General features: G+C 67.9%; 34 protein-coding genes and 4 tRNA genes (1 of these 38 running past the window's edge). 11 read left to right on the top strand and 27 right to left on the bottom strand.

The annotated features are described in order from the left end of the window. The 16 genes from tuf (DS843_RS19175) to DS843_RS19100 all read right to left on the bottom strand — a co-directional run. A partial coding sequence (tuf, locus tag DS843_RS19175) for an elongation factor Tu (protein ID WP_149470441.1) occupies window positions 1-958 on the bottom strand: 958 nt, incomplete at its 3' end. A 37-nt stretch (window positions 959-995) separates the two neighbouring features. Continuing rightward, entirely contained in the window at window positions 996-3,074 is a 2,079-nt protein-coding gene (fusA, locus tag DS843_RS19170) for an elongation factor G (RefSeq protein ID WP_149470440.1), read from the bottom strand. Window positions 3,075-3,100: 26 nt separating this feature from the next. After that, a complete protein-coding gene (rpsG, locus tag DS843_RS19165; protein WP_014241043.1) occupies window positions 3,101-3,571 on the bottom strand; it encodes a 30S ribosomal protein S7 in 471 nt (156 codons plus the stop codon). Between the two features lie 12 nt (window positions 3,572-3,583). Continuing rightward, a complete protein-coding gene (gene rpsL, locus DS843_RS19160) occupies window positions 3,584-3,955 on the bottom strand; it encodes a 30S ribosomal protein S12 (protein ID WP_012973201.1) in 372 nt (123 codons plus the stop codon). Between the two features lie 363 nt (window positions 3,956-4,318). Next, window positions 4,319-8,488, bottom strand: coding sequence for a DNA-directed RNA polymerase subunit beta' (gene rpoC, locus DS843_RS19155; protein WP_149470439.1), 4,170 nt, complete (start codon window positions 8,486-8,488; stop codon window positions 4,319-4,321). A gap of 101 nt (window positions 8,489-8,589) precedes the next feature. Then, on the bottom strand, window positions 8,590-12,783 hold the full coding sequence (gene rpoB, locus DS843_RS19150) for a DNA-directed RNA polymerase subunit beta (RefSeq protein WP_149470438.1): 4,194 nt from the start codon (window positions 12,781-12,783) through the stop codon (window positions 8,590-8,592). A gap of 233 nt (window positions 12,784-13,016) precedes the next feature. Continuing rightward, a complete protein-coding gene (rplL, locus tag DS843_RS19145; RefSeq protein WP_149470437.1) occupies window positions 13,017-13,391 on the bottom strand; it encodes a 50S ribosomal protein L7/L12 in 375 nt (124 codons plus the stop codon). A 57-nt stretch (window positions 13,392-13,448) separates the two neighbouring features. Further along, window positions 13,449-13,967: a 50S ribosomal protein L10 gene (gene rplJ / locus DS843_RS19140; protein WP_149470436.1), complete on the bottom strand. Its 519-nt coding sequence runs from the start codon at window positions 13,965-13,967 to the stop codon at window positions 13,449-13,451. A 268-nt stretch (window positions 13,968-14,235) separates the two neighbouring features. After that, on the bottom strand, window positions 14,236-14,937 hold the full coding sequence (gene rplA / locus DS843_RS19135) for a 50S ribosomal protein L1 (protein WP_149470435.1): 702 nt from the start codon (window positions 14,935-14,937) through the stop codon (window positions 14,236-14,238). A 4-nt stretch (window positions 14,938-14,941) separates the two neighbouring features. Next, entirely contained in the window at window positions 14,942-15,376 is a 435-nt protein-coding gene (gene rplK, locus DS843_RS19130; RefSeq protein ID WP_149470434.1) for a 50S ribosomal protein L11, read from the bottom strand. Between the two features lie 134 nt (window positions 15,377-15,510). Next, on the bottom strand, window positions 15,511-16,041 hold the full coding sequence (nusG, locus tag DS843_RS19125) for a transcription termination/antitermination protein NusG (RefSeq protein WP_038526785.1): 531 nt from the start codon (window positions 16,039-16,041) through the stop codon (window positions 15,511-15,513). Between the two features lie 5 nt (window positions 16,042-16,046). Continuing rightward, complete coding sequence (gene secE / locus DS843_RS19120) at window positions 16,047-16,244, bottom strand: preprotein translocase subunit SecE (protein WP_149470433.1); 198 nt, start codon at window positions 16,242-16,244, stop codon at window positions 16,047-16,049. Between the two features lie 68 nt (window positions 16,245-16,312). Further along, window positions 16,313-16,388 (bottom strand) — tRNA-Trp (locus DS843_RS19115). A gap of 155 nt (window positions 16,389-16,543) precedes the next feature. After that, window positions 16,544-17,734, bottom strand: coding sequence for an elongation factor Tu (tuf, locus tag DS843_RS19110; protein ID WP_149470432.1), 1,191 nt, complete (start codon window positions 17,732-17,734; stop codon window positions 16,544-16,546). 81 nt (window positions 17,735-17,815) lie between these two features. Beyond that, a tRNA-Gly gene (locus DS843_RS19105) sits at window positions 17,816-17,889 on the bottom strand. Between the two features lie 64 nt (window positions 17,890-17,953). Next, a tRNA-Tyr gene (locus DS843_RS19100) sits at window positions 17,954-18,039 on the bottom strand. 144 nt (window positions 18,040-18,183) lie between these two features. Here DS843_RS19100 and rlmB point away from each other — a divergent pair. The 4 genes from rlmB to DS843_RS19080 all read left to right on the top strand — a co-directional run bounded on the left by rlmB (window position 18,184) and on the right by DS843_RS19080 (window position 20,066). Then, complete coding sequence (gene rlmB, locus DS843_RS19095; RefSeq protein ID WP_149470431.1) at window positions 18,184-19,038, top strand: 23S rRNA (guanosine(2251)-2'-O)-methyltransferase RlmB; 855 nt, start codon at window positions 18,184-18,186, stop codon at window positions 19,036-19,038. A gap of 91 nt (window positions 19,039-19,129) precedes the next feature. Then, a tRNA-Thr gene (locus DS843_RS19090) sits at window positions 19,130-19,205 on the top strand. 41 nt (window positions 19,206-19,246) lie between these two features. After that, entirely contained in the window at window positions 19,247-19,705 is a 459-nt protein-coding gene (locus DS843_RS19085; RefSeq protein ID WP_149470430.1) for a hemerythrin family protein, read from the top strand. Window positions 19,706-19,793: 88 nt separating this feature from the next. After that, window positions 19,794-20,066 (top strand): hypothetical protein, encoded by a 273-nt coding sequence (locus tag DS843_RS19080; RefSeq protein WP_149470429.1) that lies wholly within the window; start codon window positions 19,794-19,796, stop codon window positions 20,064-20,066. Between the two features lie 155 nt (window positions 20,067-20,221). On the opposite strand, the gene DS843_RS19075 is transcribed toward DS843_RS19080, so the two are convergent. Next, on the bottom strand, window positions 20,222-20,794 hold the full coding sequence (locus DS843_RS19075) for a polysaccharide biosynthesis/export family protein (protein ID WP_114860736.1): 573 nt from the start codon (window positions 20,792-20,794) through the stop codon (window positions 20,222-20,224). 230 nt (window positions 20,795-21,024) lie between these two features. Continuing rightward, window positions 21,025-22,329: an outer membrane beta-barrel protein gene (locus DS843_RS19070; protein ID WP_149470428.1), complete on the bottom strand. Its 1,305-nt coding sequence runs from the start codon at window positions 22,327-22,329 to the stop codon at window positions 21,025-21,027. 894 nt (window positions 22,330-23,223) lie between these two features. Between DS843_RS19070 and DS843_RS19065 the strand changes: the two genes are divergently transcribed. The 5 genes from DS843_RS19065 (at window position 23,224) to DS843_RS19045 (ending at window position 28,591) form a co-directional block, all read left to right on the top strand. Beyond that, window positions 23,224-23,664 (top strand): MarR family winged helix-turn-helix transcriptional regulator, encoded by a 441-nt coding sequence (locus tag DS843_RS19065; RefSeq protein ID WP_149470427.1) that lies wholly within the window; start codon window positions 23,224-23,226, stop codon window positions 23,662-23,664. 199 nt (window positions 23,665-23,863) lie between these two features. Further along, entirely contained in the window at window positions 23,864-25,123 is a 1,260-nt protein-coding gene (locus DS843_RS19060; RefSeq protein WP_149470426.1) for an ABC transporter substrate-binding protein, read from the top strand. A gap of 170 nt (window positions 25,124-25,293) precedes the next feature. Continuing rightward, a complete protein-coding gene (locus DS843_RS19055) occupies window positions 25,294-27,135 on the top strand; it encodes an ABC transporter permease (protein ID WP_149470425.1) in 1,842 nt (613 codons plus the stop codon). Then, on the top strand, window positions 27,132-27,878 hold the full coding sequence (locus DS843_RS19050; RefSeq protein ID WP_149470424.1) for an ABC transporter ATP-binding protein: 747 nt from the start codon (window positions 27,132-27,134) through the stop codon (window positions 27,876-27,878). The genes DS843_RS19055 and DS843_RS19050 overlap by 4 nt, the downstream gene beginning before the upstream one ends. After that, window positions 27,875-28,591 (top strand): ABC transporter ATP-binding protein, encoded by a 717-nt coding sequence (locus DS843_RS19045; RefSeq protein ID WP_149470423.1) that lies wholly within the window; start codon window positions 27,875-27,877, stop codon window positions 28,589-28,591. The genes DS843_RS19050 and DS843_RS19045 overlap by 4 nt, the downstream gene beginning before the upstream one ends. Window positions 28,592-28,609: 18 nt before the next feature. On the opposite strand, the gene DS843_RS19040 is transcribed toward DS843_RS19045, so the two are convergent. Both DS843_RS19040 and otsB read right to left on the bottom strand, forming a co-directional pair. Then, window positions 28,610-28,855, bottom strand: coding sequence for a hypothetical protein (locus tag DS843_RS19040; RefSeq protein WP_149470422.1), 246 nt, complete (start codon window positions 28,853-28,855; stop codon window positions 28,610-28,612). Window positions 28,856-28,960: 105 nt separating this feature from the next. Beyond that, complete coding sequence (gene otsB / locus DS843_RS19035) at window positions 28,961-29,806, bottom strand: trehalose-phosphatase (RefSeq protein WP_286192188.1); 846 nt, start codon at window positions 29,804-29,806, stop codon at window positions 28,961-28,963. A gap of 510 nt (window positions 29,807-30,316) precedes the next feature. On the opposite strand from otsB, the gene nagA reads away from it, so the two are divergent. Continuing rightward, window positions 30,317-31,504 (top strand): N-acetylglucosamine-6-phosphate deacetylase, encoded by a 1,188-nt coding sequence (nagA, locus tag DS843_RS19030; RefSeq protein ID WP_286192187.1) that lies wholly within the window; start codon window positions 30,317-30,319, stop codon window positions 31,502-31,504. Window positions 31,505-31,767: 263 nt separating this feature from the next. Here nagA and DS843_RS19025 read toward each other — a convergent pair whose 3' ends face one another. Beyond that, entirely contained in the window at window positions 31,768-32,097 is a 330-nt protein-coding gene (locus DS843_RS19025) for a hypothetical protein (RefSeq protein ID WP_149470419.1), read from the bottom strand. A 72-nt stretch (window positions 32,098-32,169) separates the two neighbouring features. Beyond that, window positions 32,170-33,072 carry an ROK family protein gene (locus tag DS843_RS19020; protein WP_149470418.1) on the bottom strand — a complete coding sequence of 301 codons (903 nt, stop codon included), beginning with the start codon at window positions 33,070-33,072 and terminating at the stop codon, window positions 32,170-32,172. Window positions 33,073-33,263: 191 nt separating this feature from the next. Here DS843_RS19020 and DS843_RS19015 point away from each other — a divergent pair, with 191 nt between their 5' ends. Beyond that, the gene (locus DS843_RS19015) at window positions 33,264-35,786 is read left to right on the top strand and encodes an ankyrin repeat domain-containing protein (protein ID WP_149470417.1); all 2,523 of its coding nucleotides are present in this window, start codon (window positions 33,264-33,266) and stop codon (window positions 35,784-35,786) included. 42 nt (window positions 35,787-35,828) lie between these two features. On the opposite strand, the gene DS843_RS19010 is transcribed toward DS843_RS19015, so the two are convergent. The 5 genes from DS843_RS19010 to urtB all read right to left on the bottom strand — a co-directional run. Further along, window positions 35,829-37,232: a dipeptidase gene (locus tag DS843_RS19010; RefSeq protein ID WP_149470416.1), complete on the bottom strand. Its 1,404-nt coding sequence runs from the start codon at window positions 37,230-37,232 to the stop codon at window positions 35,829-35,831. Between the two features lie 184 nt (window positions 37,233-37,416). Further along, window positions 37,417-38,112 carry an urea ABC transporter ATP-binding subunit UrtE gene (gene urtE, locus DS843_RS19005; RefSeq protein ID WP_149470415.1) on the bottom strand — a complete coding sequence of 232 codons (696 nt, stop codon included), beginning with the start codon at window positions 38,110-38,112 and terminating at the stop codon, window positions 37,417-37,419. Window positions 38,113-38,288: 176 nt separating this feature from the next. Then, window positions 38,289-39,035, bottom strand: coding sequence for an urea ABC transporter ATP-binding protein UrtD (urtD, locus tag DS843_RS19000; protein ID WP_149470414.1), 747 nt, complete (start codon window positions 39,033-39,035; stop codon window positions 38,289-38,291). Between the two features lie 4 nt (window positions 39,036-39,039). Next, a complete protein-coding gene (gene urtC / locus DS843_RS18995; protein WP_149470413.1) occupies window positions 39,040-40,179 on the bottom strand; it encodes an urea ABC transporter permease subunit UrtC in 1,140 nt (379 codons plus the stop codon). Between the two features lie 4 nt (window positions 40,180-40,183). Further along, on the bottom strand, window positions 40,184-41,133 hold the 3' portion of the coding sequence (urtB, locus tag DS843_RS18990) for an urea ABC transporter permease subunit UrtB (protein WP_149470412.1). Its footprint extends 655 nt past the window's final position; the window shows 950 of its 1,605 coding nt (coding positions 656-1,605); its start codon lies off the right edge, out of view; the stop codon is at window positions 40,184-40,186.

Here is a 41,133-nt window from a genome sequence, read left to right as displayed (position 1 = left end):
CACCCTCTTCCTTGGTCAGGATGTAGGCCTCGGCCTTGAAGGTGGTGTGCGGGGTGATCGTGCCCGGCTTGGCCAGAACCTGGCCGCGCTCCACGTCCTCGCGCTTGGTGCCGCGCAGCAGCGCGCCAATGTTGTCGCCGGCCTCGCCCGAGTCGAGCAGCTTGCGGAACATCTCGACACCGGTCACCGTCGTCTTCACCGTCGCCTTCAGGCCGACGATCTCGACTTCCTCGCCGACCTTGACGATGCCACGCTCGACGCGACCGGTCACCACCGTGCCGCGGCCCGAGATCGAGAACACGTCTTCGATCGGCATTAGGAACGGACGGTCCTTCGGACGCTCCGGCTGCGGGATGTACTGGTCGACCTCGGCCATCAGCTTGAGGATCGCGTCACGGCCGATTTCCGGCGAGCGGTCCTCCAGCGCGCACAGCGCCGAGCCCTTGACGATCGGAATGTCGTCGCCCGGGAACTCGTAGGAGGACAGCAGCTCGCGCACCTCCAGCTCGACCAGGTCCAGCAGCTCCGCGTCGTCGACCATGTCGACCTTGTTCATGAACACCACCAGAGCCGGCACGCCGACCTGGCGGGCCAGCAGGATGTGCTCGCGGGTCTGCGGCATCGGGCCGTCGGCGGCCGACACGACCAGGATCGCGCCGTCCATCTGCGCGGCGCCCGTGATCATGTTCTTCACGTAGTCGGCGTGGCCCGGGCAATCGACGTGGGCGTAGTGGCGGTTGGTCGTCTCGTACTCGACGTGGGCGGTCGAGATCGTGATGCCGCGCGCCTTCTCCTCCGGCGCCTTGTCGATCTGGTCGTAGGCGGTGAAGGTAGCGCCGCCGCTCTCGGCCAGCACCTTCGTGATCGCCGCCGTCAGCGACGTCTTGCCGTGGTCGACGTGGCCGATCGTGCCGATGTTGCAGTGCGGCTTGTTCCGCTCGAACTTTGCCTTCGCCATGGTGTGTGCTCTCCGTCTCTTTGTCGTTCCAGCGGTTTCAGGCCATCCTGGCGCGGATGGACTCCGCGATGGCCTGCGGCACCGGCTCGTAATGGTCGAACTGCATCGTGTACTGCGCGCGCCCCTGGCTCATGGAGCGCAGGGTGTTCACATAGCCGAACATCGACGCCAACGGAACCATCGCCATGATCGAGCGGGCGTTGCCCCGCTGGTCCATGGCGGCGATCTGTCCGCGGCGGCTGTTCAGGTCGCCGATGATGTCGCCCATGTAGTCCTCGGGCGTCACCACCTCAACCCTCATGATCGGCTCCAGCAGGACCGGACCGGCCTTCTGCATGCCCTCGCGGAAGGCCGCGCGGGTGGCGATCTCGAAAGCCAGCACGGAGGAGTCGACGTCGTGGAAGGCCCCGTCCACCAGCTCGGCCTTCAGGTCGATCACCGGAAATCCGGCGACCACCCCGGCATTGAGCGCGGCGTCCAGCCCCTTCTGTACGCCCGGGATGAACTCCTTGGGCACGGCGCCGCCGACGACCTTGTTCTGGAAGACGAAGCCGCTGCCGGCGGGCTGCGGCTCGAAGACCAGCTTGACCCGGGCGAACTGGCCAGTGCCTCCGGTCTGCTTCTTGTGGGTGTAATCGACCTCGGCGGTCCTGGTGATCGTCTCGCGGTACGCCACCTGCGGCGCGCCGACGTTCGCATCCACCTTGAACTCGCGCTTCATGCGGTCGACGATGATTTCCAGATGCAGTTCGCCCATGCCCTTGATGATCGTCTGACCGCTTTCATGGTCGACGGCCACCCGGAAGGACGGGTCCTCCTGGGCAAGGCGAGAGAGCGCCATGCTCATCTTTTCCTGGTCGGCCTTGGACTTCGGCTCGACGGCCACCTCGATGACCGGTTCCGGAAACTCCATCCGCTCCAGGACGATGGGCTTGGCGGGGTCGCACAGCGTGTCGCCGGTCGTCGTGCTCTTCAACGCAGTGAAGGCCACGATGTCGCCCGCGTGGGCCTCGTCGATCTCCTCCCGGCTGTTGGCGTGCATCAGCAGCATGCGGCCGATGCGCTCCTTCTCGTCCTTTCCGGGATTCAGCACGGCGCTTCCGGAGGCGACGGTCCCGGAATAGACGCGCACGAAGGTCAGAGACCCGACAAAGGGGTCGTTCATGATCTTGAAGGCAAGCGCGGAGAAGGGAGCGGCGTCGTCCGGTGCACGCTCATCCGTCGCGTCGCTGCCGACGCGGTGCCCCTTGACGGCCCCGACATCCACTGGGGCCGGCAGGTAGTCGACCACTGCGTCCAGCATCGGCTGGATGCCTTTGTTCTTGAAGGCTGAGCCGCACAGAACGGGCACGAAACGCAGGCCGATGGTGCCTTTGCGGATGCAGGCCTTGAGAGTCTCCTCCGCGGGTTCCTGCCCGGACTCGAGATACGCCTCCATGGCTGCGTCGTCGAGTTCCAGGACGGCATCGAGCAGCGCCTGGCGGTGGTGCGCGGCGGCGTCCTTCAGGGCGTCCGGAATGTCGGTGTAATAGAATTCGGCGCCCAGCGTCTCTTCCTTCCAGACGATGGCGCGCATGGCAACCAGATCGACGACGCCGACAAAACCGGCCTCGGACCCGATCGGAAGCTGGAGAACGAGCGGGGTGGTTCCCAGCCGTTCCCTCATCATAGCGACGCAGCGGAAGAAGTCCGCGCCGGTACGGTCCAATTTGTTGACGAAACACATGCGGGGCACGCCGTACTTGTCGGCCTGCCGCCACACGGTTTCGGACTGGGGTTCCACCCCCGCAACGGAGTCGAACACCGCAACCGCACCGTCGAGCACGCGCAGGGAACGTTCGACTTCGATGGTGAAGTCGACGTGGCCCGGAGTGTCGATGATGTTGATGCGGTGATCGCGCCAGAAGCAGGTCGTGGCCGCGGAGGTGATGGTGATGCCCCGTTCCTGTTCCTGCTCCATCCAATCCATCACCGCGGTGCCCTCGTGCACCTCGCCGATTTTGTACGACTTTCCAGTGTAGTACAAAATCCGCTCGGTGGTCGTGGTCTTCCCGGCATCGATGTGAGCCATGATGCCGATGTTGCGGTAGCGGATCAGAGGATGGGAACGGGGCATGACAAGCACCTGGGCCGGTGGGTGCCTTACCAGCGGTAGTGCGAGAACGCCTTGTTGGCTTCCGCCATACGATGGGTGTCCTCGCGCTTCTTCACGGCGGTGCCACGCTGGTTGGCAGCATCCAGCAGCTCGCCCGACAGACGCTCGGTCATGGTGTTTTCCGAGCGGGCGCGGGCGGCGCCGATGAGCCAGCGGATGGCCAGGGCCTGGGCGCGGTCCGTGCGGACCTCGACCGGAACCTGATAGGTGGCGCCACCGACGCGACGCGAGCGCACTTCGAGGTGCGGCTTCACGTTCAGCAGAGCGTCGTGGAAGACCTGAACCGGCTCGTTCTTGGTCTTGGCCTCGATGCGGCTGAGCGCGCCGTAGACGATGCGCTCGGCGGCGGACTTCTTGCCGTCCAGCATCAGGCAGTTCATGAACTTGGTCAGGACGCGGTCGCCATACTTGGCGTCCGGCAGGACCTCACGCTTCTCGGCGCGACGACGACGGGACATCGTGAATACTCCTTACTTCGGACGCTTCGCGCCGTACTTCGAACGACGCTGCTTACGGTCCTTCACGCCCTGGGTATCGAGCGTGCCGCGGATGATGTGGTAGCGAACGCCGGGAAGATCCTTCACACGGCCGCCGCGGATCATAACCACCGAGTGTTCCTGGAGGTTATGGCCTTCACCGGGGATGTAGGAGGTCACTTCGAAGCCGTTCGTCAGGCGAACGCGGGCGACCTTACGCAGAGCCGAGTTCGGCTTCTTCGGCGTGGTCGTGTACACGCGGGTGCAGACGCCACGCTTCTGCGGGCACGCCTCCATCGCGGGAACCTTATTGCGCGCGGCCAAGGGCTCGCGCGGCTTACGGATCAACTGGTTGATCGTCGGCATATCTGCCCTTCATCCCTTCAGGTCGCTCGGCCGGCGGAGCCGGACCGATTGGAAAATCGCCCGGAGGTACCGGACGATGCAAAAGCCCGCCTGCGAAGCCTGAAGGGCTTCGAGCGGGCCCACTGGTCGAACGCCGTTCAGCGGAACTGCCCGGCTATGTCGATTGGGTTTCAAACGGACCGGATTGCGGAGGCACGGAGCCGCCCATAGGTCCTTTTGAAGTTCGCGGACTATATGGGGTGCCCCCTGCGTCGTCAAGCGTGCAAATGACGGTTCTGCGGCACGCAGAACCGCCCCGTCCACGAAAAAGGGCGCGTCCCCTTTCGGAACGCGCCCCCTTCCCTAGCAGATGGTCCGGACCGGTCAGGCCGCGGTGCTCTCGCCCGGATGCGGCAGGGCCGGAGCCTCGCCCTCGCCGCCCTCGCCTTCCGCCAGGGCGCGGTCGCGCTCGGCGGCGATCTGCTTCAGGCGGTTGACGACGGAGCCCGTGCCCGCCGGGATCAGGCGGCCGACGATCACGTTCTCCTTCAGGCCTTCCAGGTTGTCGGTCTTGCCCGACACCGCGGCCTCGGTGAGGACGCGGGTGGTTTCCTGGAACGACGCGGCGGAGATGAAGGACCGGGTCTGCAGCGACGCCTTGGTGATGCCCTGCAGGACCGGATGGCCGGAGGCCGGCTTCAGCCCCTCGCCGACAGTCTTCTCGTTCTCCTCGTCGAACTCCTGACGGTCCACCTGCTCGCCCACCAGGAAGGTGGTCTCGCCGGCGTCGGTGATCTCGACCTTCTGCAGCATCTGGCGGACGATCACCTCGATGTGCTTGTCGTTGATCTTCACGCCCTGCAACCGGTAGACGTCCTGGATCTCGTTGATGAGGTAGTTGGCCAGAGCCTCCACGCCCATCACCGACAGGATGTCGTGCGGAACCGGGTTGCCGTCCATCAGCAGGTCGCCGCGCTGGACATAGTCACCCTCCTGGACGGAAATGTGCTTGCCCTTCGGGATCAGATACTCGCGCTCGTCGCCCGTCTCGTCGTTGCGGACGACGATGCGGCGCTTGGTCTTGTAGTCCTTGCCGAACTCCACGCGGCCGTCGAGATCCGAGATGATCGCGAAGTCCTTCGGACGGCGCGCTTCGAACAGTTCGGCCACGCGCGGCAGACCGCCCGTGATGTCGCGGGTCTTGGACGACTCGCGCGGGATACGCGCCAGCACGTCACCGGCCTTCACATGGGCGCCGTTCTCGACCGAGAGGATGGCGTCCACCGACATGAAGTAACGGGCTTCCAGACCGTTGGCGAGCGTGATGATCTCGCCCCGCTCGTCGCGCAGCGTGATGCGCGGCTTCAGATCCGCACCGCGCGGCTGCTGGCGCCAGTCCACCACGACCTTCGACGAAATGCCGGTCGCCTCGTCCATCACCTCGCGCATGGAGATGCCTTCCACGAGGTCCACATAGTGGGCGGTACCCTCGCGCTCGGTGATGATCGGCAGGGTGTAGGGGTCCCACTCGGCCAGCTTCTGGCCGCGCTCGACCTTCACGCCCTCGTCGGCCAGCAGCTTCGCACCGTACGGAACGCGGTGACGCGCCCGCTCGCGGCCCTGCTCGTCAAGCAGGATGACCTCGGTGTTGCGGCCCATGACGACCGGGATGTTGGAGGAGTTGATGACGACGTTGCGGTTGTTGATCCGCACCGTGGCATCGAACGCCGCCTCCACCTGGCTCTGCTCCGCACCGCGCTGCGCCGCGCCACCGATGTGGAACGTGCGCATGGTGAGCTGCGTGCCCGGCTCGCCGATCGACTGCGCGGCGATGACGCCGACGGCCTCGCCGACGTTCACCAGAGTGCCGCGGGCCAGATCGCGCCCGTAGCACTTGGCGCAGACGCCGTCCTTGGTCTCGCAGGTCAGGACCGAGCGGATCATGACGCTGTCGATGCCCGAACGCTCGATGCGGTCGACCGTGGCTTCGTCGATCAGGCCGGCGTTCGGCACGATCAGCTCGCCGTTCAGCGGGTCGATCAGGTCGCCGACCACCGTGCGGCCGAGGATGCGGTCGCCCAGCGGGGAGATGACCTCGCCGCCGTCGATCACGGCCTTGACGGTGATGCCCTTGTCCGTGCCGCAATCGGTCTCGACGATGATGGCGTCCTGCGCCACGTCGACGAGTCGACGGGTCAGGTAACCGGAGTTCGCCGTCTTCAGAGCGGTGTCGGCCAGACCCTTGCGGGCGCCGTGGGTGGAGTTGAAGTACTCCAGCACGGTCAGGCCTTCCTTGAAGTTCGAGATGATCGGCGTCTCGATGATCTCACCCGACGGCTTGGCCATCAGGCCGCGCATGCCGGCGAGCTGGCGAATCTGGGCGGCGGAGCCGCGGGCACCGGAATGGGCCATCATGTAGACCGAGTTCACCGGCTTGCCGGGGGCGGTGTCGGAGATGACCTTCATCATCTCGGTGGCCACCTTCTCGGTGCATTCCGACCAGACGTCGACGACCTTGTTGTACTTCTCGCCCTGGGTGATCAGGCCGTCGAGATACTGCTGCTCGAACTCCTTCACCCGCTCCTTGCTGTCGTTGACCAGCTTCTTCTTCGCCTCGGGGATGACCATGTCGTCCTTGCCGAAGGAGATGCCGGCGCGGCAGGCGTGGCCGAAGCCCAGCTTCATCAGGCGGTCGGCGAAGATCACCGTCTCCTTCTGACCGCAATGGCGGTAGACGGCGTCGATGACGTTGCCGACGTCCTTCTTGGTCAGCAGGCGGTTGATCAGCGAGAAGGGAACCGCCGGGTTGCGCGGCAGGATCTCCGACAGCAGCATGCGGCCCGGAGTCGTCTCCACGATGGAGATCTTCTCGTCGCCGTTCTCATCCACGCCCTTGTAGCGCGCCTTCACCTTGGCGTGCAGCGTCACGACCTTGGCGTCCAGCGCCTGCTCGATCTCGCCGACGTTGGCGAAGGTCATGCCCTCGCCCTTCTCGCCGGGCCGGTCCATCGTGATGTAGTAGAGACCCAGCACGATGTCCTGCGACGGGACGATGATCGGCTTGCCGTTCGCGGGCGACAGGATGTTGTTGGTCGACATCATGAGGACGCGCGCTTCCAACTGGGCCTCGAGGCTCAGCGGGACGTGCACGGCCATCTGGTCGCCGTCGAAGTCCGCGTTGAAGGCGGTGCAGACCAGCGGGTGGAGCTGGATCGCCTTGCCTTCGATCAGCGTCGGCTCGAAGGCCTGGATGCCCAGACGGTGCAGAGTCGGCGCGCGGTTCAGCATCACCGGATGCTCGCGGATGACCTCCTCCAGGATGTCCCACACCTCGGGACGCTCCTTCTCGACCATGCGCTTGGCGGCCTTGATGGTCGAGGCGAGGCCGTACAGCTCCAGCTTCGCGTAGATGAAGGGCTTGAACAGCTCCAGCGCCATCTTCTTCGGCAGGCCGCACTGGTGCAGCTTCAGCTCCGGACCCACCACGATGACCGAACGGCCCGAGTAGTCCACGCGCTTGCCGAGCAGGTTCTGACGGAAGCGGCCCTGCTTGCCCTTCAGCATGTCGGACAGCGACTTCAGCGGACGCTTGTTGGCGCCGGTGATGACGCGGCCGCGGCGGCCGTTGTCGAACAGAGCGTCGACGGCCTCCTGCAGCATGCGCTTCTCGTTGCGGACGATGATGTCCGGCGCCTTCAGCTCGATCAGCCGCTTCAGGCGGTTGTTGCGGTTGATGACGCGGCGGTACAGGTCGTTCAGGTCGGACGTCGCGAAGCGGCCGCCGTCCAGCGGGACGAGCGGGCGCAGCTCCGGCGGGATCACCGGAATGACTTCCAGGATCATCCATTCCGGACGCGACTGCGACGACAGGAAGGCGTCGATCAGCTTCAGCCGCTTCACGAGCTTCTTACGCTTGGCCTCGGACGAGGTGTCGCGCAGTTCCTCGCGGCAGGTCTTCTTCTCCTCCTCCATGTCCAGCGCCGACAGCATGATGCGCAGCGCTTCGGCACCGATGGAGGCGGTGAAGGCGTCCTCGCCGTACTCGTCCTGGGCGGAGACGAACTCCTCCTCGCTGAGAAGCTGGTGGAGCTTCAGCGGGGTCAGGCCCGGCTCGATGACGACGTAGTTCTCGAAATAGAGGATGCGCTCCAGATCCTTCAGCGTCATGTCGAGCAGCAGACCGATGCGGCTCGGCAGGGACTTCAGGAACCAGATGTGAGCGACCGGCGAGGCCAGCTCGATGTGGCCCATGCGCTCGCGCCGGACCTTGGACAGCGTCACCTCGACGCCGCACTTCTCGCAGATGATGCCGCGGTACTTCATGCGCTTGTACTTGCCGCACAAGCACTCGTAATCCTTGATCGGTCCGAAGATGCGGGCGCAGAACAGGCCGTCGCGCTCGGGCTTGAAAGTGCGATAGTTGATGGTTTCCGGCTTCTTGATCTCGCCGAACGACCAGGACCGGATGCGCTCGGGGCTCGCGATCTGGATGCGGATCTGATCGAAGCTCTGGGGACCCTGGACCTGGCCGAAAATGTTCATCAACTCGTTCATGACCGTCTCCCGCTGGCAGCGCCGCGTTGTCGGTTAAGGGCAGTTCCCGCCGGAAGGGGCCAACATGGCCCCTCCTCCGGCGGGTTCAAGTCTCTTTTGGCTCAGTACGACCGCTGGTTCAGCTCGACGTTCAGGCCCAGGGAGCGCAGCTCCTTCACCAGAACGTTGAAGGACTCAGGGATGCCAGCCTCGAAGTTGTCGTCGCCGCGGACGATCGCCTCGTAGACCTTGGTGCGGCCGGACACGTCGTCCGACTTGACCGTGAGCATTTCCTGCAGCGTGTAGGCGGCGCCGTAGGCTTCGAGCGCCCACACCTCCATCTCACCGAAGCGCTGTCCGCCGAACTGGGCCTTACCGCCGAGCGGCTGCTGGGTGACCAGCGAGTAGGGACCGATGGAGCGCGCGTGGATCTTGTCGTCCACGAGGTGGTGCAGCTTCAGCATGTAGATGTAGCCGACGGTCACCTTGCGGTCGAAGGCTTCACCCGTGCGCCCGTCGATCAGGGTGACCTGACCGGAGCGGTCCAGGCCGGCCTTCTCGAGCTGCTGGCAGATGTCCTCCTCTCGCGCGCCGTCGAAGACCGGCGTCGCGAAGGGAACGCCCTTGCGCAGGTTGCCGCCCAGTTCCAGCAGCTCGCCTTCGGTCATGTCGGCGATCTGCTCGTTGTAGACCTTCTCGCCGTAGGCCTCCTTCAGCGTGCCGCGCAGGCCCTCCATGGTCTGGGCGGCGTCGCCGCGGCCCTTCATGGCGAGGCGGTACTGGTCGATGGCACGGCCGATCTGCTTGCCGAGGCCGGCGGACGCCCAACCCAGATGCGTCTCCAGGATCTGGCCGATGTTCATGCGCGACGGCACGCCCAGCGGGTTCAGAACGAGATCGACCGGCTGGCCGTCCTCCAGATAGGGCATGTCCTCCTGCGGCAGAATGCGGGAGACCACACCCTTGTTGCCGTGGCGGCCGGCCATCTTGTCGCCCGGCTGCAGCTTGCGCTTCACCGCGACGAAGACCTTGACCATCTTCATCACGCCCGGCGGCAGCTCGTCGCCGCGCTGCAGCTTCTCGACCTTGTTCTCGAAGCGGTTCTGCAGAGCCTGGATCGAGTCGTCGAAGACCTTGCCCAGATTCTCCACCGTCTCCATCACCTGCTCGTCGGCGATGGAAATCTGGCGCCACTGGCCCTTGGTCAGGTTCGCCAGTTCGGCGTCGGTGAGAACCGTGCCGGCCTTCATGCCCTTCGGGCCGGACTGGGCGGTCTGGCCGAGGATCACTTCCTTCAGGCGGGTGTAGAAGCTGCGCTCCAGGATCGCGCGCTCGTCGTCGCGGTCCTTGGCCAGCTTCTCGATCTCCGCCCGCTCGATCGCCAGGGCGCGCTCGTCCTTGTCGACGCCGCGGCGGCTGAAGACGCGGACCTCGACGATCGTGCCGGCCACGCCCGGCGGCAGGCGCAGCGAGGTGTCGCGGACGTCGGACGCCTTCTCGCCGAAGATGGCGCGCAGCAGCTTCTCTTCCGGAGTCATCGGGCTTTCGCCCTTCGGCGTCACCTTGCCGACCAAGATGTCGCCCGGGCGGACCTCGGCGCCGATGTAGACGATGCCGGCCTCGTCGAGGTTCTTGAGGGCTTCCTCACCGACGTTCGGGATGTCGCGGGTGATTTCCTCCTGGCCCAGCTTGGTGTCGCGGGCCATGACCTCGAACTCCTCGATGTGGATCGAGGTGAAGACGTCGTCCTTGACGATGCGCTCGTTGATGAGGATCGAGTCCTCGAAGTTGTAGCCGTTCCACGGCATGAAGGCGACGAGCACGTTGCGGCCCAGCGCCAGCTCGCCCAGCTCCGTCGAGGGGCCGTCGGCGACGATGTCGCCCGCCGCCACGCGGTCGCCCACCTTCACCAGCGGACGCTGGGTGATGCAGGTGTTCTGGTTGGAACGCTGGAACTTCAGCAGGTTGTAGATGTCGACGCCCGGCGCGGTGGCGTCGGCGTTGTCGGTGGCGCGGACCACGATGCGGGTCGCGTCGATCTGGTCGACGATGCCCGAGCGCTTGGCGACGATGGTCACGCCGCTGTCGCGGGCCACCGTGGCCTCCATGCCCGTGCCGACCAGCGGCGCGTCGGCCTTCACCAGCGGCACCGCCTGGCGCTGCATGTTCGAACCCATCAGCGCGCGGTTCGCGTCGTCGTTCTCGAGGAACGGGATCAGCGCCGCGGCGACGGAGACGAGCTGCTTCGGCGACACGTCGATCAGGTCGATGGCCTCCGGGCGGAACATCAGATACTCGCCGCCCTGCCGGCACGACACGAGGTCGGCGGCGAAGCGGTTGTCCGCGTCCAGCTCGGCGTTCGCCTGGGCGACGACGTAGCGGCCCTCCTCCATCGCGGAGAGGTAGACCACCTCGTCGGTGACGCGCCCGTCCTGAACCTTGCGGTACGGGCTCTCGATGAAGCCGTACTGGTTCACGCGGGCGTAGGTCGCCAGCGAGTTGATCAGACCGATGTTCGGGCCTTCCGGCGTCTCAATCGGGCAGATGCGGCCGTAGTGCGTCGGGTGCACGTCGCGCACCTCGAAGCCGGCGCGCTCGCGGGTCAGACCGCCCGGGCCGAGGGCCGAGAGACGACGCTTGTGCGTGATCTCGGACAGCGGGTTGGTCTGATCCATGAACTGCGAGAGCTGCGAGGAGCCGAAGAACTCGCGCACCGCCGCCGCCGCCGGCTTCGCGTTGATCAGGTCGTGCGGCATGACCGTGTCGATCTCGACCGACGACATGCGCTCGCGGATCGCGCGCTCCATGCGCAGCAGGCCGACGCGGTACTGGTTCTCCATCAGCTCGCCGACCGAGCGGACGCGGCGGTTGCCGAGATGGTCGATGTCGTCGATCTCGCCGCGGCCGTCCTTCAGGTTCACCAGGACCTTCAGGATCGACATGATGTCCTGCTTGCGCAGGACGCGGACGCTGTCCTCGGTCTGGAAGTTCAGGCGCGCGTTCATCTTGACGCGGCCCACCGCCGACAGGTCGTAGCGCTCGCTGTCGAAGAACAGGCCCGCGAACAGCGCCTCGGCGGATTCCAGGGTCGGCGGCTCGCCCGGACGCATGACGCGGTAGATGTCGATCAGCGCGTCCTCGCGGGACGCGTTGCGGTCGGCGGCCATCGTGTTGCGGATGTAGGCGCCGACGTTCAGGTGGTCGATCGCCAGCACCGGCAGCTCGTCGACTCCGGCCTTCTCCAGCTTGTCAAGGTCGCTGGCCGACAATTCGTCACCGGCTTCGAACAGGACTTCGCCGGTCCGCTCGTTGATGATGTCGACGGCGAGGTAGCGCCCGGTCAGCTCCTCGGTGGAGACGAGCTGCTCGGTCAGGCCGCCCTCGACCAGCTTCTTGATCAGGCGCGGGGTCATCTTGGTGCCGGCCTCGGCGACGACCTGCCCGGAGGCGGCGTCCACGAGGTCGGAGGCGACCTTCACGCCCTTCATGCGGTCGGCGTTGAAGGGGGTCTTCCAGCCGCCCGACGCGCGGGAATAGGTGATGGTGTCGTAGAAGAAGTTGAGGATCTCTTCCTTCGACATGCCCTGCGCCTCGTAGGGCAGCAGGTCCTTCTTCTGGGCCTTCCGCTCGGCGCGCAGCGCTTCGGTGTCCGCGCCGTCCAGGGCGAACAGCAGCGTGGTGGCCGGAAGCTTGCGGCGGCGGTCGATGCGCACGTAGACGAGGTCCTTGGCATCGAACTCGAAGTCCAGCCAGGAGCCGCGGTACGGGATCACGCGGGCGGCGAAGAGATACTTGCCCGACGAGTGGGTCTTGCCCTTGTCGTGGTCGAAGAAGACGCCCGGGCTGCGGTGCATCTGGGAGACGATGACGCGCTCGGTGCCGTTGATGATGAAGGTGCCGTTGGCCGTCATCAGGGGCATGTCGCCCATGTAGACGTCCTGCTCCTTGATGTCGCGGATCGAGCGCAGGCCCGTGTCCTCTTCCACGTCGAAGACGGAGAGGCGCAGGGTCACCTTCAGCGGAGCGGCGAAGGTCATGCCACGCTGCTGGCACTCCTCGACGTCGTACTTCGGCTGCTCAAGCTCGTACTTCACGAAGTCGAGGACGGCGCGGTCGGAGAAGTCCTTGATCGGGAACACCGACCGGAACACCTCCTGCAGACCCAGGTTGGCCCGCTTCTCCGGCGGGACGTCCATTTGCAGGAAGTGGTCGTAGGAGCTGCGCTGCACCTCGATGAGGTTGGGCATCTGGGTGACTTCCGGGATGCGCCCGAAGCTCTTCCGAACACGCTTTCGACCCGTAAAGGATTTGGCCATGGATGTCCCCAAACGTCAGAATCGTGAGTACGCTCGACCGGAAGCACGCGAACCAGGGTGCTCGCCGCGACGCGGCGATGGTCGCGCGGCCCGCCCCTTATGCAGGGACGGAAAGAGCCGGACCGAGAGACCCGGTCCGGTGGAAGGCAGAAAACGCCGTGCGGCGGCGGGCCCCCTCGGGGACCAGCCGCCGTCCGGCGTGGATATGTCTTATCCGTCGCAGCAAGACGGTCTTACTTAATATCGACCTTCGCGCCGGCCTCTTCAAGCTGCTTCTTGATCTTGGCGGCCTCGTCCTTCGACACGCCTTCCTTGACCGGCTTCGGAGCGCCTTCGACCAGGTCCTTGGCTTCCTTCAGGCCCAGGCCGGTGATGGCGCGGACTTCCTTGATGACGTTGATCTTCTTGTCGCCGGCGTCGGCGAGGATCACGTTGAACTCGGTCTGCTCTTCGACCGGGGCGGCGGCGACGGCCGGACCGGCGGCGGCAACGGCCACCGGAGCGGCGGCGGAAACGCCCCACTTCTCTTCCAGCAGCTTCGACAGCTCGGCGGCCTCGATGACGGTCAGGGCCGAGAGATCGTCGACCAGCTTCTGCAGATCAGCCATTTTAATGCTCCAACAACTCGATGTTCTGGGATGGGTAGACAGTTAGACGGATGCGGCTCAGGCCGCCTCGTCCTTCTTCGCGTAGGCCGCCAGCACGCGGGCGACCTGGCCGCCCGGAGCCTGGAGAACGCCGGCGATGCGGGTCGCCGGAGTCTGGATCATGCCCACGAGCTTGGCGCGCAGTTCGTCCAGCGACGGGAGCGTGGCGAGAGCCTTCACTCCCTCCACGTCGAGGACCTGGTCGCCGAGAGCGGCACCGACGATCTTCAGCTTCTCGTTGGTCTTGGCGTAGTCGGCCACCACCTTGGCGGCCGCCACGGGGTCCTTCGAGTAGGCGATCGCGGTCGGCCCCTTGAAGAGACCGTCCAGACCTTCGAACTGCGTGCCCTGAAGGGCGCGGCGGGCGAGCCGGTTTTTCGTCACCTTGAAGCTCGCGCCCGCGGCCCGCATCTTGCCACGCAGGTCGGTGACTTCCGCCACCGTCAGGCCCAGATGGTGGGTGACCACCACCAGGCCCGTGTCCTGGAGCTTCGACTGCAGGTCCGCGATCGTCGCTTCTTTTTGTGTACGATCCACGGATCGCCTCCTTGCACAGAGGTTTACGAGGAGCCCCTTCCCTTTCGGTCGGGAGCTCCGGCGAACCTGTCCCAGAAGTTCGAGCCGTTCCTAAACCGCGGGCGAACCCGCGTGGTTAACGGTTCAACTCCTGTCTGCTCTGGCGGGTTTAAGCCTTGGTCTCCGGAGAGACGCGGGCACCAGCGGTCTTGGACAGGGTGGGCGTCCCCCGCGGGGGGCACCCGATCGCCGCCGGTCCCGAGGGAGCCGGCGGCGAAACTCAGGTCACTCAGGCCGTGGCGGCCAGAGTGGACAGATCCAGCTTCAGGCCCGGACCCATGGTCGAGGACAGCGAGACCTTCAGCAGGTACTGGCCCTTGGCACCGGTCGGCTTGGCGCGGGTGATGGCATCGACGAAGGCGCGGATGTTCTGGACCAGAGCCTCTTCCGAGAAGCTGGCCTTGCCCACGCCGGCGTGCACGATGCCGGTCTTCTCGGCGCGGAACTCGACGGCGCCGGCCTTGGCGGCCTTGACGGCGCCGGCCACGTCCGGGGTCACGGTGCCCAGCTTCGGGTTCGGCATCAGGCCGCGCGGGCCGAGCACCTTGCCGAGCTTGCCGACGACGCCCATCATGTCCGGGGACGCGATGCAGCGGTCGAAGTCGATGTTGCCGGCCAGGATCTTCTCGGCCAGGTCGTCGGCGCCGACGATGTCCGCACCGGCGGCCAGGGCGTCGTCCGCCTTGGCACCCTTGGCGAACACGGCGACACGCACGGTCTTGCCGGTGCCGTTGGGAAGGTTCACCACGCCGCGGACCATCTGGTCGGCGTGGCGCGGGTCGATGCCCAGGTTCATGGCGATCTCGATGGTCTCATCGAACTTCGCCTTGGGCAGGTCCTTCAGCAGGGTGACGGCGCTCTCCAGCGAGTAGAAAGCGTCGCGGTCGACCTTCTTGTAGGAATCGGTCAGTCGCTTGCCGAGCTTCGCCATGGGATCAGCCCTCCACCACTTCGAGGCCCATCGAACGGGCGGAACCGGCGATCATGGTCGCGGCCGCGTCGACGTCGTGGGCGTTCAGGTCCTTCATCTTCTTCTCGGCGATCTCACGGACCTGCGTGGTCGTGATCTTGCCGGCGAAAGCGCCCTTGCCGGTGGTCTGCGAACCCTTGTCGATGCCAGCGGCCTTCTTCAGGAAGTAGCTGACCGGCGGGGTCTTCGTGACGAAGGTGAAGGTACGGTCGCCGTAGGCGGTGATGACCACCGGGATCGGCATGCCGACTTCCAGGTCCTGCGTCTTGGCGTTGAACGCCTTGCAGAACTCCATGATGTTCAGGCCGCGCTGACCGAGCGCCGGACCGATGGGCGGCGACGGGTTGGCCTTGCCGGCCGGGACCTGCAGCTTGATGTAGCCGACGATTTTCTTTGCCATGTCACAACCTCCAGATACGACGCCTCGATACGCTGTCCGGCGTCGCGGGGCTTTGCGGTGCGGCTATGGCGGGCCTTCCGCAGCAGAAAGGAACACATGACTTCTCATCATGTGTTCCGGGAAAACTGATTGTCTCAGACCTTCTCGACCTGGGTGTATTCCAGCTCGACCGGCGTGGAACGGCCGAAGATCGACACCGCCACCTTGAGGCGGGCCTTTTCCTCGTCGACTTCCTCGACGATGCCGTTGAAGGAGGTGAAGGGGCCGTCGCTCACACGCACCTGCTCGCCCACCTCGAAGGTGATCGAGGGCTTGGGGCGCTCGAAGCCCTCCTGCACCTGATGGATGATCCGCTCGGCTTCGCGCTGGCTGATCGGCTGCGGCTTGCCGCCACCACCCAGGAAGCCGGTGACCTTCGGCGTGTTCTTCACGAGATGCCAGGACTCGTCCGTCAAATCCATCTTGATGAGGACATAGCCGGGGAAGAACTTCCGCTCGGTGTTGATCTTGGAACCCCGGCGCACCTCGACCACTTCCTCGGTCGGCACCAGGATTTCTTCGAACTTGTCCTCCAGGCCCTTCTGGGCCGCCTTCTCGCGGATGGCCTGGGAGACTTTCTTCTCGAAGCCTGAATAGACGTGAACGACGTACCAGCGCGCGGCCATGACGGTCAGGCTCCCAGCCCAAGGATCGTGCGGACGGCGAACGCCAGCACCTGATCGACGACGAGGAAGAACAGCGAAGCCAACACCACCATGACGAACACCATGGCGGTCGTCACGCCGGTTTCCTTGCGGGTCGGCCACGTCACCTTGGCCACCTCGCGGCGGACCTCGCGCGCGAATTCTGCGGGATTCACTTTAGCCATCGTAGACCGTGCGAGCTCCGATGCGTCGTGTGGGCGCGCTCAGCGGCCCGTTCTTGTTTGGCGCGGCGTGGCAGGAGTGGAGGGGCTCGAACCCCCAGCCCCCGGTTTTGGAGACCGGTGCTCTACCAATTGAGCTACACTCCTAACGCCGTCAGGCCCTACCCCCTGCGGGGAGCGGAGCTTATAGCGCATAGCCGCTTGGCTTGCTAGCCTTTTTATCGGACGGCAAGCCGAATTCTCATGGGCGCGATCCCGCCGCCGGCACCCGAAGGCTCCGGCGGCGGGACTGGCCTGTAGACTTACTTGATGATGGAGGCGACGACGCCGGCGCCGACGGTGCGGCCACCCTCACGGATGGCGAAGCGCAGGCCTTCGTCCATGGCGATCGGAGCGATCAGCTCGACTTCCATGGAGATGTTGTCGCCCGGCATCACCATCTCGGTGCCTTCCGGCAGCTTCACCATGCCCGTCACGTCGGTCGTGCGGAAGTAGAACTGCGGACGGTAGTTGGTGAAGAACGGCGTGTGACGGCCACCCTCTTCCTTGGTCAGGATGTAGGCCTCGGCCTTGAAGGTGGTGTGCGGGGTGATCGTGCCCGGCTTGGCCAGAACCTGGCCGCGCTCCACGTCCTCGCGCTTGGTGCCGCGCAGCAGCGCGCCGATGTTGTCGCCGGCCTCGCCCGAGTCGAGCAGCTTGCGGAACATCTCCACTCCGGTCACCGTCGTCTTCACCGTCGCCTTCAGGCCGACGATCTCGACTTCCTCGCCGACCTTGACGATGCCGCGCTCCACGCGACCGGTCACCACCGTGCCGCGGCCCGAGATCGAGAACACGTCTTCGATCGGCATCAGGAACGGACGGTCCTTCGGACGCTCCGGCTGCGGGATGTACTGGTCGACCTCGGCCATCAGCTTGAGGATCGCGTCACGGCCGATCTCCGGCGAACGGTCCTCCAGCGCGCACAGCGCCGAGCCCTTGACGATCGGAATGTCGTCGCCCGGGAACTCGTAGGAGGACAGCAGCTCGCGCACCTCCAGCTCGACCAGGTCCAGCAGTTCCGCGTCGTCGACCATGTCGACCTTGTTCATGAACACCACCAGCGCCGGCACGCCGACCTGGCGGGCCAGCAGGATGTGCTCGCGGGTCTGCGGCATCGGGCCGTCGGCGGCCGACACGACCAGGATCGCGCCGTCCATCTGCGCGGCGCCCGTGATCATGTTCTTCACGTAGTCGGCGTGGCCCGGGCAATCGACGTGGGCGTAGTGGCGGTTGGTCGTCTCGTACTCGACGTGGGCGGTCGAGATCGTGATGCCGCGCGCCTTCTCTTCCGGCGCCTTGTCGATCTGGTCGTAGGCGGTGAAGGTCGCGCCGCCGCTCTCGGCCAGCACCTTCGTGATCGCCGCCGTCAGCGACGTCTTGCCGTGGTCGACGTGGCCGATCGTGCCAATGTTGCAGTGCGGCTTGTTCCGCTCAAACTTTGCCTTCGCCATCGCTTTGGTCTTTCGTTCCCGACGTTCCGGACGCACACAATGGCCCGGCCGAGACCGACATTTCCCTTAGCGCGGGGGGATTGGAGCGGGTGAGGGGAATCGAACCCCCGTCGTAAGCTTGGAAGGCTTCTGCTCTACCATTGAGCTACACCCGCCTGCCACGCCCCGCCCGGCGCTATCGACCGGGAAACGCGATCACGGACAAGCCGTGGAATGTAGTGGTGGAAGGGGCTGGATTCGAACCAGCGTACGCGTACGCGGGCAGATTTACAGTCTGCTGCCTTTAACCACTCGGCCACCCTTCCTCAGGCCCGCTGCGGGACAGGCCCGCCGCGGAGTTCGGCACTATGAGAATTTTTCGGGCCTTGTCAACACGTCTGAAGCAGTCCAAACCAGAAAACTGTGAATAACCGCGCCGGGCTTAGGCCCCGCCCCTCCAGCCGGACACCATGACCCGTTCGAAGAAGCCATCCGCGCCCCACGGCCAGCCCCCTGCCCCGTCGAAGGGCCACTTCCCCTCCCACCGCGAGTCGCGCGGCGAACGCTCCTCCTCCGGACGCGGCACGCAGGGCGTGCTGCTCTACGGACTGCACCCGGTCGCGGCGGCTTGGCTGAACCCGGAGCGCCGCATCCACCGCCTGATCGCGACGGAAACGGGACGCGCCGCCCTGGAGCCGGTGCTGGCCCAGGCCAAGGCCCGTGGGCTCCAACGGCCCGGCCTGATGCCCGCGGACCGCAACGACCTGGACCGCATGCTGCCGCCGGGCGCGGTGCACCAGGGCGTGGCGGTGGACGTCGCCCCCCTGCCCGAGACCGGCATCGAAGACGTCTGCGTGGCGGCCGACTCGGACCCGTCGGCGCTCGTCGTCGTGCTCGACCAGGTGACCGACCCGCACAATGTCGGCGCCATCCTGCGCTCCGCATCGGCCTTCGGCGCCAAGGCCGTGGTGGTGACGGAGCGCAACGCGCCGGAGACCACCGGCGTCCTGGCCAAGAGCGCGTCGGGGGCGCTGGAATCGGTGCCGCTGGTCCGGGTCACCAACCTCGCCCGCGCGCTGGCCGACCTCCAGCAGGCCGGCTTCTGGACGGTGGGGCTCGCCGAGTCGGGGCAGAGCACGCTCGCCCAGTGCAACCTGACCGGCCGCACGGCCCTGGTCATGGGGGCGGAGGGCGCCGGGCTGCGCCGCCTGACCATGGAGCGCTGCGACGTCATCGCGCGTCTGCCGACCCAAGGACCGGTGGGCAGCCTGAACGTCTCCAACGCCGCCGCCGTCGCCCTCTACGAGGTCGCCCGGCTGCGCTGAGGCTCCTTGGCAAACGCCGCACAGGTGAGGCTTGCTGCCGACCGCGAGGGACGCTAGTGTAAGCGCCCGCCGCGGTCTGGCCGGGCGGCACGCCGGTTTAGCTCAGTTGGTAGAGCAGCGGTTTTGTAAACCGAAGGTCGCGGGTTCGAGCCCTGCAACCGGCACCACCTTTCCCGTTCCCCAGCCGGACCGATCGTCCACACCGCCCATGTCGCACGCCCGTACCGGCTGCTCCCTGATCCCGACCGGTTCCGGCGTCATCGACGCGGAACACGGCGCCATCCTCGACATCCTGTCGGCGATGACGGCGGGTGGGCCGTTGGGGCTGACGGTGTTGAGCGCGCTCAAGCATGAGGTGGCGGAGCATTTCGCCACCGAGACGGCGGAGATGGCCGTCCTGGCCCCGGACCGGCGGGAACGGCACGAACACGCCCACCGCAGCTACCTGGCCAGCATCGATGCCTTGCTCGACGCCGCGGAGCGCGGCGCCCCGGTGACCGCCGACGACGCGAATCGGCTGATGCTGTGGTTCATCGTCCATTCCAACACCGCCGACACCGAACTGGTGGAGGCCGCCCGGCGGGCCGTGGATGAGCCGCCGATGATCGTCATGGACGATTGGCTGGACAGCCTTGACGAGGCGGACCAGGACGCCTTGCGCTCCTGACCGGTCTTTGCCGGCGTTTGGAACCGTGCCGGAAGGCACCGGTTGGAGGAGGAGCGATTCGCTCCGCACCATCAACTCAGGTTCCTTCATGCCCCAGAGCAATCCCCCCAACGCCGATGCGCAGCGCCTGCGCGATGCCATCGACAAGGGCCAGACCGGCGACAAGATACCCGCCGCCGACCCTGCGGCGGCCCCGCTGGGCACCGACGACGAGGCCGCGGGCACCCGTCCGCCCCCCTCCACCGGCGCCGTCGACAGGGCGCCTCCCGACGCCCGCGCACCATCGGGCCACTCCAAGGGCGCCGACGCCTTCTGCAAGGGCGATTTCCCCTTCAGCGACCGCGCCCGCGACGACGGGTAAGGCTTGCTGGGCAGAAAAATGTCCCTCCTCCGCCGGGGAGGAGGGACATCGTCATGGATTCCAATGCCGGCGGGGCTCGGTGCCCCATTTTCCGAAACACCCCAGTTTTCCGAAACAAATGGGCCGTCTGGCGATTGGTCGGAACCGATCGCCAATCAGAAATAGCGCTCCGGCACGCGCAGCACGTCGTCGGGCATCACCGGCGTGGTGATCGGGGCGCGGCGCAGTTCTTTCTTCGGGTCGGCCCCGCGCGTGATGAGGACGTAGTCCTCCTTGGCGCGGTAGGTGTAGCCGCCGGCCATCGCCACCGCGGACAGGGCGGTCATGCCGTTGACATATTGGTACTGGCCGGGGTTGCGGACCTCGCCCAGGATGAAGAAGGGCCGGTGGTTCAGCACCTCGACGCTGACCTTGGCATCCCGGACGTAGCCCTGCGACAGGCGCTTGGAAATGTCGGCCTCCAGTTCGCGCGGGGTATGGCCGCGGGCCGTCACCTCGCCGATCAGCGGCATGGCGACCTTGCCCGAGCCATCGACGCGGAATTCACCGGAAAGCTGCTCCTCGCCGAAGACGATGACGCGCAGCGCGTCGCCGGCCCCCAGGCGGTAATCCGTCATCTGGGCGACGCCCGGCGGTTCGAGGGGGGCATCCTGGCCACCGGCGCAGCCGACCATCGCGGCGGCGACCACGGTCATTCCGAGCGCGCGGAACACGTTACGTCGATTCATCCCTTACCCTTCCATGGCTCGTGAGGACATCGGGCCCGGCGTTCACGGGAGGAACAGCCGAACCCTGAGCGGTCACGGAGGGAGACTAGCAACTCGCACGCGCTTGGGAAAAAGTGGAGAGGAAGTAACGCCAACGGAGGAAAAGGATTCGCGCCATTGCATAGGCATAGACGAAAAAAGGGCGCCCACCGAACGATGGACGCCCTTTTTCCGATCTCTGAACGAATCGATTACATCTGGGCGCCGAGGCGCAGATAGACCAGATTGTCGGAGTAATCGAAGCCACTGAGGTTCGAGTTACGCTTTTCGTAAGTGTAACCGCCATTCACGAAGAGATAGCGGCTGAGCTGATAGCTGGCACCGGCCCCCAGCGTGTAGACGTCGTCGGTGCGGTCCACACCGTTGAAATCGTCCTGGCGCCACTGGGCGCGGGCGTTCAGCAGCAGTGTGCGGAGCAGTTCGTGATCCACGCCGACGGCGGCGACGGTGCGGTTGTAGCTGGAGGCGATCTGGCTGCCGCGGGCGTAGGTCGATTCGCGGACCTGACGGCTGAGCGAGCCGGTGACCGAGGTGAGCTGAGTCACCGCCCAGTTCAGGCGCCCGCCCACGGCCAGACCGCCGAAGTCCTTCAGCGTCGGATCGTCGTAGGTCCGGCTCAGGTAGCCGGCATAGACCTCGCCGGTGACGAGGCCGGTCAGGTCGGTGGACAGGCCGCCGACGATCTCGTAACCATCCGAATCCCGGTTGACGCCGCCGAAATCCTGGCTCAGCCGGTAGCGGGTCCAACTGTAGGACCCCTGGACGAAGGCCTCGTACCCCTGGATGAACTCGTAACCGACGCGGGCGGTGCCGGCGTAGTTCCAGCGGTCGCGGTCGTCCTGCGATTGGGTCCGCCCGGTGATCAGCTCCGCATCCTCGTAGGAGGTGTACTGGGCAAGGCCGGTCAGGCGGAGGCGCAGGCGGTTGAAGCGCTGGTTGAAGGACGCCTCGCCGCCGTTGGTGAAGTAGTTCACCGGCTCCGCGTAGCGCGGCACCACCGTACCGGAGGCCAGTGACACGTCGAAGTTCGGGTCGGACCGGCCCTCGTGGTCGCGACGGCTGAACAGCAGGCCGCTAACCGAGCTGTCGCGGGTGATATCGTAGCGCCCGTCCACCTGCGCCCGGTAATCGGCGTAGTTCTCCGACGAATAATCGAAGAAACGCCCGATGTTGCCGGAGGCCGAGAAGTTCAGGGCATGGTTGTTGAAGTCCGAACGCACGTCGACGCGCGGCTGGGTGACCCAAATGAAGTCGTCGCGGGTGTTGTTCTCGGTCGCGAAGACGTTGCTTTCATAGGTCACGCCGGTTTCGATGCGCGGCAGGATGCGGAACGATCCGGCGCGGATGCCGAGCTGTTCGACCTCCGGACGGCGGCGCTCCAGCACGGATTCACCGCGCTGCAGTTCCTGGGCGCTCACCGGCTTGGCCGCGGGCAGCGCCGTCAGCACGGTGGACGCGAGCGCGAGGGCGAGGAAGGGCAGAGAGCTGGGCTTCATGGGTCACCGCGCAAGGCTGAAATCAGTGGCTCGTATCGGGCGGCCGAATGGCCTTGGAATGTGCAATCGCCGCTCCGGGAGAAGCGGACAGTCGCTGCAAAGACAACTCATAGCGTGATGTCCATGCAACAGTGAAGCCGACCGGCACTGGTTTTTGCCTGCGCCTGTGTTGTCGGCGCAACAAGACTTGCGTCAGACGCACACTCTATTGCCATAGGGACGCCGCTTTAGGGCGAACGTCATAGGACCGGCAAATCACCGCTTGGCAATGCCGATGGGAACCGGTGACGAAGGCGCCCGTTCACGAATGCAGACGCCATCGCGACGGAGCAGCCGCCATGAACGAACCGCGCAACACACAGTCTCTGCCCAAATCCGAGCCCAGGCCCGAACCCCAGTCTCCTCCCAAATCGCCGCAGCACCCCGGCGACGACGTCGTCATGCCGCCCTACACCCCCGGCAGCGTGCCACCGCCCGACGGCGATCTTCCCCGATCAGACCGTGAAAAGACTCCACCGCCCAACACGTACCCGCCGAAGCAGAATCCATAAACGAAATATGGGGAAATCCGACTGGTATCACCACAGCACACCCGCATATGCAGATTGCGGGCTAGACTCCCGCGCATGATTGTTCAGACGCAAGACCAAGTTCTATAAACGAATGCTTTAGGTTATTAAAAGATGAACAAGCGTAGACTGTGGCCGTATGCCGCAGCAGCGAACGTTGCCCATCGCTGATTGGATGCCTAGGCTTATGAGCGAAGCCTGCTGCATTTGGCGCCGGTCCGGGGAGCTCTCCCTCCGGACCGGCGCCGAGTCCGCCGCAAGGCGCTCCGCCGACCATCCGCCGTCATCCTGAAACGGGCCGGCTCCGCAACGCTCGTGTGCGCTCATGGATCACATCGCCCACCCCCCGACCGACGATTACCTGCTGACCGGGCAGGTGCACTATCGCCTTCGCCGGGCGCACCAACGCGCATCGTCCATCTTCATGGACATGATCGGCGATGCCCAGCTCACCCCCACCCAGTGGGGGGCCCTGGTCACGCTGCGGGCCGAAGGCTCGCTGTCGCAGAACCAGCTCGGACGACTGACCTACATGGACCCGGCCACCACCCAGGGCGTGATCCTGCGCCTGGTGGAACGCAAGCTGGTCGAACGCCAGCCCGACCCGCAGGACCGGCGGCGGACCAGCGTCAGCCTGACCCGCAACGGACAAACTCTGGTCGGCTCCCTGCTGGAAAACGCGACCCAGGCGCATCGCCACACGCTGGACCCGCTGACCCCGGAAGAGCAGGCAATGTTCCTCACCCTGCTCGCCCGCCTGATGTGACGCCGCCGCCGCGGGCACCAGCCCGTGGAGAACCGGCCAGGCCTCTGGCCTGTGGGAAACCGGCCCGTGAAAACCAGTGTGGTGCGGCGCAACGGAACGGTGACTTTTGCGGTGGGTTTGCTATGAACGCAGACATTGCGTTCACGCAGCCGCTCAATGCGCGCACGCAGCCGCCAACCGCGCCGGGATAACGCCGACCATGAACCGCCGCCATCTCCTGCTTGCGCCGGGCGCCGCCGCCCTCGCCGCCGCCCTCTGTTTCGCCGGGCCGATGTCCGTCGCGAAAGCGCAATCCACCCCGGTGCAGCCCACCCCGGTGCAGCTTGATGCCCAGCCGATTCGGGTCGGCGAGATCAACAGCTACACCGGCCTGCCGGCCTTCACGATCCCCTACCGCCAGGGCTGGCAGCTCGCGGTGGAGGAGGTGAACGCCGCCGGCGGGCTTCTCGGCGGGCGCAGGCTGGAGGTCGTCTCCCGCGACGACGCCGGCAAGCCGGACGACGCCGTGCGCGTGGCGCAGGAGCTGCTGTCGAACGAGAAGGTCGATCTGCTGGCCGGCACCTATTTCTCCCACGTCGGGCTGGCCGTGGCGGATTTCGCCGCGCGCAACAAGGTGCCCTTCGTGGCGGCGGAGCCGCTGACCGACGCCATCACCTGGACCAAGGGCAACCGCTACACCTTCCGCCTGCGACCCAGCACCTACATGCAGGCGGCCATGCTGGTGGAGGAGGCGGCGAAGCTGCCGGCCAAGCGCTGGGCCACCGTCGCCCCCAACTACGAATACGGCCAGTCCGCGGTGCAGTGGTTCCGCCAGCTCCTGTCGGAGAAGCGCCCGGACGTGGAGTTCGTGGCCGAGCAGTGGCCGGCCCAGGGCAAGCTGGAGGCCGGACCGACCGTGCAGGCCCTGGCCGCGGCGAAGCCCGACGCCATCTTCAACGTCACCTTCGGCGCGGACCTCGCCAAGTTCGTGCGCGAGGGCGAGGGGCGCGGCCTGTTCCGCAACCGCACCGTGGTCAGCCTGCTGACCGGCGAGCCGGAGTATCTCGACCCGATGAAGGACGAGGCGCCGGAGGGCTGGATCGTCACCGGCTACCCGCAGGAGCAGATCGACACGCCGGAACACAAGGCCTTCCGCGAGGCCTATCTGAAGCGTTTCAAGGAGGCGCCGCGCCAGGGTTCCGTCGTCGGCTACGCCACCTTCAAGGCCATCGCCGCCGCCGTGGAGAAGGCCGGTTCCACCGATCCGGAGAAGGTGGTGGACGCGCTGTCCGGCTTGCCGCTGTCCAGCCCCTTCGGCCCGATCGTCTTCCGCGCGCTCGATCACCAAGCGACCTTGGGCGCCTATGTCGGCAAGACCACGGTGAAGGACGGCCAGGGCGTGATGACCGGCTGGCGCTACGCCGACGGCGCGGATTACCTCCCGTCCGACGACGCCGTCCGCAAGATGCGTCCGGAGTAAGGGGCGGAGGGGGCAGCGTTTGCCCCCACCCTTCCCACGGCTTCGCCGCGGGCCCCCTTCCCTCCCCCGCTCCGCAGGAGAGGGAAATTTAGTCCCCTCCCCTGCGACAGCGGGGGAGGGTCAGGGAGGGGGCAAGACCTCGCTTCCGCAGAACCTGCCGAAAAGAGCCGATGTCCTTCTACCTCGTGCAGTTCCTCAGCGGCCTCGCCACGGCGGCGACGCTGTTCCTGGTGTCGTCCGGGCTGACCATCGTGTTCGGCGTGACGCGGATCGTGAATTTCGCGCACGGGTCCTTCTACATGCTGGGCGCCTATCTCGGCTGGACGCTGGTGGAGCGTTGGGGGACCACGCCGCTCGGCTTCTGGGGCGCGGTGGCCGCGGCCTCGCTGGCGGTCGGGCTGCTCGGCGCGCTGATGGAGGTCGGGCTGCTGCGCCGCCTCTACCGCTCGCCGGAGCTGTTCCAGCTTCTCGCCACCTTCGGCGTGGTGCTGGTGGTGCAGGATGCCGCCTCCTGGATCTGGGGGGCGGAGGACCTGCTGGGCCGCCGGGCGCCGGGCCTGCGGGGGTCGGTGGACATCCTGGACCAGCCCTTCCCCCTCTACGATCTCGTGCTGATCGGGCTGGGGCCGCTGGTGCTGGGGCTGCTCTGGCTGCTGTTCAACCGCACGCGATGGGGCACGCTGGTTCGCGCGGCGACGCAGGACCGCGACATGGCCTCGGCGCTCGGCGTCGATCCGGCGCGGCTGTTCACCGGGGTGCTGTTCCTGGGATCGGCGCTGGCCGGGCTGGGCGGCGCGCTCCAGGTCCCGCGCGAGGCGGTGAACCTGCACATGGACATGGCCATCGTGGTCGAGGCCTTCGTGGTCGTCGTGGTCGGCGGCATGGGCAGCCTGACCGGGGCCTTCGTCGCCTCGCTGCTGATCGGGCAGTTGCAGGCCTTCGGCATCCTGGTCTTCCCGCAGATCACGCTGGTCCTGGTCTTCCTGTTCATGGCGGTGGTCCTGGTGATCCGTCCCTACGGCCTGCTGGGCCGCGCGGAGGACGCGCCGCCCACCACCGCCAGCCCCGGCCCGCCCCTGATCGTGTCCGTCGGGCCGGCCCGCTGGGCGCCCGCCCTGCTGCTGGCCCTGCTGGCCGCCGTGCCGCTGGTGGCCGGCGACTACGCGCTGATCGTGCTGACCGAGGTGGTCATCCTGGCGTTGCTGGCGGCCAGCCTGCATCTGCTGATCGGGCTGGGCGGTCTCGTCTCCTTCGGGCATGCCGCCTATTTCGGGCTGGGCGCCTATGGCGCGGCGCTGCTGATCAAGCATCTGGCCGTCCCGATGCCGCTGGCGCTGGCCGCGGCCCCGCTGGTCGCCGGGCTGGGCGCGCTGGCCGCGGGCTGGTTCTGCGTACGGCGGTCGGGGCTGTATTTCGCCATGCTGACCCTGGCCTTCGCCCAGATCGTCTGGTCGGTGACCTTCCAATGGTACGGCTTCACCGGAGGCGACAACGGCGTCCTCGGCGTCTGGCCGCCGGATTGGGCGTCGGGCAAGGCGGCCTATTATTGGCTGACGCTGGCGCTGGCCGGGGGGGCGCTTCTGCTGCTGCGCCGCGCCGCCTTCGCGCCCTTCGGCTACACGCTGCGGGCCGGGCGCGATTCCGCGTTGCGGGCCGAAGCGGTGGGGATCGACGTGCGCCGCCACCAGTGGCTGAGCTTCGCCCTGGCCGGCTCCGCCGCCGGTCTGGCCGGCGGGCTCTACGCCTTTTCCAAGGGCAGCGTCTTCCCCACGCTGATGGCCGTTCCGGTGTCGGTGGACGCGCTGGTGATGGTGCTGATGGGCGGCATCCAGACGCTGAGCGGCCCGGTGGTGGGTGCGGCCCTGTTCCACCTGCTGGAAACCCAGGCGATGAGCCTGACCGAGTGGTGGCGGCTGGTTCTGGGAGTCGTCATCCTGGTGCTGGTGCTGGCCTTCCCCAAGGGCGTCGCCGGCTTCGCCCGCGACCTGTGGACCCGCGGGAGGGAGTCATGAACCGCCGTCTCGCCGTGGAGAATTTGCAACGCGCCTTCGGCGGCGTGCAGGCGGTGCGCGGCGTGTCCTTTGCGTTGGACGCCGGGGAAATCCTGGCTCTGATAGGGCCGAACGGGGCCGGCAAGACCACCTGCTTCAACCTGCTGAACGGCCAGTTGCGGCCCGACGCCGGCACGGTGCGGCTGGACGGGGTGGACATCGTGGGGCTGCCGCCGCGCCGCATCTGGCGGATGGGCGTCGGGCGCACCTTCCAGATCACCGCCACCTTCGCCTCGATGACCGTGCGCGAGAATGTGCAGATGGTCCTGCTGTCCGCGCAGCGCCGCCTGTTCGGCCTGTGGACCCCGGCGGCCTCGTGCTTCCGGGACGAGGCGATGGCCCTGCTGGAGCGGGTCGGCATGGGCGCGCAGGCGGAACGCCCCTGCGGCGTGCTGGCTTACGGCGACCTGAAGCGCGTCGAACTCGCCATGGCGCTGGCCGGCGATCCGAAGGTTCTGCTGATGGACGAACCGACCGCCGGCATGGCCCCCGGCGAGCGGCAGGAGTTGATGGCGCTGACCTCCTCCCTCGTCCGCGAGCGCGGCCTCGCGGTGCTGTTCACGGAGCATGACATGGACGTCGTGTTCGGCCACGCCACGCGCATCATCGTGCTCGACCGCGGCCAACTGATCGCCGAAGGCACGCCCGACGCCGTTCGCGCCGACCCGCGCGTTCAGGCCGTCTATCTGGGAGGTGCCGCATGACCGATCAGCCCCTCCTGACTGTCCGTGGGCTTCAGGCCTGGTACGGGCGGGCGCACATCCTGACCGGCGTCGATCTGACCGTGGACCGGGGCGAGGTGGTGGCTCTGATGGGCCGCAACGGCACCGGCAAGACCACGGCCATGAAGGCCATCATGGGCCTGCTGGACCGGCGGGCGGGATCGGTCGCCTTCGACGGGCGCGACGTCTCCGCCCTGCCGCCGCACCGCATCGCGCGCCTCGGCCTCGGCTACGTGCCCGAGGACCGGCGCGTCTTCACCGACCTGACGGTGGAGGAGAACCTGGAGGTGGGCCGCCAGCCGCCCCGTCCCGGCGCGCCCCACTGGACGCCGGAGCGGCTTTACGCCCTTTTCCCCAACCTCGCCGAGATGCGGGGCCGCCGCGGCGGGCGGATGAGCGGCGGGGAGCAGCAGATGCTGACGCTCGCCCGCACGCTGATGGGCAACCCGTCCCTGCTGCTGCTCGACGAGCCGTCGGAGGGTCTGGCCCCGCGCATCGTGCAGCAGATGGCCGACGCCCTGCGCGCCCTGAAGGCGGAGGGTCTGTCCATCCTCCTGTCCGAACAGAACCTTGCCTTCGCCGCGGCGGTCGCCGACCGGACGAGCGTCATCGAGAAGGGGCAGATCCGCTTCGAAGGCCCGATGCGCGCGCTGCTGGAGGACGAGGAGGTGCGCCGGGCCTATCTGGCCGTGTGATGAAGCCTTCGTGGCGCCTCACGCCAGCATGTCCAGCACGCGCTTCGTGTTGTCCTGCGCGGCCTGCATGACCTTGACGTTGGCGGCAAAGTCGTTCTGCGCGGCGGACAGGCTGACCACCACCGCCGGGTCGAGGTTGCCGGCGGTGAGCTGCGCGCCCGCCTCGTCCGCGCGGGCCTGGGCGCCCTGAAGCCCGGCCAGGGCGGACGACTGGGCGTCGGGCAGGGACGGCATCCGGGGTGTGCCGAGCGCGCTGATGTCCATGATGGCGACCCTTGTTTGACCGGCCGATTGGCCTGCGGTCCACTCTACCCCTTTTTCGGCGGAAAAGCGACGGGCCGGAAAGCGACGGGGACAGGCGGGGCTCGCTCAGCCGTCCGCCAGCCAGCCGGCCAGCCGGTCCAGAAAGACGCCGGCCTCCGCGGGGGTCTTCAGGCTCCAGCCGGCGGCGCTGGGGGCCGGCGGGTCCATCACGCGGATGCCGGCGCCCCTCCCCTCCCCGCGCGCCGCCAGGGCGCGGAAGGCGTCCTCGTCCGTCTCGTCGTCGCCGAGATAGAGCGGCAGCGTCTCCGGCCCCGCCAGACCCAGCCGGTCGAGCAGCGACAGCACCGCCCGCCCCTTGTCCCAGGGCAGGTTCGGCCGCAGCTCGTGAATTTCCTTCCCGCCGGTGACGCGCAGCTTCGGCAGGGACGACGCCACGCCACGCACCGCCTCGCCCACCGCCGCCTTGTGGTCCGCAGCGACGCGCCGGGTGTGCACCGCGATGGCGAAGCGCTTGCGCTCGACGAGCGCGCCTTCGACCCCGTCCAGACGCCGGGTCAGCGCGGCCTCAGCCTGATCCAGGTCGCCCAGATACTCCTCGCCGATCTGGGTGCGCAGACCCGGGCCGCGGATGTCGAAGCCGTGGCTGCCGGCATAGACCAACTCCCCGATTCCGACATGGCGGGCCACATCCTCCAGGTCGCGCCCGCTGACCACAGCCACGGGGCACAGCCCGGAAAGCCGCCGGATCACCGCGCGGACGGACTCGTCCAGCACGGCCAGATCGGGCCGCTCCACGATGGGCGTCAGCGTGCCGTCATAGTCGAGGAAGACGGCGGGGCGCCGGTCGCCCAGCATCGCCGCGAAGGCGTCGAAGCAGGCGAGCGCCGAAGGCTTGTCTTCGGCGGCGGCGGGAATGGAAGCGGAAGACGGCTGGGGCGGCTGATCGGTCAAGAGCGGCTCTCCTTCATCCTCGGTGTGCCATCCTCGGTGTGCCATCCTCAGGTGGGCGCTGTCGCGCCATCGCGCGGGATCAGCACGGGATCAACAACGGGACAGCGCGCCATTCGGGTCCGGATGCGTCGACCGGTAATGTTATCGCACCCGCCAATATTGTGCCTCTTGGGCCACAGCATCACCGGAAAAAGCAACGGCCCCGCATGGGGGCCGTGGCTTCGGGGTTTGCACCCGCCTGAGAACTTTGTTAATTTTGCAGTGCAGCAAGCGATTGCTGCTTCGCCCTTCTTGGGCGTTTCCTCCCTAAACTCAGGCCGCTGTTCACCAGCGGCCTTTTTTCTGCCAGAAACCTGTCCCGTCTGGCAATCCCTAACGAACATCATCCCCAACAAATCCTAAGGCATAATCCTTACTTTCCGAAGGGTTATGACCTGCCTGCCGCCTCTTGCGCCGCCGCTTCATCCGGGGTTTCCTGTCCGTCCGCGGCATATCATCGGGTGCAGATTCTTGAACACGGCACACAGGTCGACCGGAGCCAGCTCCCTGAAAGCGCTCGTCAACGCTACGCTCCACACCGGCGACTCGGTGCTGGAGGATGCGGCCCTGCTGATCGACGGCGCCGCCATCCTCGCGGTCACCGCCGCGGACGCGATTCCTCCCGGCGCCGAGGTGACCGATCTCGGCGGCGGCCTCCTCGCCCCCGGCTTCATCGACCTTCAGGTGAATGGCGGGGGCGGCGCGCTGTTCAACGATACGCCGGACGTGCCGACGCTGCGCCGCATCGCGCAGGCGCACCGCCGCTTCGGCACCACCGGGATGCTGCCCACCGTCATCACCGATTCGCCGGACACGCGCGCGTCCGCCGTGGCCGCGGTGCGCGCCGCCATGGCCGAGGGCGTGCCCGGCGTGCTGGGCATCCATCTGGAAGGCCCCCACATCGCGCCGGAGCGCCGTGGCGTCCATGACGCACGCTTCATCGCGGCTCCAGACGCCGACGACCTCGCCCTGCTCGGCGGCCTGTCCGGCCTGCCGGCGCTGGTCACGCTGGCCCCGGAGACGGTCCCGCCCGGGCAGATCCGCCGGCTGGCCGCCGCCGGCCTGCGGGTCGCCGCCGGACACAGCGCCGCCACATGGGCGCAGGCGAAGGCGGGCTTCGCCGCCGGCATCACCGGGGCTACCCATCTGTTCAACGCCATGAGCCCGCTCGGCTCCCGCGAACCCGGCATGGTGGGCGCCGCGCTGGAGGATGATTCGGTCTGGTGCGGGATCATCGTGGACGGGCATCACGTCCACGATGCCAGCGTCCGGCTGGCCTGGAAGGCGAAGGCGCCGGGGCGGCTGTTCCTGGTCACCGACGCCATGCCCCCGGTCGGCGTTTCGCAGGCCGGTTCGTCCGGCGGCTTCCGGCTCTACGGGCAGGACATCCGGGTTGAGGACGGGCGCTGCGTCACCACGGACGGCACGCTGGCGGGGTCCGCCCTGGACATGGCGTCGGCGGTGCGCAACGCCGTGGAGCGCGCCGGCATCCCGCTGGACGAGGCGCTGCGCATGGCCTCCGCCTACCCCGCCGACTTCATGGGCATGGCGGGACGGCGCGGGCGCATCCGCCCCGGCCTGGCCGCCGATCTCGTGCATCTGGACGAGCGGCTGACGGTGCGGGCGACCTGGATCGGCGGCAAAATGGCCATTTCGTGAATCACCCCCTGCACGCGCGCGCAAAACTGTCGTATAGAGGCCCCCGGATTTCTGGCCCGCACATGCAGCATCGAGGAGACTTAACCCATGGACATCGCCCTGATGGTTCTGGCCGTCGTGTTCTTCTTCTGGCAGACCGTTTCCGAGTAATCGGATTCCGGACAGCCGGACACGCAAAAGGGCGGCTCCCCGGCGGGGCCGCCCTTTTCGCTTTTGTGGATGGTCCGCGCGCCCTGGGAGGGCGGAACGGGAAGGTGGAACCGTCAGTCCGCCGAGGCTCCGTCCGGCAACGGCTCCCGTTCGAGACGCGCGTGGGCCGAGGCGACGAGCCTCAGCGTCTCCATGATCGCTCCGATCGCTTCGTTCAGATCGGCCCGCCCCGCCGGTGCAGCCATACCGGGCAGAGCGGATTCCAGGTCTTCCGCGGCGTCATGCAGCAGAACGCAGGCTTCCTCCAAGCGGCGTTTGGCCGCCAAGCCGTCCGCAGGATGCAATGATGCCGCATTCTGCATACTGTGATATGCATCTTGGTTTGCATTCTGCAGCGAAGCCCCGCCCCGCCCTTTAGGAAACCCCGATCTGATGCCGAACACGGGCTTTCTCCCTGCCATTGCAAAAGGCATAGAGCAAAAGCCGCGCCACACCGGACCGCCGCGCCGAAGGCATCAACTCAAAGGCCAGAGCCACGCCGCTCCGCGCATACCGCTTTCGGCGCCGTGACGCGCGCGGATGAGCCGGGTGCGCGGGGCCGGGCTCAGCGCCCAACGCCCCCACAGGGCCGGCACGGCGTCGTACAGGCCCGGCAGATCGGACAGCCCGCCGCCGACCACGATGGCATCGGGGTCCAGAAGGTTGATGACGGCGGCCAGCGCGCGGGCCAGCGTGTCGGCGTGGTGGCGCAGCGTCGCCACGGCTTGGGCCTCGCCCGACCGGGCGCGGGCGGCGATCTCCGGCGGGGCCAGCGCCTCCCCCGTCCGCCGCAGATGCAGGCGGGCCAGCCCGGTGCCGCACAGCAGCGTTTCGATGCAGCCCTCCCGCCCGCAGCCGCAGGGCACGGGCGGGCCGTCCTCCGCCGTCCGCCACGGCAGCGGGTTGTGCCCCCACTCCCCGGCCAGGGCGTTGGCGCCGGCCAGGATGCGCCGGTCCGCGACGATCCCGCCGCCGACCCCGGTGCCAAGGATGATCCCGAACACCAGCGGCACCCCGGCGGCGGCACCGTCCACCGCTTCCGACAGGACGAAGGCGTTGGCGTCGTTGGCGATCCGCACCGGACGGCCCAGCGCCTGCGAGAGATCGGCGGCGAAGGGCCGCCCGTCCAGCCAGGGCAGGTTGACCGCCCGCACCGTTCCCGCCGCCGCATCGACGATGCCGGGCAGGCACAGCCCGACGGTGGCGTCTCTCCGCACGCCCGCCTGCTCCTCCAGCGCCGCCACGGCAGCGGCCAGCGCCGCCAGCGTCTCCGCATAGCCGCGCGGCGTGTCGGCGCGGTGCCGTGCCCGTTCCGTCCCATCCGGGTCCAGAAGGACCGCGGCGATCTTCGTGCCGCCCAGATCGATGCCGATGCGCATGCCGGACTCCCTGGCCGCGGGGTGGAAATTCAGGCACCCCTATAGCGCAGCGCCCGGTCCGAATCAGCCGTCCCGACGCGCGCCTCCTCCATAAGAGGTGGCGGTCCCGTCCCTTTGCACCGTCGCAGGACGGCGGCGGGCCACTAGAGTCAGGAGTGTCACGACTCATCAATTGGATTGCGCGCGCCCCCATGGACCGTTCCGCTCCGAAAGCCACGCCATCCTCGAAACGCTCCCAGGCCAAGGCGAACCCCCAGCCTCAGGCCGCCGGCCTGCGCCCCGACCAGACGGAGGTCTATGACGGCCTTCTGCTGGCTCTGCTGGCGCGCAAGCGGCTGCTGGTTCTGGTGGGCGAAGCCGGGTCCGGACGGGCCGCGATCTTCCATCAGCTCGTCGAGCAGGTCGGCTCCGACGGCGCGCTGGTGCTTCCGGTCGCCGCCCGCGCCGGGGCGCAGGTGGAGGATCTGGTGTCCGCCGCCGGTGACGCCGCCCTGCCCTCCGACAGCGGCGACCGCGATTTCGATACGCTGATCGGGGAGTTGGAGGAGCGGCTCGACCTCGCCGGCACCGGCCTTCTGGCGGTGGAGAACGCGGGCGTCCTGGCCGCACCGACCCTGGCCGACCTGATCGACCTCAGCCGGTCCGAGACGCCCAGCGGGCGCTTCCTTCAGGTTCTCCTTTGCGGCACGCCGGAAATGGAGCGGACGCTGGCCCGTCCGGGCCTCGCGGAGGCGGTGCGCGAGCTTGGCGTGATCTACCGCATGACGCCCGGTGCCGGCCCGTCCGTGGCGCCCGCCGCAGCCACGCCCGCCGCCGTGCCGGGGCCAGCGCCCCCGCGCGCCGCGCCTCCGCCGCCGCGCAAGACGGCGGAGCGCGACGCGAACGACTGGCCCGCCAACGATTGGAACGCGCCGGACGGCTGGACGATCCCGGAGGCCGGCGCCCCCGTCGCCGACCTGCCGGTCCGGAAGCGGTCGCGCCGCCGCGCCGTGCTGGCCGGGGCGGCGATCACCACCCTGATCCTGCTGGGTGCGGCAGGAGCCGCCATGACTCTGCCAATCCCCGGCTTGGCGCTCTCCGGCGCCACGCCCGAGCGGGCGCTCGGCTACGCCCGGCAGGGGTGGGAGGACCTGCGCGCCTTCGTGGCGGAGCATGTGCACAACCCCTTCGCCGACGCTTCCGCCCCGGGCAGCCGCGGCCCCGACACGCTGGCCGTCGCCCCCCGGACGCAGAATCCCTACCTCGCCTCCCTTCCCGCCGAGGCGGGGGTGCCGGGCGCGATTCCGTCCCAGCCGAAGGCCGAGGCCCCGCCGCCCGCCGCACGGCAGATAACCGCCCCGCCGCCACAACCGCAGGCTCAGGCGCCGGCACCCGCCGTGTCCGTGGCGAAGCTCGATCCGGGACCGCTGCCGAAGCCGGAACAGCCGCCCGCCGCCCCGGTGGCCCAGATGCCGAAGCCGCCGGTGCCGGTGGCCGGTCCGATGATGGCCGGTCCGACGGCTGATCCGCTCTCCGCCGATCCGTTGGCCGCGCCACCGCCGCCCAAGCCGCGGGCCAACGAATACCGCACGGAGCAGAGCGAGGGCCCCACCGGCTCCGCCACCCTGCCGCCGCTGGTGGACGAGCCGGCGCCGCAAACCGCGCCACCGGCGACGGCCACGGCCACGGCCACGGCCATGACGGCAACCACGGCGGCGCCTCCGCCCGCCACCCCGTCCGCCCCCCTGTCGACGGACGACGCCGGGCTGAATCAGCGCGTGCGCACGCTGGTCGATCAGGCCCGCCGGCAGATCGCCGCCAAGCTCCTGACCACGCCACCGAACAACAACGCCTATGAGACGGTGTCCCGCCTGCGGGAGATCGCTCCCGCCACGCCGGAGATCCCCGAACTGCTGGCGACCATGGAGGAGACCTACCGCCGCTGGGCCTCCCTGGCGGAGCGCGACGGCAACTGGGACGAGGCGCGGCGCTTCTACGAGCGCGCCCTGATCGTGGCGCCCAACACCGGCGACCTGCGCGACCGCATCAAGGCTGCGGGCGAAGGGCGCGTGCTGCCCCCCACCACGATGGCCGCGGCCAACGTCACCGCAGCGCCCAACACCCCTCCCGCTTCGGCGGCTCCCGCGGCAGCGGAGGTCCGGCCCGGTCTGGACAGCCGCGACGGGGCCATCGCCCTGATGCGCCGCGCGGACGAGCTGAAGCGCGTGCTGGAAGGCGGCGCCGATCCCAACAAGCGGGTGGACAACGGCAAGACCCTGCTGATGCTGGCGTCCGAGCAGGGGCTGACGGACGCGGTGCGGCTGCTGATCGACCGCCGGGCCAAGACGGAGCTTCGCACCGCCGATGGCGCCACCGCGGTGATGTATGCCGCCTGGGGCGGGCACGAGGCGGTGATCCACGCGCTGGCCGCCGCGGGCGCAGAACTGGACGCCACCAACGACGATGGCAAGACCGCCCTGATGGCCGCGGCGGCCCGTGGTCACGAAGGGGTGGTGAAGATCCTGATCGACCGCGGCGTGTCGGTGGACCGGGTGGCCAGCCACGGCTGGTCGGCCCTGATGTACGCCGCCAACAACGGCCACGACCGCGTGGCGCGGATGCTGGTTGAGCGCGGCGCCAACCCCTTCCGCATGGACACCGCCGGCAACTCCGCCCTCACGCTGGGCGCGCTGCAAGGCCACATGCAGGTGGTCGAGGCGCTGAAGCCCCATTGAGGAGAACCCCCGCTCCGGTCGGGAGAGGGGGCTCCCGGTTCCTCACAGCCCCGCGAAGCGCGCCAGCATGGCGGCGTGGGAGCGGATGCCGTTGTGCAGGCACTTCACTTCGAACTTCTCGTTCGGCGAATGGATGCGGTCGTCCTCCAGCCCGAAGCCGACGAAGATCGAATCGAAGCCCAGCGCCTGCCGGATGTAGCCGCCCACGGGGATCGAGCCGCCGCTGCCGACCAGCGCCGGCCTGTTGGCGTAGACGTCGCCCAGCCCCGCCATGGCGGCGCGCAGGTAGGGACTGTCGGTCGGCACCTGGACGCCCGGCGACTGGCCGAACACCTTGAACTCCCAACGCCCGTCCGCCGGGGTGCGCTCCTCCAGGAAGCTCTTGATCCCGGCCAGGATTTTCTTCGGGTCCTGGGCCGGCACGAGGCGGCAGGACAGCTTGGCCGACGCCTTGGCGGCGATGACCGTCTTGGACCCCTCGCCGGTGTAGCCGCCCCAGATGCCGTTGATGTCGCAGGTCGGGCGCGACCACAGCCGCTCCAGCGCGCTGCGCCCGGCCTCGCCCACCGGGGTCTTCAGCCCGACGCCGGCCAGGAAGGCGCTCTCGTCGAAGCCGAGGTCCCGCCACATCGCCTTCTCCTCGTCCGTGGGCTCGGCCACGTCGTCGTAGAAGCCGGGGAAGCGGACGCGCCCGTCCTCGTCGTGGATCTGGCCGAGGATGCGGGTCAGCGCGTTGATCGGGTTCAGCACCGCGCCGCCGAACATGCCGGAATGCAGATCGTGGCTCGGCCCGTGCAGCGTCGCCTCGACGTAGAGCAGGCCGCGCAGCCGGGTGGTGATGGCCGGCGTGTCGATGTTCCAGGAGTTGGTGTCGGTGATGACGCAGACGTCGGCCTTCAACTCCTCCGCGTTGGCGTTCAGGAAGGGCAGCAGGTTCGGGCTGCCGGTCTCCTCCTCGCCCTCCAGCAGGACGGTCACGCGGATCGGCAGGGTGCCGTGCACGGCGTGCCAGGCGCGGAACGCCTCGATGAAGGTCATCACCTGGCCCTTGTCGTCCACGGCGCCGCGCGCGACGATGCGGCGGCCATGCTCCGCCTCGACGATGGCCGGCTCGAAGGGCGGGCTGTTCCACAACTCCAGCGGCTCCGCCGGCTGCACGTCGTAGTGGCCGTAATAGAGGATGTGCGGCACATCCGCGTCACCACCCGGACCCGGATGATGGGCGACGACCATGGGATGGCCCGGCGTCTCGCGCAGGGAGGCGTCGAAGCCCAGCCCGCTCAGCTCGCGCGCCAGCCACTCCGCGGTGCGGCGCACGTCGCCCTTGTAGGCCGGGTCGGTGCTGACGCTGGGAATGCGCAGCAGGCCGCACAGGCGGCCCAGGGACTCTTCGAAACCGCGGTCGACCTGCTGGAGAACGGGGTCGGCTGACAGGACGCTCGACATTCGGAACTGCCTTCGGTGTTGGAACAACGTCACCGATGGTAGCGCATCGCGGTCCGGAGCCAAGGTTATCAAATCGCAGGGGTGCCATCCTCGCGAAGACGGCGTTCCCGGTTCCCGCCATGGGAAGCACAGGATGGCGGGACCGCGGCTCCGCCTTCGCGAGGATACCCCGGACGGAGGCGCGTCAGACGGTCAGATACCGCCGGACCTCGCTCTCCTCCAGCCCGTCGCGGCTGCCCGCCAGCATGACCTCGCCGCGTTCCATGACCGCCCAGTCGTCGGCCAGATCGCGGGCGAACTCGAAATACTGCTCCACCAGCAGGATCGCCATGGTGCCCTTGTCGCGCAGGTAGGCGATGGCCCGCCCGATGTCCTTGATGATGGAGGGCTGGATGCCCTCCGTCGGCTCGTCCAGCACCAGCAGACGGGGCCGGGTCACCAGCGCCCGCCCGATGGCGAGCTGCTGCTGCTGCCCACCCGACAGGTCGCCGCCGCGCCGGTCCAGCATGGACTTCAGCACCGGGAACAGCTCGAACACCTCGTCGGGGATGGAGCGGTCGGCCCGCTTCAGCGGCGCGTAGCCGGCCAGCAGGTTCTCCCGCACCGTCAGCAGCGGGAAGATCTCCCGCCCCTGCGGGACGTAGGCGATGCCGCGCCGCGCCCGCTCCGACGGGGCGAGCTTGGTGATGTCGCCGCCGTCCCAGGCGATGGTGCCGCCGGTCACCGGCTTCAGCCCGACGATGGCGCGCAGCAGCGAGGACTTGCCGACGCCGTTGCGCCCCAGCAGGCAGGTGACCTTCCCCACCTCCGCCGTCAGCGACACGCCGCGCAACGCCTGCGCCGCGCCGTAATGGAGATCGACAGACCGTACGTCGAGCATGCAGCTTCCTCTGATCCAAAACCCCTCTCCCGCCCCGGGAGAGGGAGGGACCCATGCGCAGCATGGGAGGGTGAGGGTGCCGCCGGGAACCGTACGCTGATCCTCGGCTGTACCCTCACCCGCCCGCTGCGCGGGCACCCTCTCCCGGGACGGGAGAGGGGAAGTTCCTCAATCCGTCACCGCCCCAGATAGACGTCGATGACCTGCTTGTTGGCGCTCACCGAATCCAGCGAGCCTTCGGCCAGCACCGAGCCCTCGTGCAGCACCGTGACCTTCACGCCCAGTTCGCGGACGAAGACCATGTCGTGCTCCACGACGATCACCGAATGCTTGCCGGCGATGTCCTTCAGCAGATGGGCGGTCTGTTCCGTCTCCGCGTCGGTCATGCCGGCCACCGGTTCGTCCACCAGCAGCAGCTTCGGGTCCTGCGCCAGCAGCATCCCGATTTCGAGCCACTGCTTCTCGCCGTGGGACAGGCTGCCCGCCGGGCGGTCGCGCCGGGGCGACAGGCGGGTGATGTCGAGGATTTCCTCGATCCGCGCCCGGTCCTCCCGCGTCGCCGAGTAGGTCAGCGTCTTCAGCGGACGGCGCGGCGCCTTCAGCGACAGTTCCAGATTGTCCCAGACCGTGTGCATCTCGAACACGGTCGGGCGCTGGAACTTGCGCCCGATGCCCAGATTGGCGATGGCCGGCTCGCGCAGGCTGGTCAGGTCGGTCCGGCCCTCGAACAGGATGGTGCCGGTGTCGGGGCGGGTCTTGCCGGTGATGACGTCCATCATGGTCGTCTTGCCGGCGCCGTTCGGCCCGATGATCGCCCGCATCTCGCCCGGCTCGATGACCAGCGACAGGCTGTTCAGCGCCCGGAACCCGTCGAAGCTGACCGACACGCCGTCGAGATACAGCAGGGTGTCTTCCGCGCTCATGGTATCAGGCCCCCTTCTGGCCGGCGGGCGTTCCGGCGACGACACCCCGCGACGGCAGGCGTCGGCGCAGTTGCGCGGCGAGGCCCAGGATGCCCTTGGGCAGGAACAGCGTGACCAGCACGAACAGCCCGCCCAGGGCGAACAGCCACAACTCCGGCAGGGCCGCCGTGAAGTAGCTCTTGCCGAAATTCACCAGCACCGCGCCCAGCACCGGCCCGGCCAGCGTGCCGCGCCCGCCGACGGCGACCCAGATCACCGCCTCGATGCTGCTGGCGGGGGAGAATTCCGACGGGTTGATGATGCCCACCTGCGGCACGTAGAGCGCGCCAGCCACCCCGGCCATGCAGGCCGACAGCGTCCAGGCGAACAGCTTGTAGCGATCGGTCTCGTAGCCCAGGAAGCGCACCCGGCTCTCGGCGTCGCGCACGGCGATCAGCACCTTGCCCAGCTTGGACGCCACCACGGCCGACGCCAGGATGTAGCCGGCCGCCAGCGCCACCACCGTCGCCACGAACAACCCGACGCGGGTCGAGGCGGCCTGGATGTCGAAGCCCAGGATCTCCTTGAAATCGGTCAGGCCGTTGTTGCCGCCCAGCCCCATGTCGTTGCGGAAGAAGGCCAGCATCAGCGCGAAGGTCAGCGCCTGCGTGATGATCGACAGATAGACGCCGGTGACGCGCGAGCGGAAGGCGAACCAGCCGAAGGCGAAGGCCAGCAGGCCCGGCACCAGCATCACCATGACCGCGGCGAACCAGAACTGGTCGAAGCCTTGCCAGTACCAGGGAAGCTCCGTCCAGTTCAGGAAGACCATGAAGTCCGGCAGGTCCGGGTTGCCGTAGACCCCGCGGGAGCCGATCTGCCGCATCAGATACATGCCCATCGCGTAGCCGCCCAGCGTGAAGAAGGCGGCGTGCCCCAGCGACAGGATGCCGACGAACCCCCAGACGAGGTCGAGCGACAGGGCCAACAGCGCGAAGCACAGATACTTGCCGAGCAAGGCCACCGTGTGTGTGGACAGGTGCCAGGGCGAGTCCGGGGCCGTGCCCAGCGCCATGAACGGCACCGCCACGGCCAGCACCGCCAGGACGGTCAGCAGAACGCCGGCCTTCTTGTCCAGGCCCATCAGGAAGAATCGGGTCAGCATCGGATCAGGCCTCCACCGCCCGGCCCTTCAGCGCGAACAGGCCGCGCGGACGCCGTTGGATGAACAGGATGATGAAGATCAGCACCAGGATCTTGCCCAGCACCGCGCCCGCGTAGGGCTCCAGGAACTTGTTGACGCCGCCGAGCGCCAGCGCGCCGACCAGCGTGCCCCACAGGTTGCCCACGCCGCCGAACACCACGACCATGAAGCTGTCGATGATGTATCCCTGGCCCAGGTTGGGGCTGACGTTGTCGATCTGGCTCAGCGCCACCCCGGCCAGCCCGGCGATGCCGGACCCCAGCCCGAAGGTCAGCGCGTCAACCCGCGCCGTGCGGATGCCCATGGCGTTCGCCATGCTGCGGTTCTGGGTGACGGCGCGGATGCTCAGCCCGAACCACGTCTTGCGCAGCGCCACCAGAAGGGCCGCGAAGACCAGGAAGGCGAAGACGACGATCCACAGCCGCCCGTAGGTGATGGTCAGCCCGCCCAGCTCGAAGGCGCCGGACATCCAGGACGGTGCGCCGACCTCGCGGTTCGTCGGCCCGAAGATGGAGCGCACCGCCTGCTGGAGCGCCAGCGACAGGCCCCAGGTTGCCAGCAGCGTTTCCAGCGGGCGCCCGTAGAGCCAGCGGATCACGCTGCGCTCGATGGCGACGCCGACCGCGCCGGAAACCAGGAAGGCGACGGGAAGCGCCACCAGGATGGAGAGGTCGAACAGGCCGGGCGCATAGGCGCGGAAGGCCTCCTGCACCAGGAAGGTGGCGTAGGCGCCGATCATAACCATCTCGCCATGCGCCATGTTGATGACGCCCATGACGCCGAAGGTGACGGCCAGCCCGATCGCCGCCAGCAGCAGCACCGAGCCGAGCGAGAGGCCATACCACAAATTCTGCGCCGCACCCCACAGGGCGAGCCGGTGCTCCACCGACGCGATGGCCTTCTTCGCGGTGTCCT

Source organism: Roseomonas genomospecies 6, from assembly GCF_008365375.1.
Taxonomy (GTDB): Bacteria; Pseudomonadota; Alphaproteobacteria; order Azospirillales; family Azospirillaceae; genus Azospirillum.
The sequence above is the reverse complement of the archived record's forward strand: the minus strand, read 5'-3'. Positions and strand labels throughout refer to the sequence as shown.

What these genes read in the sequence shown, in the direction of transcription:
- fusA (WP_149470440.1), bottom strand. Translation starts at nt 3,074, where the DNA reads ATGCCCCGTTCCCATCCTCTGATCCGCTACCGCAACATCGGCATCATG.
- rpsG (WP_014241043.1), bottom strand. Translation starts at nt 3,571, where the DNA reads ATGTCCCGTCGTCGTCGCGCCGAGAAGCGTGAGGTCCTGCCGGACGCC.
- rpsL (WP_012973201.1), bottom strand. Translation starts at nt 3,955, where the DNA reads ATGCCGACGATCAACCAGTTGATCCGTAAGCCGCGCGAGCCCTTGGCC.
- rpoC (WP_149470439.1), bottom strand. Translation starts at nt 8,488, where the DNA reads ATGAACGAGTTGATGAACATTTTCGGCCAGGTCCAGGGTCCCCAGAGC.
- rpoB (WP_149470438.1), bottom strand. Translation starts at nt 12,783, where the DNA reads ATGGCCAAATCCTTTACGGGTCGAAAGCGTGTTCGGAAGAGCTTCGGG.
- rplL (WP_149470437.1), bottom strand. Translation starts at nt 13,391, where the DNA reads ATGGCTGATCTGCAGAAGCTGGTCGACGATCTCTCGGCCCTGACCGTC.
- rplA (WP_149470435.1), bottom strand. Translation starts at nt 14,937, where the DNA reads ATGGCGAAGCTCGGCAAGCGACTGACCGATTCCTACAAGAAGGTCGAC.
- rplK (WP_149470434.1), bottom strand. Translation starts at nt 15,376, where the DNA reads ATGGCAAAGAAAATCGTCGGCTACATCAAGCTGCAGGTCCCGGCCGGC.
- nusG (WP_038526785.1), bottom strand. Translation starts at nt 16,041, where the DNA reads ATGGCCGCGCGCTGGTACGTCGTTCACGTCTATTCAGGCTTCGAGAAG.
- secE (WP_149470433.1), bottom strand. Translation starts at nt 16,244, where the DNA reads ATGGCTAAAGTGAATCCCGCAGAATTCGCGCGCGAGGTCCGCCGCGAG.
- tuf (WP_149470432.1), bottom strand. Translation starts at nt 17,734, where the DNA reads ATGGCGAAGGCAAAGTTTGAGCGGAACAAGCCGCACTGCAACATTGGC.
- rlmB (WP_149470431.1), top strand. Translation starts at nt 18,184, where the DNA reads ATGACCCGTTCGAAGAAGCCATCCGCGCCCCACGGCCAGCCCCCTGCC.
- DS843_RS19085 (WP_149470430.1), top strand. Translation starts at nt 19,247, where the DNA reads ATGTCGCACGCCCGTACCGGCTGCTCCCTGATCCCGACCGGTTCCGGC.
- DS843_RS19080 (WP_149470429.1), top strand. Translation starts at nt 19,794, where the DNA reads ATGCCCCAGAGCAATCCCCCCAACGCCGATGCGCAGCGCCTGCGCGAT.
- DS843_RS19075 (WP_114860736.1), bottom strand. Translation starts at nt 20,794, where the DNA reads ATGAATCGACGTAACGTGTTCCGCGCGCTCGGAATGACCGTGGTCGCC.
- DS843_RS19070 (WP_149470428.1), bottom strand. Translation starts at nt 22,329, where the DNA reads ATGAAGCCCAGCTCTCTGCCCTTCCTCGCCCTCGCGCTCGCGTCCACC.
- DS843_RS19065 (WP_149470427.1), top strand. Translation starts at nt 23,224, where the DNA reads ATGGATCACATCGCCCACCCCCCGACCGACGATTACCTGCTGACCGGG.
- DS843_RS19060 (WP_149470426.1), top strand. Translation starts at nt 23,864, where the DNA reads ATGAACCGCCGCCATCTCCTGCTTGCGCCGGGCGCCGCCGCCCTCGCC.
- DS843_RS19055 (WP_149470425.1), top strand. Translation starts at nt 25,294, where the DNA reads ATGTCCTTCTACCTCGTGCAGTTCCTCAGCGGCCTCGCCACGGCGGCG.
- DS843_RS19050 (WP_149470424.1), top strand. Translation starts at nt 27,132, where the DNA reads ATGAACCGCCGTCTCGCCGTGGAGAATTTGCAACGCGCCTTCGGCGGC.
- DS843_RS19045 (WP_149470423.1), top strand. Translation starts at nt 27,875, where the DNA reads ATGACCGATCAGCCCCTCCTGACTGTCCGTGGGCTTCAGGCCTGGTAC.
- DS843_RS19040 (WP_149470422.1), bottom strand. Translation starts at nt 28,855, where the DNA reads ATGGACATCAGCGCGCTCGGCACACCCCGGATGCCGTCCCTGCCCGAC.
- DS843_RS19020 (WP_149470418.1), bottom strand. Translation starts at nt 33,072, where the DNA reads ATGCGCATCGGCATCGATCTGGGCGGCACGAAGATCGCCGCGGTCCTT.
- DS843_RS19015 (WP_149470417.1), top strand. Translation starts at nt 33,264, where the DNA reads ATGGACCGTTCCGCTCCGAAAGCCACGCCATCCTCGAAACGCTCCCAG.
- DS843_RS19010 (WP_149470416.1), bottom strand. Translation starts at nt 37,232, where the DNA reads ATGTCGAGCGTCCTGTCAGCCGACCCCGTTCTCCAGCAGGTCGACCGC.
- urtE (WP_149470415.1), bottom strand. Translation starts at nt 38,112, where the DNA reads ATGCTCGACGTACGGTCTGTCGATCTCCATTACGGCGCGGCGCAGGCG.
- urtD (WP_149470414.1), bottom strand. Translation starts at nt 39,035, where the DNA reads ATGAGCGCGGAAGACACCCTGCTGTATCTCGACGGCGTGTCGGTCAGC.
- urtC (WP_149470413.1), bottom strand. Translation starts at nt 40,179, where the DNA reads ATGCTGACCCGATTCTTCCTGATGGGCCTGGACAAGAAGGCCGGCGTT.